Genomic DNA, 57,671 nt, shown 5'->3' with positions numbered 1-57,671 from the left:
TGGACAGCATCTCAAGATGAATGGATTGGTAGAGCGGGTTGGTCTTTACTCGCTCATGTTGCTATAAAGGATAAATCGTTAGAAGATGAATTTTTCCTACCATTTTTAAAAGAAATTAAGGCTCATATACATACTGGAAAAAATCGAAAAAAAGAAGCAATGAATAGTGCACTTATTGCGATTGGAATTCGAAATGATGAGCTTGAGCAAAAAGCAATCACAATTGCACGTGAAATTGGAAAGGTTGATGTTGATCATGGTGCCACTTCATGTAAAACACCTGAAGCAGAGGCATATATTATAAAAGCACGGGATAGAGAAAGAAATAAAAAAAGAAAATGAAAGAAGGAGAACAGCATGAAAGCAATTGACGCTGCACGAAAAATTATTGAATCACAATTTCCACATTGCGACGTCGCTTTATTAGGAGGAAGTATTGCAAGGGGAGAAGCAACCAAAACATCTGACCTTGATATTGTAATATTGGATGATAGTCTATCTCATTGTTATCGTGAATCTTTTTTTAGTAATGGTTGGCCAGTTGAAGTTTTTGTACATAATTTTAAAACATATAAAGAATTTTTTAAAAGTGATTGTGAGCGAGGACGACCTTCTTTACCTCAACTTGTTGCGGAGGGAATTGTTTTACAAGGAGAAAAGAAAATCGTGACGAACTTGAAGCAGGAAGCACAACAACTATTAGATAAAGGTCCTGAAAAGTGGACAGAAGAACTTATCAGACAGAAGCGTTACTTTATTACGGATGCACTAGACGATTTTATTGGTGCGACAAAGAGGGAAGAAGAATTGTTTATTGCTAATCTTTTGGCTGATTTAGTTCATGAATTTGTACTTCGAGTAAACGGACAATGGGTTGGAAATTCTAAATGGTTTATTAGGATGTTAAGAAAATATGATGAATTATTTGCAGAGCAATTTGTTGAAGCTTTTGATCATTTTTATAAAACTGGAGAGAAGAAGAAACTTATTGCTTTTGTAGAGAACACTTTAGAAAACTATGGAGGCAGGTTGTTTGAAGGTTTTTCTATAGGGAAATAAAAGGGAGATGGAAAAATGAATGTACCAATTGTTCAATTAAGAGAACTTTCACTAGAAGATATAGAAGATCGATATCAATGGTCATTAGATAAAGAAGTAACAAAACATTTAGTTGTACCTGATCAATATCCACCGTTTACACGTGATGAGACAAAAAGATGGATTGAGATGTGTATGAATCGAGAAAATGGGTATGAACAACGAGCTATTGTTACTAGAGATGGTGTGCATATCGGCTGGGTCGATTTAAAAAACTTTGATACAACGAATAAAAATGCTGAATTAGGAATTGCAATTGGTAACAAAGAATATTGGGGGCGAAGATATGGTATTGCAGCGCTATACAGCATGTTACAAATTGGATTTTATGAATTTGGTCTAGAGAAAGTGTGGCTACGCGTTGATGCGGATAACATAAATGCGATAAAAAGTTATGAAAAGGCTGGGTTTGTTTGTGAAGGAATCATGAGAAATGATAGATTACGAGAAGGTGCATTTATTAATCGGTATCGTTTTAGTATGTTGAAAGAAGAATATGAAATTATTAATAAAAAAGTTTTGAATATATAATATTATTATGTAAACAAAAGTGGATTAAGTTTAGAAATTTAATGATGAGAGGATGCATACAAATGATTCGAGTTTTATCAGACTTAGATGCAGTACAATATTGGAACTTACGCTTACAAGCACTACAAATGAATCCAGAAGCATTCGTGACAACTTATGAAGAAGCGATGCAAAAAGAAAACCCTGTTGAGGAAGTTGTTCGAAATTTAAATTCAAAAACTAGTTACACATTCGGTGCTTTTAATAAAGAGAATCAACTAATGGGTGTAGTAACGTTACTAACGGAACAAAAAGCAGCATATAAGCATAAGGGGCATCTTGTTGCCATGTATGTAGATCATCAAAGTAGAGGGAAAGGCTTAGCAAAATGCTTAATTCGAGCGTTAATTGAAAAGGCAAGAGAACTAAAAATAGAGCAAATTAGTTTAGGGGTTGTTTCAGATAATGAAGCAGCAAAAAAATTGTATCAATCAATGAGTTTTACAACGTATGGGATAGAAAAAAAGGCACTAAAAATGAATGGCATATACCGCGATGATGAACATATGGTTTTATTTCTCTAAAAATATATCCAAAAGGAGTATCTGATGTTTAAAAACAAGAAGCGTATTGTTTTGTTTATTGCGTTAATTGTTTTTATTGCTAGTGTACTGTATCAAGCTATTTGTGTAAATAATTATACGGAAGTACCTGGTAAGATAATTGAAGTTAACAATCATGATATGCACATTTTTGCAACAGGAAAACGTGAGGATAAACCAGTGATAGTTATGACAGCAGGAAGTGGAACGACTACACCGTATGCAGATTTTTATCCCCTGTATAATAAGTTAGAAAAAGAAAATAGAGTAGTTCTGTATGAGCGACCTGGCTACGGATACAGTGAAAAAACAGAGAGAAGTAGGGATATTGATACAGTTGTAAGCGAATTGCATGCATTATTAATAGAGTCTGATGAGAAACCTCCCTTTATATTAGTAGGACATTCAATGGGAGCATTAGAAAGTATTCGTTATGCACAATTATATCCAAATGAAATTGAGGGATTAGTTTTTATCGATGGAATTAGTCCGGAATACGCACAGAATTTTGAAATGGATATAGGTATGAAAGTTAGTTGGTATACAATGAATACAGCTAAAAATATCGGCATATTGCGTACGTTATCATTGTTTGGAATCATGGATAACGTATTTATAGATATCCCTAATTTACCAAAAGAATTACAAGAACTTAAAATTTCAATGGCTCTTAAAAATACAAATAATCGAAATATGAAAGAAGAATTAGAGTGGATGAGTAGAAATGGTAAAAAGGTAATAGAACAAGGGGATCTAAGAACTCTGCCAGTATTGCAATTTTCCGCAACAAATAATGGATATGAAAATTGGGAGAAAACGCAGAATGAACTGTTAAAAATATCTTCAAGAACGGAACAGATTATATTTCCAAACACAAAGCATTATATTCATCATGAAAAGGCACATGAGATCAATGAAAGGATTAAGAGTTGGATAGGAGAATTGCAGTGAAAGATTTATATGTAGAAAGGGATATGAACCCTCACGTTGCAGTGTTATATGCTACTGTAAGTGATACATTCAAAAGATTAAAAGAATTAGTAAAGGATGTAGGGAAAGAAGAACTACATTACAAAGGTTCTTCTAATGATGAAAATAACATTGGGCAGATTCTTCAACATCTAGCGGTTGTAGATTTACATTGGGTGTATCGCTTGAAAGGTGCGCAAGTTCCACTATCATTACAAGAAAAATATGGTCCTATGCTTGATGAAAAAGGAGAATTACCTAATACAACAAAAGGTTCTTTGCGAGAAATCATGCGGGATTATGAAGATGTTCAAAATATGTTTTATGACGAATGTATGAAGCTAACAGAAGCAGACTTAACACGAGAAGTATATTATGAAGATGGTGAAACTGCTACGATTAGGTGGGGAATCTGGCATATAGCTGATCATAATCGGTATCATCAAGCTCATATAAGTCGATTGCGGAAATTGTACCGATATGATTCTAGATAAATGTACAAAGATATCACTTGTAGTATGAAATTTATTTTAAATTAATTGTGTTCTGTTATATAGTAGAAGAAAAAATGTATAAGGGGTTTTAGGATGAAAGCAATTGCAGCGGGGGTATTGGCATCGTTTTTCTTTGCCTTTACATTTATTTTAAACCGTGCGATGGATTTACAAGGCGGAAGCTGGATTTGGAGTGCATCGTTACGATATTACTTTATGGTTCCACTACTTTTAATTATTGTCATGTATAGAGGGAATTTAAAGCAACTCTTTCAATATATGAAAAGTAATCCGAAAGAGTGGTTGTTATGGAGTATTGTCGGCTTCGGTCTTTTTTACGCACCACTTAGTTTCGCAGGTGCATTTGGACCAGGATGGCTCGTTGCCTCAACATGGCAAATTACAATTATAGCAGGGATTTTATTAACACCATTATTTGCAACAAATTCGCTACATAAAAAAATTCCAATGAAAGAATTGATGATGTCTGCTGTCATATTATTAGGTGTGCTTCTTATGCAAGTGGAACATGCTTCTTCTTTAGGGATTCGTGAAACAGTTTTATGTGTGGTGCCCGTAATTGTAGCAGCATTTGCTTACCCGCTTGGAAATCGAAAAATGATGCAAGTATGTAAAGGAGAGTTAGATGTTTTTCAACGAGTTCTTGGAATGACACTCGCAAGTTTACCATTTTGGTTTTTGTTATCAGGCTATGAGGTTTCTACAAATGGATTACCATCAAGTGACCAAGTTTTTCAATGCTTCATCGTAGCAATTAGTTCTGGTTTAATTGCGACTGTATTATTTTTCTTTGCAACAGATCTTGTAAAGGATGATCCGCAGAAATTGGCAACAGTAGAAGCAACGCAGTCAGGTGAAGTTTTATTTGCATTACTCGGAGAATTAATCTGGCTATCAGCTCCATTTCCATCATCATTATCATGGATTGGAATGAGTTTAGTTGTTGTAGGAATGATTCTGCATAGTTATGTTGCAGTTGTTATGAAAAAGGAAGAAAAGATAACAGCATAAAAAGTGAAAGATAGAAAAGGAATGGATTCGTAATTATAAGGGTCTGTTCTTTTTTGTTCCGTTTAAAAAATATGAATTGATGGAAACTAAAATTATATATTTTATCCACGTATGAAACTATTTTGATAAAATTATAATATAGTTGTTAGTAAAGGAAGCAGATTTTTAAGTTTTGGTCGATAAGAAGCAGTGACTTTACAAGCAATGGATTACTCTAAAGGGAGAGACATGAATGATGAATATGGAAAAAGATATGAACTTAACAGATAATAACAAGGATAATACCGTTACGTTATATATTACTAGACATGGAAAAACAATGTTAAACACTAGTGAACGTGTACAAGGCTGGGCAGATTCTCCATTAGTAGAGAAGGGCATTGAAATAGCAAAGGGTTTAGGAAATGGACTACAAGATATACCTTTTGTTGATGCGTATAGTAGTGATAGTGGCCGTGCAATTGAAACTGCTAACTTAGTACTAAAGTATAGTGGACAATCAAAGTTAAAATTTGAACAACGGAAAGATTTACGTGAATTGAATTTTGGGATTTTTGAAGGCGATAAGATTGAAAATATGTGGAAGGCTATGCAAGATACTGCTGGTGTTAAAGTAGTATCTGAATTAATGAAGTTCTCTATTAAAGAAATTACGAATTTCATTGCAGAAGCAGACACTACGAAACAAGCTGAAAATTGGGAAGTATTTTCAACTCGTATAAAAAAAGAAATCGATAAAATTAGTGAAGACACCGCTAAAAATGGAGGAGGTAACGTTTTAGTCGTATCTCATGGACTGATGATCACTACATTAGTAGAAATGCTTGATAGTAGTAAAACAAAAATGGGAGTAGAAAATGCAAGTGTAACTAAAATTCTCTATAAAGATGGGGCATATAAAGTCGAATCTGTTGGCGATATGAGTTATGCTGAAAAAGGAAGAGAAATTGTGGAATTATAAAAATGTACGCATACAGTCTTGATAATGCTGTATGCGTGTTTTTATTATCTTTTGTATATACTAACTAAATGATAAAAATAATATGATATTTTAGTTTGTGTTACAAAGGAGCATATGAAAATGAATGAGAAGTATTATAAAGGTTTGATTATGAGACCTATTAAGGAAAGTGAAGTGGATCAGTTTTCAAACTTAATGAAATATGTGTTTCAAGTTTCTAGAAAGATGATTAATGATGAAGAGAAGATGGTACAAAAGAAAAGCCATCAATTAAAGCCAGGGACTGCATTAGGCTGGTTTGATCATGATAAATTAATTTCTCAAATTGTTGTTTTGCCATTCCAAATAAATATCCATGGTGTGATTTATGAAATGGGAGGAGTTACTGGAGTTGGTACATATCCAGAATATGCAGGGCATGGATTAATGAACTCATTAATGAAAGAAAGCTTAAAAACGATGAGAGAAAATGGACAATATATTTCTTATTTGTTCCCTTACTCGATTCCTTATTATCGCAAAAAAGGCTGGGAAATTATTTCTGATATCATCGAATACCAAATTAAAGATACACAGCTTCCTAAGTATCGTGGAAACATTAGTGGCCGAGTAAGGCGAGTTGGATTAAAAAGTAAAGAAAAAGAAAAAGTTTATGATGAGTTTGCTAGAAAAACAAATGGAGCGATGGTTCGAAATACACTTGCATGGGAAGAACGATTTCGTGAGGAAACAATTGATTTGCAATTAGCAATTTATTATACAGATGAAGATATTCCACATGGCTATTTATTTTATCGTGTCCTTGAAGAGAAGTTTTATATAGAAGAAATGATTTACTTAAATGAAGAGGCGAGAAGAGGGTTATGGAATTTCATTAGTGCACACTTTTCAATGGTGTATTATGTTAAAGGAAAGACATGCGTTCATGAACCGGTTGCTTTCTTACTTGAAGATAGTGAAATAAAACAGACAATCGCCCCTTACTATATGGGAAGAATTGTCGATGTAGTTGGTTTTCTGAAACAATATCCATTTAAACATGTAAAAAATGAAAAGCTAATTTTACATATAGATGATCCAATGTTGGAGTGGAATAAAGGGACTTTTTCTTTAAAGTGGGATTATGACAAACAATTACATATAACATATGAGAAAGAACCAAATAATATGGAGGGAATGTCCTTAACGATTCAAACATTAACAACTATGTTATTAAGTTATAAAAGCCCTGCATTTTTGTATGATATCGGAAGAATAAAAGGAAGGCATGAAATGATAGAGGTGCTTGAGAATTTAATTCCGGATTCACCGCCATGCTTTTTTGATTATTTTTAAACGATTGAAAGCCTCCTTCTAAAGTGAATACAAAAGGGGGCTTTTATCATATGTAGGTAATTCATACATGTTCAATTATTGCACCTTTAATGGGGGCAAGAAAAATGTTACATGTTTACAGCAGTCGTTTCATCATTCCCTAGCTTTTTACGATACCACAGTTCACAAGGATACAATAATAGGTGGAAAAGCATATGAACAATGATAGCGGCAATTAAACCATTCGACCAGAATTGCCAGCCACAAAAAATACCTACCCACAAATTTCCTAATACAGCATAAGAATATAGCCATCTTGATTTTTTCATTCCTTTTACACCTAGAAAGTGTGTGACTGCAAATAGAATACTAGATAGGATAATTCCAAGAACTACAATAATCTGAGTGACAGCATGAAAAAAACTCATCAACGTGATGAAAAGTGACATAAGACCCCACCGGAAGATGATTTCTTCAACAACTCCGCCATATAGGACTCTGGCTCCTAATCCTACACTATGGCGCTGATGTTCAATTTGTAGAAACGTTTCTTTATCAATAACTTTTCTAAAGAATCCATAATATATAATAACGTGTCCGAGGGAGCAAATTACTCCAATTAGAACTGCTTCACCAATGTTGCTCGGTAAAATAATATTTCCATCTTGGATCTTTGATAAGAAAAATGCACCCATTCCGGAAAAAAGTAAAACGAGTAGAGTATGGATAAAAAGACTTAGGTAGATAGAGGGTGTTTCTGGAGTGTTTTCTAACTTTTTGTTTATTTTTTGTTCCGCTAAGCTCATTGTAACAATTCCTGGTATAGCAATGCTGAATACAAAGATCCAGTTGAACATATGGTTTCATCTCCCTTGAAAATAGACTGAAAAAGATCTTTTATGTATGTTGACGCTATGCAAGGTTGTGATAGTCTTTCATAATTCTTCTTTTTATAGACCGACCAGTCGGTTTTATTGTATAATATTTACCATAATAATACAAGTGTATATGGAGTAGTGCTATGGTTCAGTTGTCTAGGATACATAAGTCAGTATGAACAGAATTTTTTAGGAGGTCTCTTTGGCGTTTGGATTAAAAATTAAGAAAAATATGATAATATATTGATGAGATTTAAAATTCAATTTGATAGTTTATAAGCGTAGAGAGAACCTTATGGGGGAGTAATCATGAAAATAAACGACATTGTGGCAGAAACGCAATTACCAAATACAATTGAAACTATATCGAATGATTTACAGGCATTAGGACTTAAAACAGGAATGACAGTAATCGTCCATTCTTCTTTGAGCTCAATTGGCTGGGTATCTGGTGGGGCCGTCGCCGTAGTTGAAGCTTTAATGAATGTAATTACTGAAGAAGGTACGATTATCATGCCAACTCAAACGTCGGATTTGTCTGATCCGAAAAACTGGGTAAGGCCACCCGTTCCAGAAAACTGGTGGCAAATTATTCGAGACAATGTTCCAGCGTTTCATCCGGATATAACTCCAACACGCGCGATGGGGAAAGTTGTAGAATGTTTTCGTACATATCCAAATGTAAAACGTAGTAATCATCCGTTAAATAGTTTTGCTGCATGGGGGAAACATGCGGAGGCTATTATAGCGGAGCATTCACTTTCAATTAGTTTTGGAGAGTACTCACCACTAAAGAAAATATATGATTTAGATGGATATGTATTGTTGATAGGTGTAGGCTACGATTCTAATACATCGATTCACTTATCTGAAATACGTACAGGAGCACGTGAATTAATAAAAGTTGGAGCACCCATTATAGAAAATAACGTAAGGGCGTGGAAAGAGTTCGATGAAATGGACTATGATTCTGACTTGTTTGTTGAGATTGGAAAAGAGTTTGAACATATAAACGCTGTAACAATTGGTAAAGTGGGAAATGCAACGTGTAGATTAATGAAACAACGAGAAATTGTTGACTTTGGTGTACAATGGTTTCGTTCGAAAAATAAGTAAGGGATGGTTATGATGAAGGGGAAAAAGATTTTAATTACGAGTGGTGGCTGTTTAGAAAAATGGGATCAAGTACGTGGTCATACGAATTTAGCAAAAGGTACAATCGGAAAAATTCTTGCTGAAGAAGCGATGTCAAAAGGAGCACATGTCATATACTTACATGGTTATTTTGCTGAAAAACCGAATGCTACAAATAGCGAATTAGAATTACATCCATTTGAAGGTATTATTGATTTACAAGATAAAATGAAAAGTATCATTACACATGAGAAAATCGATGCTGTGATTATGGCGGCAGCTGGATCGGATTGGATTGTTGATAAAATTTGTGATCAAGAAGGAAATGAACTTGATAAGAATGGGAAGATTTCGAGTGATATAGCACCAATCGTTCATTTTCAAAAGGCACCTAAAATATTAAAACAAATTAAACAATGGGATCCGGAAACGATTTTAGTTGGATTTAAACTTGAAAGCGATGTCACAGAAGCTGGATTAATCCAACGAGCAAGTGAAAGAATGGAACAGGCAAAAGCAAATCTGATGATAGCAAATTCTCCACATTCACTGTATTCACATGCAGCCATTCATCATGTGATTGGAGAAGATGGCAATGTTTGGGTTTGTGAAGGGAAAGATGAAACAGCGAAAGAGATTGTAAACAGGTTAGAAGATTTGTGTAATCGTGTAAACGAAATAAGTATTGGTCATATGTAAATAGAAGGAGGAGCTTATGCTTTTTAAAAATATAAAAGTTATTGTATTAGATTTAGATGGCACATTATTAAATAACGAAAAGAAGGTATCAGAGAGAAATATAAAAGCGGTTATGGATTGCCATAGAAAAGGTATACATATTATTTTTGCGACAGCAAGAGCTCCTCGTTCTGTAAAGCAGTTTCTTCCCAAGGAATTACAGAATATTGGCATGATGGTGTATTACAATGGCGCTCTATTACGGGATCAAATAACAAAAATAAATTACCATTACCCAATTGGTGCTATGTATACCGCAGAAATTATCAATTTTGTTACGCAGAAGGAACCTGATTCTTTCATCGCTATTGAGGTGGAAGATACATGTTACATTAATCAAAATATAAAAACAAATTTTATAACAGCAACAAAGCCTATTGTGATTACAAATGAAGAAATGAAGCAACGCTCTGTATCTAAAATACTGTTACACTCGTTTTCTCATCATGAGAAATTAGAAGAACAATTTCGACATAAAGTAAATGTAATTTGTACAGATCAAAATCAGCTTGTCCAAATTATGGGGCATAATGTTTCGAAAGAGAATGCTGTGTTAAATTGGTGCCAAAGGCATGAGATAAGTGCAGAGCAAGTCATGGTATTTGGTGATGATTGGAATGATATTGGTTTGTTTAAAGAATGTGGTTATCCAATTGCAATGGAAAATGCAATTTCAGAGTTAAAAGAATTAGCATATTATATTACGGATAGTAATGAAGATGATGGTGTAGCATCTATTCTGGATCAAATAAGGAGCGATGCAGGTGAAACAGTTATTTGAGCAAGCGATTCAATTTCGGAATGAAAAAAATATGCACAAGCAAGGGACATACTCATTGGGTTAACTAACTTTACTCAAAATCCAGAAGTCCTCTATGAATGCGCTTGTATACATGATGTAATGGGACTTGAAACAGAAGCTGTTCCATTTTACGAAAAAGCAATTGTAAATGGACTTAAAGGAGAATCATTATGTGGGGCATATATTGGACTCGGTAGCACATATCGCTGTATTGGTCAATATAATAAAGCGATTGTTACGTTAGAAGCTGGAATCAAACAGTTTCCAGACAATGATACCATGAAAGTATTTCTTTCCATTGCCAAATATAACATTAAAGAATATGAAGAAGCAATGAAATTATTGCTTGAAACTGTTGTAAAACTAGAAGGTGTAAAAGAATATGAACGAGCTATTTTGTTCTATAAAGATCATCTTAATGAGATTTTTAAATAAAAAGGTGGGATTATATGAGTAAATCCATTTCACGTAAAAGAAGAAATATTTCGATTGGTTTTATAGCTTTAATTGTAATATCAAATTATCTAGCATATACACTTCCTATTGTACCCGCTGTACCGAAGGAAATGGTGTTAGGGTCCTTGTTAGATTTTCTTATTGTCATTCCAGTCATTACGTATTTCTTTATTATACGTAAACGCTATTCGTTAACTTATATATTTCCAGTTGTAATAGCAGGCTATATTGCCGCAAGATTTGTTATTCCAAGCGATTATTTACAGTCGTTTTCGTTTGTTTCTTATATTTTAGTGGCAGGAGAAATTGCGTTTATAGGTTTAGAGTTATTTATGCTGTATAAGATTACTAGAGCTTTGCCTACGGTTATACGATGTTATAAACAATATAAGAACGAATATCCATCATTCTCCTTTGCAATTGATAAAGCCTTTGATACTGTGTTGAAAAGAAATACTGTAGTAGATGTTATTGTTTCGGAATGTAAATTATTGTACTACGCTTTATTCTCGTGGCGTACAAAGATGCCGGAAAGTCAGCATGTTTTTTCATATCATAAAAAGACCGGAGCAATCCCGTTTTATATTATGCTGATTCACGCAACATTAATTGAGTCAATTGGATTTCATTATTTACTTCATCAGTGGAATGAGATAGTTGCTTGGGGCTTACTTATTGTAAATATATATGGAATTCTTTATTTTTTAGCTGAGATACAAGCAATTCGTACGAATCCATATATGATGACGGAAACGGAAGTAATTATCCAAGTTGGATTTGGGAAGAAAATCATAATCCCATTTACTCAAATAAAGGAGATTACATTTTATAAAGGCGAGGTATTAACGAAGAAAGAAGGAAAAGAAGTATTCGAAGCAACGGTAATGGAATTTATAAAGGAACCGGCTACTTTTGAAATAAAATTAAAAGAGCCGTTAACAGCGCAGTTATTATATGGGTTTACCAAAAAGGTGAATCGTGTACATGTAAATGTGGATGATGAGCGGGAATTTTATGAAGCGATTGTTGGAAAACTAGTGCAAGATGGAGAATAAAAGAATAGGAATCAGTAAAACCGGCATGCGAGAGACTTGCCGGTTTTCATCGTAAAAGATTAAAAAATATGGTAAAATTAAGAGGTAACTTATGGTATGGTTGGTTGTTCAATTATCACTTCTCCGGATAGAAGGGAGGTGATAATAAATGAGTGAAATTGCGTTGTTACTGCAAGGCGGATTATTTCTCGTTGCATTGTTAACGTTTGTTGTCGTATTAATTGACAAGCTCAAAAAATAACAACCCACCTATGCCAATAGAATGTGGGTTGTCTCGTTTGTAAGAAACAAATAGGATAAATGAACAATCCAATCTGCTAAGTTACATAGACTGGTGTGTAGCCGCACACTAGTCTTTTTTATTTATATACAATTTATAATTGTTTTATGTGATTGTATTGTTCTTTTCATACTCATTATAACATAGTGTCTTTTCATCAAGAAAGGAGACCGTATGTTCTGGTTTGTAATTAGATATGAGTTTTTGGGCTTTTTTGTTTAAATAACTTATCCATGTATTGTTTTAAATTTTCAATATAGAATTCTTGTTTTTCTATATCATTCACTCCAACAATTGGAGATGGAAGTTGATATTTTTTTCTAGAAAGATGGACAACAACATCAAAAATATCAAATAGACGAATGAAGCAGAATAGGCCATCTTTGTCACTTAATAAGATAAAGTAGTGATTATCGCTAGTTGTATTAAGGGTATTCCACAATGAACTTTTACTTAAATCACGAACAATGCTTCGTTCTTTTAATTCGATAAAGTCAACATTCGATATAATAGTAGAAATATCAATCGCATCTGGATCATTAAAATAACCGTCAATTGTATGTACTGCGAATGTATAAGCCATTTTTAAGATACTCATTTTATATTTACGGTTATCTAAAAGTAATTCACGTTGAATTGAGCTTGCTACTTTTGTTACGCGCTCTTCTTTCCAAATTTCATTATGCAATGAAATATCATGTTTTTTACATAGTTTCATAATTAATTCATTAGAATAGTATATTTCATCGTTTGTTTCAACTTCTTCAGTTTCTGCCGCAGCTAATTCTTGACCATATTCATTCGTATAAAGAGGAGAATCAATTTGTTGCTTCATTTGTTCGATTTTATATTGAATCAATTTATGCCGAATTAATGGTCGATCCACGTTTATTGTGAGATGTTCATAACAAGTATCACAAATTGAATTTGTAAAATAATGTCCACATAAAATCTCTGGGATAACATGTTGTTCACTAAGTTCTTTCGTTTCTTTTCTGCAAATAATACATTGCGTCATATTTATCACCTTTTACCCTGCAAATTTGTGTGTAATCTCATTGTAGTGTATTTATTCGCATTTTGGAACATTGAAGGTGAAAATAGCATGTAAAATTCATGGATGTTTTGATACAATATAGGGAAGTGCTAGTTTAAAGGAGGACGTTTTTTTGAAATCGAAAGTGCACTTTTGGACATTAGAAGTGCTAATGGTTGTAGGAATTATATTTATTTGCACAAAAATATCATTTTTATTTCAACCGATTGGCATATTCATTTCCACTTTATTTTTCCCGATTTTAATCGCTATGTTTTTATATTTCATCTTTAATCCAGTGTTAGTGTTTTTAGAGGCGAAAAAAGTTCCTAGAAGTTTAGCGATATTGTTGTTATATGTTTTTATCATTACACTGGCAGCAGTTGCAATTGGTGTAGTCGTTCCAACGATTTCACAGCAGCTAATGGACCTAGTGAAAAACATGCCAACATATATTAAAGAGGGGAAAGTATACATACAAGAATTATCTCATCATAGGCTATTTGAATGGCTGGCTACACAAGATTATGTATCAATTGAAACGATTGAAAAAAACGCAATTGAGTATTTAAAAGAGATACCAAATACAATAACGTCGAGTGCAACGGCTTTATTCGGTATTATTACAAACGTTGCATTAGTCGTATTTACAGTACCATTTATCTTGTTTTACATGTTTAAAGATGGTCATGCATTTCCAGGAAAAGCTGTTAGTTTTTTACCAGAATCGTATCGTGAAGAAGGACTTCGTATTATAAAAGAAACAGGTGAAACGTTGTCTGCCTATATTCAGGGGCAAGCGCTCGTTTGTTTATTCGTCGGTGCATTTACATTTATCGGATATGTCATCATTGATTTGCCATATGCTTTTGTTTTAGGTATTATAGCGGCATTTACAAATATTATCCCGAATTTAGGACCTTTTATTGGGGCAGCACCAGCTGTAATTGTTGGATTATTTGTATCTCCAATGCAAGCATTGTGGGTAATTGTTATCGTAACAATTGTACAACAATTTGAGAGTAACATCATTTCACCGCGTATTATGAGTTCGAAATTAAATATCCATCCTTTAACAATTATTGTGTTAATTCTTGGTGTAGGTAATTTCGCGGGTATTATTGGGATGATTTTAGCAGTACCAGCTTACGCTGTGACAAAAACAGTTGTTTCAAACTTGGTGAGATTATTTAAGATGAAAAGAAATAATCGGAAATAAAAAGAATTCATATGAATCAAGAAGGATACATTGCTTGTTAAGCGATGTATCTTTTTTGATTTTATAGAGGAGAGGTATCACGAGTGGCGTATTACCAAAAGAAGACTATGAGAAAGTGATAGCTTTTGTTCATTCCTGATCAAAATGGGAAGATCAAGAAGAAAAATATTTTCTACATGATGACGCCAGTATTCATAATTTTTTGTTTCATCATGAAGTGTTGAATGGAATTATTGATCCTTCGCCGATGGTGGGGTCATTATTTTATGATTTTACATACGCATTTTGTTCCTCACCCAATAATCTAGACACAGAGACGTTATTTACGGCATTTTCGCAATTGAACGATTTGAAGGTTGAAAACTCAAGATTAATAGAAGAGGTAATTGCACAAGTATATACCCGCATTGGGGTGGGGGCTGTGCGAAAGTTCATCCGCATGATTTAAAAGATTACTTGAAGACGTGGGAATACTAGAGAAAATTACTACCTTGTTATAAATGAGGATGAAAGTTAACTTTGGGTATCACAATAAAAACACCTAGTTTTAAATGGAAATTAGGCGTTTTTATTGTGTGATTTTTTCGTGTTTATTTGAAAAAAATAGCCTTTTAAAATATCATACATTGGACTATGTGGAATCCCTCTCAATAATCCAAATCATTTCTTTACAACGCGTCATTAACATCTTAATCCTCTCCTCTCATAAGATTTAAATTGCATCATTATAGATGTGTATAATATTTGCTTCTACGATCTCGAATGTCATCCATAATCTTTTTATATTGCTGTTCTTGCACAATTTCAGCTTCAGATAATCGCATCTTTTGAATGGTAATCGTTAAAAAGAAAACATGAAATTTCATAAATGAATTCCTCCTTTCGTAAAGGAATTATAGGTGACTACAATAAGGGACTTGACGTTCTTTCACTTCATCCATAGCATTTTTAATGTGTTGATCGTGTAACATTTCGAACTCAGAAAATTTGTTTTTGTGAATTGTAATCGTTAAAAAGAAAACTTGGAATTTCATAAGGTGATTGCTCCTTTTTATATAAATTTTTAGTACATATGGTTGTAATAAGAAACTTGACGTTCTTTCACTTCATCCATCATTTTTTTGATTTGCTGTTCTTGTAAAATTTCAGTTTCAGAGACTTTACTTTTGTGAACAGTAATGGTTAAAAAGAATACTCGAAATTTCATCAGAAGATTGCTCCTTTTATAAATTAATTTTTAATACATTTGATTATAATAAGAACTCTTGCGATCTTTTACTTCGTCCGTAATCGCTTTTAATTGTTGTTTACGTAAAATCTCAGTTTCAGATAAAGTTTTTTTCTGAAGAGCAAACGTAAAAAAGAAAATATGAATCGTCATAAATGAATTCCTCCTTTCGTAAAGGAATTACAGGTGACTACTGTAAGGACATTGACGCTCCTTTATGTCATTCATAGTCTTTTGAATGTGTTGATCGTGTAACATTTCAACTTCAGATAATTGCTTTCGTTGGATTGTAATACTGAAAAAAAGTACGTGAAAAGTCATTGAATATTTGCTCCTTCCGAAAAGAAATAGTGTTAGAGATTAAAAAATCGCACAAAAAAGCCACAGGAAGATATAATTCTCCTGTGACAGGCATGAAAAAGCCACAGGAAAGTATACGACCTCCTGTGGCGAATTTGCTAATTAAAGAAAATACCGAACGATTTTCAATTCTCCATTAGGGTGGTCGAATTCATATTTAATTGTAAAATAGATGCAACATGTAATTGTAATTTCATCATTTTATTCGACCTCCTTTTAGAATTTTTTTCTTACGTTAGTAAGTATATACAATTAATGGATAATTGTAAACATAAAAAATGAAAATTTTCAATTTTGATTAAAATGCGTATATTTTGAAAGGGAATTTTGATAAGGCGATGTATTAGTTATAGGGGAATTGAATGGAGGATAAAGATGGAACTATTTTATAAGATTGCCTATCACCGAATGTATGACCACTATTTACCTAAATTACTGCAAACAATTGGGTATTTAAATGAAGAAGAGTTGTGGAAATCAGACAGGACAGTAAATTCAATTGGCAGCATTGTATTACATATTTGTGAGCATATAAAAAGAAATAGCAGTCGTTATTCGAATCCGAATATACATTTTGAAAACGGGATTGAAGAATATTTTCCGATTATGCATTTAAGTCCAGCAATGTTATCTAAAACTGTACAAGGAACATTTGATGAATGGAAAAAAGAGTATGTTAAAGCTTGTAATGAAAATACTCGTATAGACATACATTGCTTGTTTCATTTAGTTGAGCATACAAGTTATCATCTAGGACAGGTAGTAGATCGAACGAAATTATTAAAGGGAAAGAAGTTTGATTTTTGTCAAAATGGTTTGAATGAAAAGAACTTGAGGTTCAGTATAGAAAATACAACGGTTTTATAAAGAAGTATCATTCTTTAAGGTATGATACTTCTTTTTTGCGAAAAAATTATGGGAAAATATTGAATGGAAATATATTCTTGTGATATGGTTAATTACATAAGTAATGAACCTATGAACCTAAGGGGGAAGGTATGAAACAATCTCTTGAACAAAATAAGTTAATATACATACAAATTGCAGAAACCATTGAGTCGGATATTTTAAAGGGAATACTGCTTGAAGAAGAAAAGGTTCCGTCAACAAATCAATTTGCAAAATTGCTGCAAATCAATCCGGCGACAGCGGCGAAAGGAGTAAATTTGTTAGTCGATGAAGGTATTTTATATAAAAAGAGAGGGATTGGGATGTTTGTTGCAAAGGGAGCGAAGGAAGTGGTACTAAAGAAGCGACAAAGTGCTTTTAGGAATGAATTTTTGCCTAAAGTGTGGATGGAAGCGGAGGTACTTGAAATCTCTAAAGAAGAGCTAATCAAAATGATTCAAATGGTTACAAAGGAGGGAAAAGAATGACAATTGTAGTGAAAACTGAAGAATTGACAAAACAATATAAGAAAAAGATGGCTATAAATGGATTAACCTTTTCATTGGAAGAGCATAAAATATATGGTTTGCTTGGTAGAAATGGAGCGGGGAAAACAACGCTACTTCACCTTCTTACTGGACAAATCGTTTCAAGTAAAGGTAGTGTATCTATATTTAATGAAAATGTGTATGAAAATAGTCATGCATTACAAAATATTTGTTTTGTAAAAGTGAAAGAAGAGATTTATTCGAATTATAAAGTGAAAGAAATTTTTAAGTTATGTAACATGTTTTATAAAAATTGGGATCAGAAGTTTGCGGAGGAACTTGCAGTAAAGTTTCAAATAGATGTAAACCAAAAGTACGATAAATTATCACATGGCATGCAGACTGTTGTCGGAATCATTAAAGGATTAGCAAGTAGGGCACCTATTACCATTTTTGATGAGCCGACTACCGGTTTGGATGCAGCGCACCGAGAATTATTTTACAGTATGTTGTTAGAAGACTATGGCAATCATCCCCGAACAATTATTTTATCAACGCATTTAGTAGAAGAGGTAGCGCATGTTGTAGAAGATGTGCTGATTTTGAAAGAAGGAGAAGTAGTTGTTCAATCAGCAGTTGAAGATTTATTACAGCAAGGCCATTACATATCAGGGCGAAAAGATAAAGTGGATGAATTTATGATAAATAAAAATGTTGTATACCGAGAATTGTTTGGAAATAAAAGGATTGGTGTTATATGGGGAGAGCTTTCTAAAGAAGACTATAAATATCTTGAAAGTGAAGAGTTAGAAATTGAGGGAGTGTCGCTTCAGAAATTATTTATTTATATAACGGATGGTGACGTAAAGTGAAGATGCTAATGAATCAGTTGAAATTACACATTAATTATCATTATAAAGCTATTTTAATATTTTGGATTGTAGCGTTAATCATAAAAGGTTCAACGAGTTTAATAGATATAAAAGATATACGAGTTGGCTTTTTACAAGATGTTTTCAACAATCCTTCTATTGCCATTATATTTTTTATTGTAGTGAGCACTTTCTTTATACAGCTAGATGTATTTCGCTTAGCTGTTTCGTTTGGGACAACAAGGTTACAGTTTTTCATTGGATCAGTTTATTATATTGCTTTACAATCAGCGTTTTTTTCACTGTTTCAAATGGTTTTCTTACAGGACTTATTTTATCGTGTGGAAAGTGCTAGTTTGATAGGAGGTTCAATTGAGCAGTTTTTTGTACAGTTTTTACTTTATGTTACTATAGCGAGTCTTTTTCAAGGAATTGTTATTTTTCAGCAGAGATTTAATTGGATTGGATGTGGAGTTGGTTCAATCTTTTTTATAGGCTTAACAAGCGTATGTTATGACAGTGGGCTAAAATTGACCCTTACAAAAACTGAAGTTTTGATGAATATACCTTCGTTCATAATCATTTCCAGTGGGCTAATTGTGTTTTACTTTGTGATTAGTGGCATATGTATTCGAAAAATTTCTTTAGAACAAACGGTTTAATAAATTGTATAGCAGTGTTAGATAAAATATTTTAGGAGAGAAGGAAAACATATGGGAGATACATCTTCGTTAATAACGATGTTTTTATGTATTGCATTATTGATTTTATGGCGGCGTTACCGCTCTATGCATAGACCGATAAAGGGAAATGGTAAGCGAATTTTATTACCACTGCTTTTTTTATCACCAGGAATTTTAATGTTTTTTGGTCCTATTCATCCGGCTACAGTATACATTGGCTTTGCGATGTTATTTGGAATTCTTTTCGCGATTCCACTTATTATACTTACAAATTATGAGAGAAGAGAAGATGGGAATATCTATACGAAGAAAAGTGTAGCTTTTCTCATTACTTTTATTGGGATTGTAATTTTAAGGTACGTTTCTAGGCAATATATAATTGATTTGGATCAGCAAACGATAGGGTTATTGTTTTATGTTGTTGCGATTTCTTATATAGTTCCATGGAGAATTGCTTGTTATATGAAGTTTAGAAAAGTTTTTCGTGCAGTTTCATAGAGCTGAGTTTTTTGTTTCGTTGGAGGGAGGGTGGAGAGTGCGTACTATTTTACTTTTTCTAGGTGAGGCGCAAATAGATGAAATTGAAGCAATTAGAAAAAAGCATGATCCTTTATTTGGATTCATTCAACCACATATTACACTTGTGTTTCCTTTTGAAAGTGCACTTTCTAATGATGAACTAAGAGCGCATATAGCCCGGAAATTGCAAGGGATTCATCCAATAGAAATTGAGCTTATTGATCGAATAAGTCATGAAGGTGAGTACTTGTTCTTACGTGTTGAAAAGGGAAGGGAACAGGTAAGGGAGTTACATGATGAGTTATACAAAGGGCCTTTGACGGAATTTTTGCGAAGTGATATACCTTATATACCACACGTTACAGTTGGACGAAAAGAAAATGAACAACGGGCAATAAAAATCGCAGAGAAGATGCTGAAATTAAGCACGCGATTGCAATGTATAATTGAAAAAGTAAGTGTTGAACGTATTGGAGAAGATGGAGAATCAATAATAGAATTTGAAGTGGAACTTCCAAAATAAAAAGGAGATACAAATTTGTATCTCCTTTTTATTGATTTTTCATATATATGTGTTAAAATGGAAAAACGCTCATTGTTTATTTTTGTGAAAAATCAATAATTACCCAATTTAATTATAACAAATCGATTGCTTGTTTGTCAAACTTTTTATTGAATTTGTTATAGCATCAAACAATGAGCATCAAAACGATTAGTTGATAAGGAGTGGCAATATGGAGAAAACCGGTCAAGAGTGGAAACAGGAACAACATCGTGTGAAAGAAGTAGTTGGAAAGATTGAAAAACATATTGATACATTAGAGCAATATACAAGTGCAGCAACAAAAGATGTTGTCCAGATTCGAAAACATTTTTGGGACGATGTAACTGTGAATGTTGATAATACAGAAGAGGCTATCGAAACGGCAGCAAGTATCAAACAACAAGCAGAGTTATTATCTGAACGAGAGCAAAGTCACCGCCATGCTTACAATCAACTAAAAGGATTACAAAGATTACAGCAATCACCATACTTTGGAAGGGTAGATTTTTTAGAAGACGGTGAAAAAAGTGAGGATGCTATTTATCTTGGTATTCACTCATTCTACGATGAACAGACAGAACAATTTCTTGTGTATGACTGGCGAGCCCCTATATCAAGTTTGTATTATGACTATTCTGTAGGAAGAGCTAAATACGAAGCACCTAATGATACGATTTCGGGTGAAATGACCTTAAAAAGGCAATATGTTATTCGGAATGGTCGAATTGTAAGTATGTTTGATACAGGAGTGACGATTGGCGATAAATTGCTACAAGAAGTATTAGGAAATAACGCCAATACACAAATGAAAAGCATTGTTTCAACAATTCAAAAGGAACAAAACCAAATTATCCGGAATGAAAAGAGTCGTTTACTTGTTGTTCAAGGAGCTGCGGGGAGCGGTAAAACATCGGCAGCACTTCAGCGCGTCGCATATTTATTATATCGTTATCGAGAGACATTACACGCCGATCAAATCGTTCTCTTTTCTCCAAACTCGATGTTTAATAGCTATGTATCTACAGTATTGCCGGAACTTGGTGAAGACAATATGAAGCAAACGACATTCCAAGAATACTTAGAGCGTCATATTGATAAGAAATTTGAATTAGAAGATCCATTTACACAAATGGAATATGTACTGACAAGAATGGAAGAAAAGAGTTATAAAACACGATTAGAAGGGATTAGATATAAAGCAAGTTCTGATTTTATTGAAGTAGTAGATCAGTATGTATCTTATTTAAAACGAGAAGGTATGTTATTTAAAGATATAAAATTTAGAGGGGAAGTATTAATCTCTAAAGAACAAATAAAAGAACAATTTTATAAATTTGATCCTTCAATACGGATTCCGAATCGAATAAAGTTAATTTCTGAGTGGTTGTTAAAGGAGCTGAAGGAGCAAGAAAAAATAGAGAGAAAAAAACTTTGGGTGGAAGAAGAAGTACAGTTATTAGATAAAGAAACATACGCAAAAGTTCATCAGAAATTACAGAAAAGACAAGAATATTCCGATGGTACGTTTGATGATTTTGAACGTGAACAAAATATGTTAGCAGCTATTGTTGTGAAAAAATATTTTAAACCGCTCCGAAGACGTGTGGAAAAATTACAATTTATTCATACACCAGCACTCTATATGCAGTTATTTAAAGATCCGCAGTTTGCTAAGCAACTTGTAGAAGAAAATGAATTACCACAAAAATGGGATGAAATATGCGGAGAAACAATAGAAAAAATGCAAGGTTTTTATATGGCGTATGAAGATGCAACGCCTTATTTATACATGAAAGACCAACTGGAAGAATTACAAAAAAATACATCTGTGCAGCACATATTTATTGATGAAGCGCAGGATTATTCTGCATTTCAATATGCATTTTTGAAACGGATATTTCCGCATACAAAAATGACAATACTAGGTGATTTTAATCAGACCATTTATGAACATGCATCAGAGAATGAATTTTCACAGTTAAGTACCTTGTATGGGGAAGAACTAAGTGAAAAAATTGTTCTTACGCGTAGTTATCGCTCTACAAAGCAAATTATTGAATTTACGAAGCAGTTAATTGACGGTGATGAAATTGAACCGTTTCAGCGTGAAGGAAAACAACCGATTATAACAGAAGTGAAAGAAGGAGAAGCTCATCATAAAAAGATTGTGGACCAAATCGAACAATTGAAGCAAAGTGGTCACAGAACAATTGCGGTTATTTGTAAAACAGCGGAAGAAAGTGAAGAAGCGTACTATGCCCTACAAACATCATTACCAGTTCGCCTCATTAAGAAAGAAACGAGTTCGTTTGATGAAGGTATTTTGATTATCCCATCGTATTTATCGAAAGGGGTAGAGTTTGATGCGGTCATTATCTACGATGCATCAGAGGGAAAATACAGCCGAGAAAGTGAACGTAAGTTATTTTATACCGCTTGTACGCGTGCGATGCATGAGTTATATATTTATTCTGTAGGGGAGATGAATGAATTTTTACAGTCTGTTTCTCCAAAAACGTATTGTTACAAGAAAATGTAGAAGCGGAATAAAAGAGGTTGTTACATGTTAATGTACCTAAGTTTTCCTTAAAGGGGCGGATTACATGGAATTAATAAATATTAATGGGGATACTTATAAAATGGAATGTATACCTTTTGAAGACAAGAGTGAACAGGATGAAGAGGGATATTATGAATATTATTATAAGGGAATATATATATTGTTTCATTCGGACAAAGATATAATAAAAGCTAAAATTTATGATGGAGAAAAAACAATCTCGTTTTTGAAAAACCCTATTCCTTATTTTGGTGAAGGGATTGAAGCGATAAAATTATATGTAACGAAAGAATTTGGTGTAACTGGCTTTCAGTATCTCGGTGGAGAAAAAGGGTATGTAGAGCTATAGTTCAAATAAAAAAGCTGGTCTAAAAACCAGCTTTTTTATTATGTAAAATTTCGACTCATGTTTTCTCTTTCACAGAGGCTCTTTTCTTTGTAATATATTTATTTCGCTATACTCAGGAAGGCACCAATAGCCCCGCTAAAACCGTGATCTTCTAAGAAGATAGGTTTTTTATTTTGATACAAAGTATAACTACCTATAATTTTTTGTAGATGTGTATTATTTGATAGTGTAGATCCAATATAAACGATATGATCCATATCTTTTGCTTCTGCAAATTGAAGGCTTAATGCAGTAACTACTTCACCAACAAGACCTTGAAGGGTAGCAATTAAATCAGACTTGTTATAATCAGCTTCACTCATAGCAGCTTTTCCGAAATTACTAGCTGTTAAATTACTATCAATAGGAGATAGAATCCCGCTATAAATATCTCCAACTGTTATATCGAGATTCTGCCTAGAACCTAGTTTTGTCTGCTGGATTACTTCTTCAAAACGATCTATATTCGCTAATAGTTTCGACAAGCCCATGATAGTGCCTCCACCAATACCAGTTCCTCCAGCACGAATATAATTTTTATTATGGACATAATGAATGGATGTTCCTGTACCGATATTTGTTAAAACAAAGTTGTTTATGGAATAATTTCCGTTGTTAATAAGATAGTGAACGCCTGCAAGTGTGGCATCGAATTCTGCAACATACTCTATAGTGTATTTTTCTAAAAATAATGTTTGTAACTGTTCAGCTTTACCGCCAGTTATAGATAATCTATTAATATGTGTATGATTATGTAACCAATCTTTAATTTTGTTTTGTTCATAGGAGTAAAATTTTTTAAAATGCAATGTATTGTTTTCATTAAAATAAGCAATTTTCGTTAATGTTCCACCAGCATCAATACCGACAGCGCTCTTCATTCTTGTACTCCTTGTCATTGTATAGTTATAATAAAACCTTTATTTTGTGATATAAACTAGTAATTTTTCGATTGTAACAATCGTTTTTCCGTTTACAGAAGCAATCCCTTTCCCGAGAACAAATCCTCGTTTATTCCGCAGAACTTCATATTGTAAATTTAGCTTGTCACCAGGTATAGCAGTGCCATTAAATGTTACACCGTCTAATGAGGAGAGGAATCCTAATCCGGTAGACTCACTTGTTCCTACAAATGCTCCAAGCTGTGCAAGGGCCTCTACAATTAGCATGTGTGGCATGCTGTTTTGATTCGGATTTATAAACCATTCGTTACTTGTGATTAATTTATATCCTTTTACGGATTTTTCATTTTCAATTTCTGTGATTCTATCAATCATTAAAAATGGGTAGCGATGAGGAAGTGTATCGTTAATATTTTTGATATTCATAAAGGTCTCCGATCTTTAATCCTTAAATGGGAAAATAATAGCCCCTGCTAAAAGTAAGCAGGGGATTTGTAATTAATTATTGACTAATGCATCTGCTTTTTCGGGAGAGAAAATACCGCTATTTTCAATATTTTCAACAACTTGTTGTAATACTTCTTTATCTTGGACAAGTGCGATGCGAACAAAACCTTCACCATGTGGTCCAAAAGCATGACCAGGAGTTACAACGACATTTGCACGATCCATTAGTGCATAGGTAAAGTTTAATGAAGTCCAGCCTTTTGGGATTTCAGCCCAAACAAACATACTACCAGCTGGTCTATCAACATGCCATCCGAAAGAAGCAAATCCATCAACTAAAGTATCTCTACGTTCTTGGTAGATAATCCGATTTTTGGCGCAGAAATCGGCCCCTTTACGTAAGGCAACTGATGCGGCTTTTTGAATTGGCAAGAACACGCCGTAGTCTGTGTTTGATTTAAATTGTGTAAGTGCACTTACAATTTCTTCATTCCCAATCATATAACCAATGCGGCTACCAGCTAAGCTGTAGCTTTTGGATAGGGAATTAATTTCAACACCAACTTCTTTGGCGCCAGGAACAGACAAGAAACTGATTGGTTTCTTTCCGTCGTAATAAAATTCTGCATAGGCGAAATCATGTACCACAATGATATTGTGCTGTTTTGCGAATGCAATGACCTCTTTGAAGAAATCTTCATGAGCCATTGCCGGGACTGGATTTCCAGGGAAGTTTAATATCATCATTTTTGTTTGTTTAGCAATTTCCTTAGGAATGTCTTTTAAATTAGGTGAAAAGTCATTTTCTTTCTTTAAAGGCATGAAGTAAGGTTTTGCACCTGCCATTTGAATACCCGTCTCATATGCTGTATATCCAGGATCAGGTACTAAAATAAGATCACCTGGATTTGCAAAAACCATAGGCAAGTGAACGAGTCCATCTTGGGAACCCATTAATAATAAAACTTCATTGTTTGGATCTAATTTAACATTGTGATTGTTATCGTAATATTCAGTTACTGACTCGTGAAATTCTTGAATACCTGTTAAAGTATAACCGTAACTTTCTTTTTCATTTGCTGTATGTACCATAGCTTCTCTTACAATATCAGCAGGAGGCATATCTGGATTGCCGATACTCAAATCAATCATTTTGTGACCTGCTGCAATTTTTTCCTTTTTATAAGCTGCTAATTCACTGAATATAGAAGATTGAAATGCTTTCATTCTAGCTGCTAACGTATAAGTCATCAAAACCCCTCCTAAAAAACTGTGCTTTCATTTTCTGAATTTTATATTCTTTTATTATTCTGAAAACACATAATTATATTTTATCACTTTTGAGTCAGAATTCAAAACGCAGTTGTGTAAAAAGAAAAAGAAGGGAAGGCTAAAGAGTATGAATACTACCACATAATGAAGAGGTGTTAAAGGTGAAACAAATTCCAATTGGTGTATCAAATCGGCATGTCCATCTGACAAGCGAAGATTTAGAAAAACTTTTTGGGGAAGGATATGAGCTCCTGGTTGCAAAAGAACTTTCACAACCAGGAGAGTTTGCAGCGAAAGAAACAGTAACGATTAAGACTGAAAAGGCGGAAATCCCAAAAGTCCGTATCCTTGGTCCTATTCGAAAGTTTACACAGGTTGAAATTTCAAAAACAGATGCACGTAAATTAGGAGTGGATGCTCCGATTCGAGCATCAGGCAATATTGATGGAACACCAGGGATTACTCTTATTGGTCCAAAGGGTTCTTTAAAAATTGAAAAAGGTGTAATCATCGCTGAGCGCCATATCCATATGACACCTCAAGATGCTGAAAAATTTCAAGTGAAAGATGGACAATATGCAAGTGTGAAAGTAGAAGGAAGCAGAGGATTGATTTTTAATCAAGTGTTAATTCGTGTAAAAGATACATACGCCTTAGATATGCATATTGATACAGATGAAGCAAATAGTGGGAATATAACAACAGGAGACTTAGGTCATCTCTTACAATAAGAGAAAAATCCATCTCAATTTGGAGATGGATTTTACATGTTCGATACTTGGGAAGTGTTTTTACTTGCCTGCTTGTGCTTTGATAACGACATAAAAATAATTAATAATGAAATAGCGCCAAAAATAAGAACCATATATCGTAACCCAATTGTGTCTAAGAAGAATCCAGTTCCAAGTAAGACAATTTGGAACATTACCCTTTCAAACATATTACGGAATGAGAAAAGACGTCCATGATAACTTTTTTCAACTTTTGTTTGGAAAATTGTTGACATGATAGGGAAGAAACAGCCAACGCTAAATCCAAATAGACCAAATGATACAAGTGCCATCCATTTCACATCACTAAAGAACAATGAGAGATGCGCAAAAGCAGTACAGAAGGCGAAGAAATAAAGTAATTTATCAGGTGGGAAATGATCAGATAAACGCTTAATTACGAAAGCTCCTAACATAAAAGCCACACCTTCAATGGTATAAATAAACCCTTTAATTGTCGGATCATGTTGCATTTCGCTAATATTAATAACCATTAAATTGAAACCAGCGATGAATAAAAGGGGAATAATACTTAAAATAAGTGCCCGAAATGCAACCGGGATTCCTCTTAAAATCCGAAATACTTCCATAAAGCTATTATCTTTTGCTGCTTTTTTACTTGATGTATCTGATTTTTGATCTTCAAATTGTAGGAAAAAGGTCGAAAAGAATAATAAAGCGTATGCTGCCATTGAGAACGCGTACATGTACTGTAAACTCATAACGACAAGAAGAACACCACCTAGTGAGGTTCCTGCAATACGAGCGATTGTTCCGATATTCATATGGACACCATTCATCTGTAATAGTTCATGTTCACGAACAATAAGCGGAATAACAGACTGCAATGCAGGGAAATAAAAAGCCGCTGAAATTTGAAGGGCAATCATAAAGGCAATCATAAAGGCGATACTCTCATATTGAATAGCGAAGAACATAAAAATAACACTGATAACACGGCCGAAACCAGCATAAAGAAGGACTTTCTTTTTTTCGTATTGATCGATAACACGACCAGCCATCGGACCAACAAGAACACCGGCTAATAATCCAATAAATAAAATAACCGACTTCATAAAATCAGAAGGTACATACTTCTGCATAAATTCTAGATTGCCAAGAATCCCAAGCCACAAACCAAGCCCAGCGATAAACTCACCGATTAGAACAATCCAGACATTTTTATTACGCCACATAACAAAACCTCTCAGTCTTATAAAATAGGAAAAATCGTATATAAATCCTCCTCTTCATTCATACATTTGAATCATTATTTTTTAGAGTCAGAGTCTATATTACGTGTTTGATAATGAAAGTTCAATCTTTTTGATTTGGATAAAACTTTGCTTTTATAGAGCTGAAAAATCAAATTTACATATTAGAAAATAAATTGGAATAAATTTAAAATGTACGAGGGAGGGATACTTATGATTCAACAATTTTTCAAAAAATTGTTCGACCAGTTTTTAGAGAAGCAGGAAGAGGAAATAATAGCAAAGCTTTGTTTTTGGATTGTCTATTATTACATATCAGTCCCAAAATATATGGTGAATTCTAGTGGTATTTTAGTACATATGAATCAAACGCATGAAGGCTATACGTATGATACAATTGGAGATTTTTTACGCGAGTATAGTGGGAAAACAAGGGGAGCGTTCTATTTTGAAAGTAGAATATACTATATTAAATTTGAGGAAATGATTAGGGAGAAGTGTCGTGAAATGATTTATGCTTATTACTTTCCACGCTTTATTGATGGACATTCGTTATTATGTAAAGAGTTATTAAGAGAAATAGGTGTAGGTAAAACAGAAATTGAATGCGGAAGTTTCTATACGTTGATTTTTAATTATTGTGCAGAAACAAAGGATTGGGTTGATGAATACGAAGAGAATGTGTTAAAAGAACTATTTGTATTGTCACTTCCCTTCATTGTACAAGCATATGGTATAAATGTATGTAAATATATAAAACAAGAAGAAAATTGGAAGGAAATAGAGTGCTTAGTTCATTGAATAAAGAGGATATTTATATATTCTTGCTGAAAAAGAATATGTAAATATATGTAGAAAGAAGATGATTGAAATGAGTAACGAAGAACTTGTGAAAACACAATTTGGTAGTAATGCTGAAAAGTATGTGAATAGTCAAATTCATGCAAAAGGGCCAGATTTACAGTATGTCGTTCAACAAGTGAAAAATCGTAAAAATATTCGTCTTCTTGATATCGCTACAGGTGGCGGTCATGTTGCTAATTTATTAGCCCCGATATTTAAAGAGGTTGTTGCGCTCGATTTAACAGAAAAAATGCTAGAAAAAGCGAAAGCATTTATCCAGACAAACGGACATGAAAATGTATCATTTGTAGTAGGAAATGCAGAGGATTTACCATTTTCTAATCAATCGTTTGATACGATTATTTGTCGCATTGCAGCGCATCATTTTTCAAACCCTTCTCAATTTATTTTTGAAGTACATCGAAAGTTAGAAGAGAACGGATTATTTATATTAATTGATAATGTCTCCCCAGAAAACCTAGAATATGATACATTTTATAATTTTATTGAGAAAAAGCGAGATCCAAGTCACAGGAGAGCGCTTAGAAAAACAGAGTGGATTTCATTATTAGAAAAGCAAGGTTTACAAATGCAATCATGTTTCACATTTGAAAAACAATTTAATTTTGATTGGTGGTGTAACATGATGGATGTCCCATCGCCAACACGCTCCAAGTTAACGGATTGTATGATGAAAACGTCAAATGAAATGAAGGAGTTCTTCAACATACAATTTAACAATAATAAAGTAGAATCATTTTATACGGAGATGGCACTGTTTGTATGTCATAAAAGTTCAACGCTAAAAAGATAATTTTCTTGCAGTCTTTTCTCAGTACGCTATACTTAGTACAGAGAAATAGAGAATTGAGGAGTAATAACAATGATTCGTGTACGCGTTGAGGGAACGGAAAAAGAGATTGTTGAATTTTTGGAGAAAATGCCTGAAATTCCTGGGTTTGAAAAGACACATGTTAGAGAGCCGAAAAAAGGAAACAATCCTAAATATGATACAAGTAAGAATGTATTAGCATATTTGTCGTATAAAAAGATGGAAAATGCTGTTCACAAATAATAAAGTCCTTTAAAAACAATAAAATTGTTTAATGATAGAGAGCCGAAACGACACAAAATACAGTGTCGTTTTTTCTATTCATGTATAATAGAAATGTAAAAAATATAATTAACAGGGGAGAACTTTTTAGCGAAAAAGTATTTTGAATATTTCGTTCCTTCCTATATAAGCTATACATCTATATGGAAAAATAATTTAATAAATTGATTTTTATTTAGAAATATATAAGTTGAATCAGCACACAGAAGTTCTGTTTTGTGTGCCTATTTATTGTAAAGAGAGAATATGTTCCTGGAGTATCTAATTGTTATATTTGTCTTTTGACCAGTTATCGTGTGAAAACAACCGGTTATCGAAAATCCATTTACAGTAACTTAAATAGCTTTTATATTTAGAGCGAGTGAAAGGGAAGTGGTGAAGTGAAGTGAAGTGAAGTGAAGTGAAGTTTGAAGTGTCGATTGATCCATCTTATAAAGAGCCGAAAATTATCATTCTAACGGATAAAATGACAGATGAGATATCTGATATTATGAAGCGACTATCGGAGACTCATATGGATTCATTAGCTGTATTTTCAGAAAGAGGTGTTGAAATTGTTGAATGTAAAGATATCGTTAGAATCTATACAGAGAAACAGAAGGTATTTCTCCAAACCGCTGCTGGTATTTATACCGTTCGCTCAAGGTTATATGAACTGGAAGAGAAATTAAATAGTCAATTTTTTGTTCGTATTTCAAATTCAGAGATTGTTAACATTAAAATGATTACGAATATGGATATTAGTATGACAGGAACAATTGGCGTGTCATTAACAGGGAATATCAAAACGTATGCTTCTCGACGCTATGTTTCAAAAATTAAGAAACTGTTCGGAATATGAGGTGAAAATATCTTGAAAAATATAATTAGTCGAGTTGTTGGTGGTTTTGTTATCGGTGTGATTATTGGACAAATCGTACAACTCCTTATTTCGCTCACATTAGGTCAAGGAGAATATATGCCAGTTGTGGAACAGTTTCGCTCTTTATTTGTTAGTGAGATGTCAGCTGTCACGGTACAAATACTGTTAACAGGGCTGATTGGGGTCACATTCGCTACAAGTTCGCTTGTTTTTGACATAGTGAAGTGGAGTCTACTAAAACAGTACATCGTTCATTTTTGTATAACAGCACTAGTATGGGGGCCGATTGTAACGCTACTGTGGATGCCCAAAACATCTATAGGCACACTGATTTTTTTTATTGGTTTTTTAGGTACGTATGTCATCACATGGACTATTCAATACATGATTTCAAAGAATGATATAAAAAAAATTAATGCTGCGATTCAATCAAGGCAATTTGAAGGGAGAAGTGATGAATAATGGCCATAATTATAAAAAATCTAACGAAAAAATTTAAAGAGCGCACAGCTGTTGACAATCTTTCACTGACGATTAAGAAGGGAGAATTCTTCGCACTTTTAGGGCAAAATGCTGCTGGAAAAACAACAACGATTAAAATGCTTAGTTGCTTACTTACACCTACAAGTGGCGATGCACTGATGTTCGGAGATAGTATCATCAAAAAACCTACGGCAGTAAAACAAAAAATAAACATTTCTCCGCAAGAAACTGCGGTAGCTCCGAATCTTTCTGTAAAGGAAAATTTAGAATTCATCTCGAGTATTTATGGAAGCAATAAGCAAGAGGCTAAGCAAAAAGCGGTGGAAATGATGACAAAGTTTGGACTTTCGGAGCGAGCAAAAAATAAAGCAAAAACATTATCAGGTGGGTTGCAGCGCCGGCTAAGCATTGCGATGGCACTTATTTCGTCTCCCCAAATCATTTTTTTAGATGAGCCAACACTAGGACTTGATATTCGTGCTAGACATGATCTGTGGAAGACTCTACTTGAATTAAAGGGTAAAATCACGATTATTTTAACGACGCACTATCTAGAAGAAGTAGAAGCACTTGCTGATCGCGTCGGTATTATGCATGGTGGTAAATTGCATGCACTTGGAACGATTGATGAGTTAAAAGAAAATACGGGACAATCTTCTTTAGAAGATATTTTCCTTACGCTAACTGAAGAGGGAGGCGGACTATGAGATATTTAGCATTTGCTTCACGTAATCGTAAGGAGATTTTACGAGATCCTCTGACGCTTCTTTTTGGGATTGTGCTTCCGGTTATTATTATGTGTCTTTTTTCAATCATGCAGAAAAATATGCCTTTGGACCTTTATCATATAGAAAACTTAACGCCAGGTGTAATCGTTTTCAGTTTTTCTTTTATTACGTTATTTTCAGGGATGCTGATTGGTAAGGATAAAAGCAGTTCATTTTTAATGCGGATTTTTGCTTCCCCTATGTCTGCCTCTGATTATATTACTGGGTACGCTCTTCCACTATTACCGGTTGCCATTCTTCTTAGGTCTATCATTTAATGCGAATGTATTAGGTGCCACTATTCTACTCATTATCATTGCAATGCTTTATATTGGATTTGGTCTACTACTTGGTACGTATTTTACGGATAAGCAAGTTGGTGGGATTTTTGCGATTTTTGTTAATCTTACAACATGGTTAAGTGGCACTTGGTTTAAGTTAGATATGATTGGTGGTACGTTTAAAACAGTCGTATGCATTGCCATTTGCTCATGCGGTTGATGCTACACGATTTGCTTTATCTGGTGAATATGGTGATCTTGTTGTACCTTTATTATGGGTAGTTGGTTATATAATCATTATCTTCGTAATCACTGTTTTGGGCTTTAAGAGGAAAATGAAAAGGTAAATAAATTGTATTCATAGTGAAAAATACACGATAGTTGAATAAAATATAAACAATTTTATTATCTCCATATAACCGCCAGTAAATAGGCGGTTTTTTTATTTGATACTGTTTCACCGCCTTGTCTTTTTCGCATAATAATAATAGTAGAAAATGATGAGGAGGGTGAGAGGAGTTAATAAAAAATCTTTTTTGGAGATTTAGGTATCGATGATGCAGTTGCTTTAATTTATGCCGATAAAACATGCAATATTATTTCTTTTGTATCCAGATGTAATGGACCAAGTATGCGCTTATTATATAATGGGTGGCGCATTTTTATTTCCAGGTAATGTTACTCCTGTTTCAGAAGCTAACTTTTACCCCGCATTAACGGGCAGTAAGACCCCCACCTCAAAGTTCAGCGAAAGCAAAGAAGTTAGGTGGGGGATCAACTGCCCATAAAAGCCCGATTCGTTCAACTAATAAACAGAGGAGGATGAAGAAAACCCCCACTGATTAAAGTTTCACTTTATGGAGATCCAATTGCAACTAATATTGTCATGAAATATGCCAAGAATGTTAGTGTTTATCCGTTAAATGTAACGCAGCAGGCACTTATTACTCCTGAAATGGAAACATTATTAATGAAAAGGGAAGAGGGCTAGCAAAACTAATTAAGCCAATGATTGATTTTTATTATGAGAACTTTTATAAAAAAGAATACCTTGGAATTGGTGGAAGTCCCATTCATGATTTATTACCGTTTATTTCATTAATGAATGATAATATCTTTGAATATAAAAAGTCTGCTGTATGGATAAGTACAACAAATGACGAAACTCGAGGACAAAGTGTAGCTGATTTTAGAAAGATTGCTGAACCCATAAGATTTGATAATCGGTCTGTACAAAGAATGGCCATTGATTTTAACTATCAAACGTTTTAAAAAAATTTATGAGAACAATGTTGAAACCAGATTGTTCTTAGGGAATAAGGCTATCAGATCATCGAGGAATAATATGGTTTGGAAAAATAATTTATTTTGAATGGATACAAAACTGTATTAATTCAATTGTATAAAAAGCTATACGTGGCATTTAAGGTATAACTTATCAAAAATAGTAGCATAACTAATGGTAAGCAATAATTTATAGGTATTATTTTTGTTTTGTAAAATTAAGGAGGTATAGTGATATGGCATTTATATGGTCTTTAATTGTTGGTGGTATTTTAGGATGGCTAGCAAGTTTAATCGTTGGTAAAGATGTACCTGGTGGTGTGATTGGAAATATTATTGCTGGGATAATCGGTTCTTGGCTTGGAACATTGTTATTGGGTACGTTTGGACCGGTTATCGGAGGGTATGCAATTATTCCAGCATTAATTGGTGCCATTGTTTTAATTTTTATTGTCAGCTTATTACTGCGTGCAATGCGAAAATGAAATTAGGTGGATCGCTGAAAATTGTCAGCGATCCATTTTTGTATTATTTGTCCTAATCTGTTATGCTACTGTTATACAATCAGGAGGTGTAAGCATTGAAATCATTTACAGTAAACTTTCATCAAGAAGACAATGCAAAAGCAACAACAGTACATAAGTTAAGTGAAGAGGACTTCAATAAAGTAACAGAAAACGGTACTCGTCATCTATTTGATCTAGATACAAATGTTGGTTTCTTTGTATTCTTTGATGCAGAAGATGCAGAAGGCAATGAACAATACTTAATGTTGCAATATGAAGGAGATCATGAAGAGCCAAGTGCTTGCTACGGATTTGATTTGAAATTATTCTATCAATTTTTAGCACTTTACTTAAATGACCTTGAATTCCAAGGTGAAACAGATGAAGAAGAGGAAGAATATGGTCCAATTCATCATTTGGCTCATTTACTTTACCATATTGTTGAAGATGGAAAAAGTATTGAAGTATAAATACATACAGTAAGGCTGTCCTGTTAAAGGACAGCCTTTTTTGTTCGATTTAAACGAGAGAAGGAATTTAATGGCATAAAAGTATTTCTCATTGCATAAAAAATTAAAGCATAACTATATGTAAGGGAGATTTAAATGAATAATAAAATACCATGTATTGTATTAATTTTTTATAATTTTGATATCATTAAGAAATCATTGGAGTTTTTAGGAGAATATTCAAAGCAATTAGAGATTTATGTTATTGAAAATCCTAGTATTCATACAGAATCGAAGATAAAGCCATATATTTTAGATTTGATTAATAAAAAAATTGTTTCTAAGTATGTTCTGTTTTCGAAGAATATTTCTAATAATGCAATTGAAGTGTTTTTTAAAAATCAACTGGTGAAGCAATTAGAACAATATAAATACATTTTGTTTACTGATGGAGATGTAATTGTAAAAAATAATGATTTTTTATCTGAAGAGATACATATTTTGGATTATCATCCTGAAGTTTTTGCTTGCGGTGTTACAATAAACCTAGATAACTTACCTTTAGAAAATTATCCAACAGCAAACTCTTGGATTCCGCCAATTGTAAAAGAATATTCACTCTTTAATGAAGGGGTAACAGGAGCACAATTACTTCTATTTAGAACCAAAGATTTTCTTCAATATTTAGAGTATATTAAATTGAATAATTTAAAATTTGTAGATGGTACGATGCATACATTTTGTTATGATATTTTAAATAAAAAGTGGGCCAGAACAAAGAAAAGTGAATGTATACATTTAACTTGGGATATTTATTCCGATAAAAATCATTCTTATCATAAATGGAAATCTCGATATAGTTTTCATGATATTTGGTACCATAATGATTATTGTTCATTTCAAGTGTTTACAAAAAATTCTCTGGCTAAAGAATAATTGAACATAGAATGTATTATTTGTTTGCACACATACCCAAAAAAGCTGTCCTATTAAAGACAGCTTTTTTGGGTTACTAAATAGAATGAACAATGAGCAGATAAGAGTACAGATCCACATTTTTTATATTTTGGTGTTTCGCCTAAATATGAGACCAGCTATTTATTATAATACAGTATATTTTTGACGATATTGCTTAGGTGTAGTATCAGTGGATTTTTTAAAATCCCTGTGAAATAACTTTGATCATTAAAGCTAAGCCAAGTACAAATCTCGGATAAAGGATATGTAGTCAAAGTTAATAATTTTTAGCTTCTTCTACTCGTTCTCTTTGAATGTATTCACTTAAGGGGATACCTACTTCTATATTTAAATGAATTTGATAAGTAACTAGGAGTTACTTCTATACTTTGAGCGAGATCTTTGAGAGTGATTTCGTGATAAATATTTTTAGAAATATGACCTAAGCAAGCGATTATAGTTTTTGAATACTGTATACTTTTACACGATCTGCAAAAGTACATAAAGCATCTAGAGTATATGTTATCTAATTGTTCAAGCGTTTGTATATATAAAGCGCTAAGCGAGAATGCAATTTCCGAATAAAGATGAATAAAATCATGATGGGGGACAGTTAATCATCATATGAAGGATTAAATTGGATCAGGAGAGAAGTGGGATATATGTTAGATTATTTTTGTGAGTGTAAAATGATATTAATTTGGTTTGAAATACAGTGTAATGGATTGGTTACAAGGGTGAGTACTATAATTTAGGAGGTTGCAAGTATGAAAGCTTGTATGAAAATGATAATGTACTTTCTCGTATTGACATGTATGCTAGCTCTAACAGCTTGCAAGGGTTCTGATGAACAGAAAGCAACTACGCAAACATCTGAGAAGAATTCTAAAGTGGAACCGGATTCTTCTACTGATTCAGATGAAAAGAAAAATGAGAATTCGCCTTCAGATAAATCGAAAGATTCAGCGAGTTCATCAACAGATTCTAAACCAAATCCACCTAATTCATCTGTAGACTCTAAAAAAAGTAATCAAATTAAGAATATATTAGAACAAGCTAAACAAGGAAAAATTCCAAATGTTGCTTTTGCTGCACATACAGGAGATATTGAAGAAGTTGAAAAGGCATGGGGGAAAGCTGATAAAACTGAGTCAGCAGGCAAAGGCATGTATACGAATAAAAATGTTGTCATTGGATTTAGATTTAATAAAGGATCTTAAATTTTTGACGTTCGTTCCAACCATCCAGAACTTCATATGCTTACTTTACAGGAAATCGAAAAAGTTTTAGGTAAACCAATATCGACCAAGGTAAATGGGAATGACAAAATATATATTTATAAAGCGAATGATCAATTTGAATTAAAATTTGTTATCCCTAATCCTACTGGTAAAGTTGATCATATTTCTGTATTTTCTCCGGAAGATAGTATAAATAATATGGCGGGGTAATAGATGTGAGAAAAAGAGCTGTTATGTTATAATGACAGCTCTTTTGCTTTATTCCGCTCTACGGAAGAAACAAAATAAGTTTGAATGATTCCACCAATTATTAATAAGCAGGCACAAATATAAAATAGGATACTGCCGTTTACATGACCTAATATCATTGCTCCAATAACCGGACCGCACGTTCGAGAAATATCCCAGTGTATGCCGTAGATAGAAAAATATAATCCCCGCTTGTGACTTGGTGCTATTCTGGAAACAAATCGTAGTAAGTGATTTAAAGCAATACTTTCACCAATTGTCAGGAAAAGCAATGTGAAGAAGAGTGACCATAATGTTGTAGAATAACCATAACCAATAGCAGCGAATGTATAACAAATATATGAAATTACAATTATTTTAGGCATTGAAAATCGTTCAGACCATTTGACAAGACCAACTTGCAGGATGATTTCCATTACAGCTTTACAAGTCGAGATAAATGCGAGAACAAATAAGAAATTTGGAAAGATATCTTCTGCGAATACACGATAATTTGTTTCAGTTTGGGCATAGAAAAAGCTAATCGGAAGAGTAGATATCATGAGTCCAAATATAGCATAATGCTTAAAAATAAACTGTGTACGTGTTGTTACTTGTGCTGATTTTTCATTAGTTTGAATGATTGGAGCTGTTTCTGGCAGTTGTGTCCAAACGAGAATGGCATACAGCAGGAGAGTTACAGCTTGAATGACAAATAAGTATTCAGGGTGACTATTGTAAAAAAAAGCACCGATGAATGGACCAATCACAGCACCGATAGCTCCTACTGTTTGAAGAACAGCGAATATTTCAGCTTGTTGTTTTTGTTCAGTTAAATCGGCAATTTGTGCACGCTGAGCAGGAATATATAAGGAGCGGCCAATACCGTTCATTACATATAACAAAGCAAAGAATAGGACTGATTCAGCAAAAACAAATCCGCCTATTGCAATTGCTTGCACGAATAATCCGAGTAACATAATTTTCTTTCTACCGTAGCGATCTGTTACACCTCCAGCAATGATTGTGAACACAATATCAGAAAGTGACTGCAATCCAAACAGAAGCATTGTCATAATCACATTACCTTCTAGTGCTTTATTGACATGGACAATAAAAATAATTGCTAACATGGCCTCAGTTGTTCTAGTTAACAACTCACCTAATAATCGAATCCGGATTGGTTTATTATAGCGTTTTATAAGATGATTCATTCTTCATTTCCCCCTTTCTATATGGAAATCTTAAGATAGAAGCAAGAAATGAAAAAGGGTAGAATGAAAGAAGGAGATTTTTCATCTTTTAGGGGGAAAAGTATGGTTATTTTGGAGCAGTACATACAGCTGTGGGTCCAGTATGGAAAAGGGAGAACAGAGGAAGAAAAAATAGAAATATCATTACAAAATATATCGGAAACATTGTTTTGTACGGATCGTAATAGTAAATTTATTATAAAAAAATTAGAAGAGTTAGCGTGGATTTGTTGGTTTCCAGGACGCGGAAGAGGGAATCGATCAAAGTTATCGTTTCAAAAAAATCCTATTTCTTTAATTTTAGAACAGGGGAAAGAAATAACGAAACAAGGGGATGTAAAGGGTGGAAAAGCATTTGTTGAGCAATATAGCTCATATTTCCCCATATTAGAAAAACAATTCCAAGCTTGGATAGATTCGATATTTGGTTATCAAATTGAAATGACTTCTCGAGGAAGACAAGATGTACTGCGTTTACAAGTTGAAATGAACCTGAAAATTTCTTTAGATCCTGTATATGCTACAATGCGTTCGGAGTGTCATATGGTAAAACATCTATATGACACGCTTATTTATGTTAATGAGAGCACAAATACAATAGAGCCGAGACTCGCTTTTCATTGGGAATATAATGACAACCTAAAACTATGGACTTTTTATTTACGAAAGGGGGTTCGATTTCATAATGGAAAACGATTTACAGCTCATGATGTTGTATATACATTTGGTAGGTTTATGAATAAAGAGGATAATCCGTATTCATGGATGCTTCAACATGTTGAAAGTGTTCGTATTGTAAATGAATATATTGTAGAAATGCACTTGCATACGGAAAATCAGTTGTTATTACATGCTTTAAGCTCAGAACAGTGTTCTATTGTAATGGAAGATGAGGAAGACAAATTAATTGGAACAGGACCGTTTAAACTGTGTGAAAATAATGAGTCTATTTTTGTATTAGAAGCTCATGATTTGTATTTTCGTGAACGACCCTTTCTCGATCGGATTGAATTATGGAATGTGCCACAAAGTATTGATACATATGATGTTTTCGTAAAGGCGCAACATAAAGAATTAGAAAAGTATCATAAGGAACTTTCTATACTGGAATCCAATGTAACATATATAACGTTAAACACTGAGAAACAAGGACCTATGCAAGATATTACATTTCGCAAAGCGTTGTATAAAATTATTCATAGCAGCAAAATAATAGATGAGTTAGAGGGAGAGCGTGGCGAGGTAGCAGGGGAATTATTATTGACGAATTTTTCTATGCCAAGAATAAAAGAGGATATTCAAATTTTGGTTCAAAATAGTAAGTATAATAATGAAATATTAAATTTATATACATTTAAAGGACAAGATCATGTAGAAGATTCATATTGGATTCAAAAAGAATGTGCCAAATATGGAATTGTAATTGAAATAGCTTTTCTTGATACACAGGAATTATTACAGGTTCAAATGATAAAGCAAGCAGATATCATTCATGATAGTGCTACCATTAGTAAGCAAACAGAAAGCAGTTTTCTGTATATGTTTCTTTCAAAAAATAGTTTTATTTATCAGCATAGCTCTCTGGATATTAATGAGCAATTACATTCATATTTTATTGAACCTAATTTTGAAAAGCGAATTACACTGTTACGCGATATAGAGGACACATTGTTACGTAATATTCATATTGTTCCTTTATATCGTAATAAACAACACATACGTACACATGAAAAAGTACAAAATATAGTCATCAACGCTCAAGGTTGGATTGATTTTTATAATATATGGTTTAAACCTTAATATATAAGCATTTAATAAAGGTTCTTTTGAAAAATCAAAAGGGCCTTTTTGTATGGAAGTACATTTTGATTTTGAACATTGTTTCGCACATTTTTATAAACACCCATTTACAGCGTAACAGTGTTATGTTGCATTGTTATCAGGAAGGAGTGTTATACAGTTGAGTACGGATTTAATTTCAAAAAAGGATTTATCATTTTAACCGAGAAGACCCCCTTCTCTAAACGAAGTGAAGGTGGGGAATGAATTGGTTTTGTCTTTTTTAAAGAAAATGTCTCTTTTTTCATAGAACGTACGTTCGTTTCGTTGTATAATGATCTTATTAAACAAAATGAGGTGAGAACAGGTGAAGAAAGCGTATTTTTCGAAACGGATCTATAAGACGGATTTACCACATGAGATGGTAGATGCATTAACACAGACAATCGAAACATTTAATCGGGCGAAACGCTTTGCATTTCAAACAATCGTCCGGGAAAAACGGTGGAACCGTAAGATGCATACAGACAGTCTTCATCTTGTTCTCAAGCGAAACTATCAATTGAATGATTACTATGCAAACAGTGCGGCGCAAGAAGCGAAGGCATTGTTTACAGGTTTAATGGAGTTACAAAAAATATATGAGAAACAAACACAAGAGAAGGTTAAGAAACTCAAGAAAAAGTTGAAACAAGAACGGACAAAACTGACAAATCTTCGCAAAATCAAACAAAGTTGTGTGAAAGAAAAGCTGACGTTTCCGAAAAACACCCGCTTCGCGAAGCACAACAACCTCATCTCCTTATCTCGTAAAAAAGACACCTTAATTTGGCTGAATGAATATCTGTTTGAGCACCAATACTTAGATGTTCAAATCAAAAGGATTCAGGCGAAAATCGGTCTTTTAACTCACAGACAATACCGTTTAACGCAGAAACTTACATCATATAAAACGCATATTCCAAGCGCAGTATTTGGAAGAAAAAACCTGTTTCGCTCTCAATTTACAATCGATGAGTTTGTACGTAACCATGATAAATGGAAAACATTATTTTCCCGTGCTCGAAATAAACAACTTATATTATCTGGCCGTAAAGATGCCAAACATGGGAATTTTTCGTTTCAGTACGTGCCTGGGACAAAGGAATTATGGATGACGACAAGTTCTGGGAAAACACTTACGTTTCCATCTGTTACATTCCCATATGGACAAGAAATCATGGAAGAAGTAATCACAACCCAATTACAGTGTAAGAATAAGAAAAAACATGGTAAACCGATTGCATGGTCTTTGGAAGACTATGGTCTGTATTATATTGTGAAATGTTTAGTCGATGTACTGGAAAATCCACACACGAATTATAGTAAATCAGATGGTGTCATTGGTGTGGATTGCAATCTCGAACATTTTGCTTGGGCAAATGTAACGAAGGATGGGAATTACAAAGGAAGTGGTTCCCTCCGTTTTTCAATTCTAGGTAAATCCACCGGCCGAATCACAAAGATAATTGAGGCGGAAGCCATTCGCTTAGTAGATTTAGCGGAGCGATATAACAAGCCAATTGTCATCGAGAAGTTAGATACAACCCAATCGAAAACAGGGGATCGTTATGGAAATAAGCGAGTGAATCGAATGAAGAGTATGTTTGCGTATGAGAAGATGACAAGTGCAATTCTAGGTCGCGCGGATAAAAGGGGCGTGGCTGTCTTTCAAGTCAATCCCGCTTACACTTCGATTGCAGGAAAGATGAAATATATGCGAAAATTCGGTATCTCTATTCATCAATCTGCTGCTTTTACGATTGGGCGCCGGGGATTAGGATACAAAGAAAAAGTGCCGCGGGTTCTGCAGCCTTATATTCCAAAGAAAGATGCACATCACTGGAGTCATTGGCATCAACTGAATAATCGATTGGATATTCGCACGCATCATTTCTATCAGCTATACGATGTAGATCAGCCGAAAGAAGCCTTACAAATCGAAAGGTTACACTTGTTTAAAAGTGAAAAGAAAAAACTAGCAAAGCTACTTGCATGATAAAAAAGGACGCTTTGTCCCAGTCTCCTACGCTTATTACCAGAGCAGATAACAAGTCTAGGAACTGGATGCATGACATGGTATTCTACCCTCGATATAAGAAAAAGTAGCTGTACCTGTTGTGTTTTCCTTTCGTTGGAAGAGAGAATGGGTCGTCTTACATAAAGACACTACTGAACTTCTATATCGTTGTATCCTCTTTGTTGAACGAGAGGAACTGTTTTTGCTAAGGCCGAAACAGGAGAATCCTCCACCTCAAGCTCGTGTAGAGGTAGGTGGAGGTAGTTCAATCAAGGTGTATATGGGGGATCGGCAACGAATTCTGGCTTATTACTATTACCAATGATGTTAGGATCAGTAGTTACAGCACAGTTAGGTGGATTTTTAACATCAAAGCTAAGTTACCGTAATATCATGATTATTTCAGCTGTGATTATGCTTGGTGGATTGTTCTTATTAAGTACATTAACACCAGAAACGAGCCGTGTATGGTTAACCATTTATATGATTATTATCGGTTTTGGCGTAGGTTTCTCATTCTCTGTATTAAGTATGGCTGCAATTCATAATTTCGGTATGAACCAGAGGGGATCAGCAACTTCAACGAGTAACTTTATCCGCTCATTAGGAATGACACTTGGGATTACAATATTTGGTATGATTCAAAGAATAGGTTTTCAAGATCAATTAGAAGAAGCATTTAAAGGAATGGACGGCGGAATAAATAGCAACGCTCTAGGGGATTCAAGAGCAATTCTTTCAGAAGGCGCAAGATCTCAAATTCCGCCACAAATATTAGATAAAATTATTGAAGCCTTTTCAAGTTCTATCGTTCATACTTTTATGTGGGCGTTAGTTCCAGCAGGTTTAGCATTCGTGTTTATTTTCTTTATGGGGAATGAACGAATGGTATATAAGAAAGAACAAGGTAAGATAAAGGCTGAAACATCAAAAGCATAGAAGAAAAAAGCTCCTTTCTCAAATAGAAAGGAGCTTTTTTGTATGTAACTTTACAAATTAACCTTCGATCACTTCATATTCTTCGTCTGCTAATAATAAAATCTGTGTTTTTTTACCTTTGTTTTGTACTTCAATTACATCGTATGTGCCTAGGTCTCTTAATTTATTTTGAGACACATTTACCATTACTTCAATAGAATCGATTAAAATATCTTCTTCGATATATGATTCAGGCAATGCCATATCCTCAGTATCTAATACACATGCGTATAGATTTTGTAAATCTGCAGTATATGGGTTTTGTTCCTCAACATCAATGATGTTTTTTACTGCATCCATATTTTCTTCTTTTACTTGATACACTTTAATTTTAGCCATTTTTTAATCTCCTTTATAACGTAATCGTAGAGGCTACAGTTTATTATAACGTTTTTTAGTGGAAAGATGAAATTGTTTCCTTATTATCATTCTCAATTATAATATTCGCATCCAAAAGTTCGGGTAGGAGAAGTGCTATTCAGTGAAAGGAAAGGAAATCCTTGCTAATTCAAAATCAGTTCGAATTTATTACAAAAGTGTAAGGTTTTTGTAAGGAAAATAGATAAATAGATCATAAGGTTTCTGATAGTATACGAGGTGTCACATACTATTAAAACAAGAGGTTGAAAACATGAAGAAACTGTTAATAACTTTGATTGCTTTTCTCGTATTATTAGGTCTTTTAATGACTGCTTTTGTAAGCTTTGATTGGGATTTAGCTGAAATGAAGCAAAAATTGGGCAAAGATAAAATGTATGTTCATATTACGGAGAACGGAAAAGAATATCAGGTAGATAAAGATGATCCTACTTGGAAGCGTTACGAGTATAACGTAATTGCATATGATAAAGATGGAAATAAGACGAGTATTAAGTTCGATGCTAATAAAAATTTAAAGCTAAATGCTTTTTTACGTGTGTATGTATTTGATGAACCAAATAGTGAGGGATATAAAGGGATTTCAACATATGAAGAAGTCCAACAAAATGAAATTCCTAAAAAAGCACTAAAGCAGATGGATAAAAACTAATATATAAGGATTGTTCATAGATGAAAAGGCAGCATGTATAATTGTACATGCTGCCTTTTTGTTTGAAGAAGCAAATAATGGTATGAAATGAAGTTTGAATTTAAAAGTGCTTATAATTTAAACAACAAAACATTTTTATCATATTCCCGTAAACACCAATTATATTTATTTAATACAGTAGGATGAACACCCTCTTGATCAGTATTAATTTCTTTAAAACCATATTTTTTATAAAAAGCTGCCAGTTCTTCAAAAGGAATGCAATAAATATTAGGTACATTGGATTGGATTGCTTTGCTTCGTCTACTAAGAAAGAAAGGAGATCTCCTGCTAATTTATAGCCTCTGAATTTAGGAAGTATATAAATACCGCCCATTTCTAACGTACTTTGATCAATTTTAACTAAACGTCCAAGTCCAACATATTCTCCGTTGTATGTCACAATTGCCACTTTATCTTTTTTTAAATCACTTGGCACAAATCCAACTGATTTATACTGACTGTTAATCCATTCTAAATCCTCTGGTGAAGCAAATTTTATTTTCATAAAAATACACTCCTTGAAAAATTCTGATATTTCTATTGTATAGGAAACAAAATGATTTGTAATGAAATAATGGTACTTGGTTCAATTAGATATAACTCGTTTGAGAAATTGATTTGATCATGAAGTTAATTTCTCCACATTCCGCGCATAGAATATAGAATAGTTTAATAATACTTTCTCTTTCTTCATAAGTGTTTTACGTATATAATTTAAAGGTAATTGTTCTTATTTTAGTATACTTATAATAGAATAGAGGTTTAAAAATGAGTGTTAAAATCATTACGGATAGTGCTGCTGATTTACCAAAAGAATTGCTGCAAGCTTATGATATAGATTTGATTCCACTCCGTGTATATGATGAGGCAGAAACAGAGTATTTAGATGGAGTAACATTAGATTCGGTTCAATTATTACAAAAGATGAGAGAAGGCGAGGTATTTAAGACATCGCTGCCATCATTAGAAACATTCCAAGAAAAGTTCGTTACATATGCAAAGCAAAGTACACCTTGTATATATGTAGCTTTCTCTTCTGAACTTTCTGGTACATATCAATCTTCAGTAGTGATTAAAGAAGAAGTACAAGAAACATATGCAGATTTCGATTTAGAAATTATTGATACAAAATGCGCTTCACTTGGTCAAGGTCTTGTTGTATTAGAAGCTGCGAAAATGGCTAAAGAAGGTGCATCAAAAGAAGAAATTTTGAAACGAATTGCTTTTCTAACAAAACATATGGAGCATATCTTTACAGTTGCTGATTTGCAGTATCTTGTTAGAGGTGGTCGTTTAAGTAAGGTAGCTGGATTTATTGGTGGTTTATTAAATATTAAGCCGATTCTAAATGTGGAAGAAGGAAAGCTTGTACCACTTGAAAAGATTAGAGGTAGAAAGAAAGTTTTAGGCCGAATTGTCGATATAATGGAAGAGCGAGGAAAAGACCTTAAAGGTCAAACAGTTGGCATTACACATGGTGATGATTTAGAAACTGCGAATGCATTAAAAGCGTTAATTACTGAAAAATTTGGCTGTGATGTGTTTATTGTAAATACAATTGGAGCAGCAATCGGTGCGCATACAGGACCAGGTGTTTTAACATTGTTCTTCTTAAATGAAGTAGAGTAAAGGATTGATCTTTTTGATCAATCTTTTTTTTTACAATCATAGTTTTGTACGAAATAGATGAGGATAACATCGTAGGAGGAATTAATATATCAAATGCAATAAAGAATATATGTAATACAAACGATTTACAGTAGCAGACGTAACTTTTTTATTATTCACTAGCTTTTTTTCTAACAGGCAAGAAGGTAGAAAGGAAACTAGTGAGAACTAGTATGAAAGAAACTCTCTCAGTCGTATCAATCTCTAAACCGTTATTCCATTGATATATAAAGGATACTAGTATTAAAAGTATAACAAATCCTGCAACATATCTTACTGTTTTTCGCGCCTTTTTGTCATTTGTTCTCAAAATCATATTCGTCCCTCTTTCTTATTTAATTAATAATTTTTTTGATTTAAATAGCCGATAAACTGTAGTCTTTTTAGCTAGCAACTAAATATGTATAATTGCATAAAAAAATTGAAATATATAGGTTATTATTAAACTACATTTTTAATGTGGAAGGGTATTTTTGTTTAAAAGTAAAATCGTTTACGTTATTGATGAAATTGAAATTTAGGAGAATCGTATGAAAAAGAAATTATGTACACTAGCTTTTGTAACAGCAATATCTTCTATTGCAATGACAATTCCAACAGAAACATATGCTTGTGGAATTGACGAAGTAATGAAACAGGAAAACCAAGAGCACAAACGTGTGAAAAGATGGTCTGCGGAGCATCCGCACCATCCTAATGAAAGCACACATTTATGGATTGCACGAAACGCAATTCAAATTATGGGTCGTAATCAAGATAAGACGGTTCAAGCAAATGAATTACAATTTTTAAATACTCCTGAATATAAGGAGTTATTTGAAAGAGGTCTTTATGATGCCGATTACCTTGATGAATTTAACGATGGCGGTACAGGTACGATAGGCATTGATGGGCTAATTAAGGGAGGATGGAAATCTCACTTCTACGATCCTGATACGAGAAAGAACTATAAAGGAGAAGAAGAACCAACAGCTCTCTCGCAAGGAGATAAATATTTTAAATTAGCAGGTGAATACTTTAAGAAGGATGACCGAAAACAAGCTTTTTATTATTTAGGTGTTGCGACGCACTACTTCACAGATGCTACTCAGCCAATGCATGCTGCTAATTTTACAGCCGTCGACATGAGTGCTTTAAAGTTTCATAGCGCTTTTGAAAATTATGTGACGACAATTCAGACACAGTATGAAGTATCTGATGGTGAGGGCGTATATAATTTAGTGAATTCTAATGATCCAAAACAGTGGATTCATGAAACAGCGAGACTCGCAAAAGTGGAAATCGGGAACATTACCAATGACGAGATTAAATCTCACTATAATAAAGGAAACAATGCTCTTTGGCAGCAAGAAGTTATGCCAGCTGTTCAGAGAAGTTTAGAAAAAGCTCAAAGAAATACAGCGGGATTTATTCATTTATGGTTTAACACATTTGTTGGAAATACTGCTGCTGAAGATATTGAAAATACGATAGTAAAAGATTCTAAAGGAGAAGCAATACAAGATAATAAAAAATACTTCGTAGTACCAAGTGAGTTTCTAAATAGAGGTTTGACCTTTGAAGTATATGCTGCGAATGATTACGCACTATTATCTAATCATGTAGATGATAATAAAGTTCACGGTACACCTGTTCAGTTTGTATTTGATAAAGAGAATAATGGAATCCTCCATCGCGGAGAAAGTGTACTGCTGAAAATGACGCAATCCAACTATGATAATTACGTATTTCTTAATTACTCCAACATGACAAATTGGGTACATCTTACGAAACAAAAAGCAAATACTGCACAGTTTAAAGTGTATCCAAATCCGAATAATTCAGCTGAATATTACCTATATACAGATGGATACCCAGTAAATTATCAAGAAAATGGTAAAGGGAAGAGCTGGATTGTGTTAGGAAAGAAAACGGATCAACCAAAAGCATGGAAATTTATACAGGCTGAATAGGATTTCCTAGAAGAGAGAAAGAAAAATTTATATATTTTAATAATACTTCATGTATTTAGAATGAGTTTTTTGTTCATTAACTAGCATCTAATTTTAAAGGGGATTTGTGTATATGCCATTTCAAAAAATAAAACTAAGTATGGTTGCTATTTCTTCATTCTTTATTTTAGGTTCCTCGTCCTTATCATTTACAGATACTACATATGCTGAAGTAGTGTCTGCGTCTCCGAAAGCAGAGATGATTTTAACACAAGAGGTTACTGTAAAAAATTATGATGATACATATTATAATAGCGCAAAGGGAAAAGTGGGTTCAGAATTAAAAAAGGAGCTTCATAATATTATTGATAATCATACAAAGATATCATACAGTGCGGTTTGGGAAGCACTAAGAGATACTGATGAAGATCCAAATAATAAAAACAATGTTCTTCTCTTATATACAGGACGTTCGCAAGGGAAATTTACAAATGGTTCAGGGGTCGATAATTGGAACCGAGAGCATGTTTGGGCAAAATCTCACGGTGATTTTGGGACAGCTGCAGGACCAGGAACGGACCTTCACCATTTAAGAGCTACGGATGTATCTGTCAATAGTTCACGTGGGAATTTGGATTTTGATAATGGCGGTGTGAGTCATTCAGAAGCAACAGAATGTAAATACGATAGTGATTCTTGGGAACCTCGTGATAGTGTAAAAGGGGATATTGCTAGAATGTTATTTTACATGGCTGTTCGTTATGAAGGAGACAATGGCGAAGTAGATTTAGAGCTTAATGAAAAAGTGAATAACAATAAAGATCCATATATGGGGAAACTATCTGTTTTACTAAAATGGAATGAACAAGACCCTGTCGATGATTTGGAACGAAAGCGTAATGAAGTTATTTTTACAAAATATCAACATAATCGTAATCCATTTATTGATCATCCTGAATGGGCAAATGAAATTTGGAAATAAATAAGTAAAATCATACCTGGGTAAATTTTAAAGTAGAAAGGAGTGATCATAAGAATCACTCCTTTTTTGGGGTTTACTCCACAATAACCGGTCTGTAAGGGATTGGTGAGGAGAGTATCATAGAAGTTTTTACTGTACCAAATGGAATTACAACATCGATTAATTCTTCTAATTCTTTCATTGATTGCACAGCTACTTTTAAGTAATAGCTACTTTCGCCAGTGACTCGGTGGCATTCAAGTATTCTGTGTTCGTTATATATTTTTTCTTCGAATTTTTTACAGGCAATTTTTAAGTTTTCTATTCTTAAAAATGCTTGAATGTCTTTGCCGACTGCATCGAGGGAAATACGTGCTGTATATTTTTCAATTATTCCTGCATCATGTAATCGTTTGAGTCTTTCGGTAACACTTGGACGACTAAGATGTAAATGTTCAGTCATTTCTTTAATTGTCATTCTGGCATCTTCTTGTAAAAGTGAAACTATTTTTTTATCGATTTCATCCATAATGTATATTCCTTTACGAAATTGAAAATAAATAATTAAAAAACCTTCATAATATAAAGTTTAGAAAAAGTTTATGTTCATTTTTGAATATAAAATAGATTAATAACTTTCTATAATTTAAATATAAATGGAGGTGCATTAAATGTCTAATGATTTTAAAGAAACGATTTCTATTCGAAAGGGAACAGCTTTATATGTCGGAGCTGTTTTAGGATCAGGAATTCTCATTTTACCGGGTATGACAGCAAGTATAGCAGGGCCAAGTGCTATTATCTCTTGGTTTATCATGATTTTGCTTAGTATCCCGCTTGCGTTTACTTTTGCCTTTTTGTCTATCGAGCATCCAAGCGCAGGTGGAATTGCAACGTTCTCTGAAAAAGCTTTTGGAAAACACATTGGGGCTATAATAGGATGGTGTTTTTTTATTGCTGGAAGTGTTGGGCAAATTATCGTTTCTCTAACAGGTGGGATGTATATCACTAAAGTTTTTAATTTGCCTGTTGACTTTGCATATGTAATTGCCTTTCTTATATTAAGTGTAGCTATTTGTTCAAATTTCTTCGGGTTAAAAATGAGTGGAGTATTTCAAGTATGTATAGGTGTATTAACTTTTCTTATCTTACTCATAACAATTGTTTGTTCATTGCCTTATATTGAAATGGAAAACATAAATATAAACATTTCATTAAATGAAATACACCCTATTTTACATGCTACATTATTAATATTTTGGTCTTTTTTTGGATGGGAAGCAATTTCAAGTTTAGCGCCTGAATTCAAATCTCCGAGAAAAAGAAATATCATTTTTTCAACAGGTGCTGCGATTATTATTATTGGCCTTATTTATATAGGAATTGCTATTTCAGTAATTGGGACAGGAGCATATTCTATAAAGTCTGATAATAGTACCGCTCTTGTAATCGTTATAAAAAATACATTAGGTGACCAATTTGTATGGTTAGTTGGATTAGTAGCTTTCATGATTTGTTTAGGTACAACAAATGCATTTATAGCAAGTATGAGTCGGCTGGGTTATTCTCTAGGAAAAGAAGAATTTGCACCTGAATATCTGGGGTATTTGAATAACAAAAGCAATACACCAACGAATGCTTTAATGATAGTAGGTTTCATCGCAATAACAGGGCTTTTAATAAGCTTCTTTTTTCATATTCGTGTAGATCAATTAGTACTAATCCCTAATTCATTAGGAATTGTTACATATATTGTAGGTACTGCAGCGGGAATAAAGCTAATCAAGAATAGACTAGGAAAGATTTTTTCTGTAACAGCATTCACATGTTGCGTAATGGTATATCCGTTTATTGGTGATGTAATTGCCATTCCGATTGTAGTTGCATTGATGTGTTTGGTGTATATATATCAAAAAGAAAAGGTAGTAAATACATGCTAAATAAGAAGAAATAGAATAGGAAAGGAGTGAAAGTAATACTATTAAAATACCCGCACAAAAGTCGGAATATTTCAAGATGTTAAAATTTAAGTGATTCATATATAATTAGCTAATGAATGCATTATTGTAACTATCTGTAAAAACAGGAGGCTATAAAATGAATCAAATGATCAATCATCCAACGCGATGGGATTTGGAAAGGTTATATCCTGAAACAAAAGATCCTACGTTTTCTACAGAAATAGAGATAATCGAACAATTAATAGGAACATATAAAGAAAATAGCGACCCAGCAATCCTCTCAAGAATTATACAAAGAATTGAAAAGGCAGAGTATTACTTTTATTGTCTTTTTGCTGAACACGCAGATGAATTTACAGCTGCTTTACCTCATACAAAAATAAATACGTTGAAAACAGAGGTTCGTTTATTACTACAAGAATCGAATCATGAAAAAAGTAACTTCTTCGAAAATCAAAATATCAACTTTATAGAAAATGAATTAAAAGCTTGGGAAGACATGTACATACAATTACGAAATAGATTAGAAGTACATCATAATAACGAGATATTATCATTTGGAAAAGCAAACTATCTTGCGATGAATGGTGAAACTCATCATGAAAGATTAGCGGTATTTTCTTCTCTTACAGAGGCATTGGAAAAGGAGAAAACAGTATTTGCTAGCGTACTTAATCAAATAGGTAGATTGCGTACCCTAAAAAGTAACCTGTTACAAGAAAAGGAGGTATTGTCACAATCGCTTCAAGCAAACAGTATTTCTAAAAATGCATTATTGGAAATGTGGAATGCTATTGAAGGGAATCTTGAAAAGTTATCGAGTGTTATAGCGTTTCATAAAAGAAGTAAGGAGACGTTTACTTGGCATGATTTGATGACATTGGAAGAAAATAATCAGGTTCAAATTCCGTTTTCAATAGCAGTAGAAAATATATATGAGGCCTTAAAGGATATCGATGAAGAACTAGCTCAATTTGCACAGCACGCTATTATGAATGGTTGGGTTGATGCTGAGCCAAGAGATAATAAGCCACCTAGTGGATTTTGCGCTCCTTTTTTAAGTGAAGGAGAATCTCGAATTTCATTACGGTATGATGAAACAATTGATAGTGTAAGAATATTAGCTCATGAATTAGGGCATGCATGGCATTTTTATGTAATGAGCAATGAGCAGTCTACTGCTTTTTTAGATGACTACCTTCCAATGTGTATGGCAGAATCAGCATCTATTTTCTTTGAGATGGTACTTGTAGATTACTTAGTTAAAATAGCAGAAAGTGAAGAACTGAGAAAATCATTGCTTAGCTGGAAAATCAGAAATAGCTTTAATTATGTAATGGCCATTCGAGCTTCATTTCAATTTGAGCAAACATTTTATGAAGAAAGTCAAAAGGGACCTTTAAGTGCGGATGAATTAGAGAGATTATCTATACTTTCACAAAAAGCAGCTTATGGAAATTCTTTAACAGAATATCAACCTTTTGTTTGGATGAAATATGGTCAATTTTATACGGCGAGTGTTCCTTTTTACAATTATCCATATACATTTGGTTATCTACTAAGTTTAGGATTATTAGAAATTGCAAAACAAGATGGTAGTGAGTTTCATTCTAAATACAAAAAATTCTTGTGTGAGACTGGAGAACGCCCAGTCGAAGAGTTGGTGAAACAATACTTTCACATCGACCTTGCTGATAATGAGTTTTGGGAGAAAGCATTACTTCAAATAAATAAGGATATTGATGAGTATTTACAGTTTGTACAAGAGGAAGTTTAAGTCATTTATTATAAGAGAACACATAGGGGAAGTGTATGTAAGAAATGGAACAACAGTACATAAAAGGCATACCATTTTGTAGCTTAGAGTATAAGAGAGTAATAGATTTATTAAAAAATTGGTTATCTGAAAAGGAAAATAAACCAAAGTTTATTGTTACGGCAAATCCCGAAATTGTAATGTCTGCTAAAGAAACTTCAGCTGAATCTGTACGTTTTAAAAAGATTTTGTTATCAGCGGACTTAATAACAGCGGATGGAATAGGAGTTATACTTGGTTCTAAAATTTTAAAAGGAAATTTAAAAGAGCGCGTTACAGGTGCAGATTTAACTCATGACTTAATAGAGTATTGTAATCAAGAGGGATACCGGGTGTTTCTTTTTGGTGCTGCACCAGAAAGTAATGAGAAAGCATTAGAAAATTTGAAAATACGTTTTCCACATGCGGTTTTCGAAGGACAGCATGGATTTGTGAAAAATGAGCAGATAGAAGAAGTCAAAGTTCGAATTCAACAATTCGAGCCACACTTGCTATTGGTAGGATTAGGATCTCCTAGGCAAGAGGTATTCATCTATGAAAATCTTCAAGAATTAAACGTACCTTTATCTATTGGTATTGGAGGTATGATTGATATTTTATCCGGAACGGTAAAACGAGCTCCGAAACTAATGAGGGATACTGGCACAGAATGGTTATATAGGTTAGTAACACAGCCTAAAAGAATAAAACGACAGTTAATACTTCCAAAATTTTTAGTATCGGTTATGGCTGAGAGAGTCAGAAAAAGCGTTCATTAATTTTTTATAATAGAAACTTTATATATAATCGAGAAGAGGTAGACGACCAATGAAAAAATCGGTATTATTGGAGCCATGCAAATTGAAATAGACTTACTTTTAGAAAAATTAGATATTTATGAGGAATATACAATTGCAAGAATGCCTTTTTATAAAGGAATATTTATGGATAAAGAGATTATTGTCACTCTCTGTGGTATTGGGAAGGTCAATGCCACTTCGTGTGCACAAATTTTAATAGACAAATTTGAAGTGGATTGCATGATTAATACAGGTATTGCGGGAGGGTTACATCCTGATGTTAAAGTTGGTGATCTAGTTATTTCTACGAACGTTACACATCATGATGTAAATAAAAATCAAATGAAGAATCTGTTTCCATTCCAAGAAACATTTATTGCAAATCAGGAATTAAGAGAACTTGCACGAAAAGCATGTAATACCAGTGGTTTAGACATAAATGTTCATGAAGGAAGAATTGTAAGTGGGGAATGCTTTGTTGAAGATGCAAAGCTAAAAGAGAAATTGCTGGATGAATATGCGCCTCATTGCACTGAAATGGAAGGATCAGCAATTGGGCATGTTGCCTTTATCAACGATATACCGTTTCTTATAATTAGAAGTATTTCTGACAGTGCGGATGATGATGCAACTAGTTCTTATGAAAACTTTGCAAAAATTACAGCCGATCAATCTTCAAGAGTTATAATGGAAATGATTAAGAATATATCAAGTAACACAGTTGTATGATTTATATGTAAAGAAGGGCCTCTTTAATAAAAGAGGCCTTGTTAAGTTAAAAGAAATTTTTAACAGAGAGGTGATTATAATAAAGATTGTAGAAATTAAAAAGATTATAGACCTTTCACAACTTGATATCACTCATCTTATAAAAGAAAGTAAAGAAGAGGGATTTCATTTTCTTCTGAAATTAGTAAATGAATACAAAAGCAAAACGAACACCTTTAGTAAGGTAGGGGAAGGCTTATATGGTATTTTCCAAGGAGATACTCTAATTGGAATTGGTGGCTTAAATAAAGATCCGTATACGAGAAATGAAACAATTGGACGGTTACGAAGGTTTTATATGTCGAAAGCATATCGAAGGAAAGGGATGGGGAATTTATTATTGAAGAGGATACTAGCTGATGCAAGAGAACATTTTCAAATTGTTGTTCTATATACAGACACAGAACGAGCGAGTCAATTTTATACTTCAAATGGATTTCTGAAAAGTGAAGAACATAAAGGATCAACCCATTATGTGAAATTATAAAAAAAGATTCCGTAGACGATGCTTTATGGAATCTTTCTTTTTTATAAGTAATTATGATTTCACCTTTAAATGCCTCAATAAATGTTCAGGATGACCTTGCACATAATAAAAATGTGGATTGTTTTCGTCATCAAAAATCATGATATAGGGTTTTTCGTTAAGTGGAAGGAGTACAAGAACTTCATCTATTGTTGTATGTATCCATTGATTTGTAATGACTACAGGTTTAGACAACGGGATTTTTATCATATGGCCAGTTTTAGGGACAACGTTTAGATTTTTAAATGCTCCGGTAATTGATTTTGCATATTGTATTGCTTCTTTTTGAATTTCTATGTCTAGAGACTGTTTTTGTATAACCATTTCCTTTTGACAATCAAACACTTCAATTTGTTTATTTGTTTCTGCGAAAACATTTGCTGATAATAAAAACGAAAACAGAAAAACAAATCCTATTTTTTTAAACATGGAACAACACCTCATATTTACTATACCCTCAAACCCTATAAATATTTTTTGTCACATTCATGTAACAAAAAAGTTGTATTATAACAAAGTAAAATAAGAAATTGATTTTACTTTGTTATGAAAATGATTACAATTTATAAGGCGCATATAGATCGTTAATGGAGGAAGGTACGAGTGAGAGTATTAATCGCAGATGATGAGCAGGATATGCTTAAAATTTTAAAAGCTTATTTTGAAAAGGAAGGCTTCCAAGTTCTTATAGCAAAGGATGGAGAAGAAGCACTTGAAATATTTTATGAAGTAAAAATTGATTTAGCAATTTTAGACTGGATGATGCCAAAAAGGAATGGGATCACTGTATGCCAGGAAATAAAAAAGAACTCGAGTGTGAAAGTATTGATGCTTACTGCTAAAAGTGAAAATGAAGATGAACTTGCGGCCTTACAAAGCGGGGCGGATGAATATGTGAAAAAGCCATTTCATCCAGGGATTTTACTTACAAGAGCTAAAAAACTACTGAATCAAGATGAAGTCATACAAGTTCAAAATCTAAAAATAGATTTGATAAAGAATAAAGTATATAAAAGTGATAAAGAATTAGAAATTACAAAAACAGAGTTAGAATTAATTAAATGTTTTTTAAATCATAAAGGTACAATATTAACACGTGAAAAGTTACTAGATATCGTATGGGGATTTGATTATTTTGGAGATGAGCGAACAGTGGATACACATGTTAGACGATTGCGGAAAAAAATAGGTGAGGATATTATAAAAACGCATCGTGGTTTAGGTTACAGTCTGGAGGATGAACGTGAATAAGCTTGGTAAAAAGCTCTTTGTCAGTATATCGTTAACAATCATTCTTATATTTACTATTTCATTATTGTTGATGAACTATTTTTTACCGAAATATAATATATATAAAACGCGGGAAAAGTTAAATACAATTACAAATCAAATTCAGTCTTTGCCTGTTGAACAATTAACAGATACTATAAGTCAAATCGAGAATGAGAATGACGTAACAATTGTTTACACGCCAATAAAAAATACAGAAGATGAAATTAATGAATCGTTACGCTCTGGGCTTATAAAAAAGAGAGTGACATTGAATAAACTTTGGATTACAAAAGAAGAAGTAATGAAAGTAAAGAGTTCGGGACAAGCAAATAAATTATATGATCAAGAGAAGTTAAAAGCGAGCTTTTTTGCGAAATTTATTTCGAAAAATGAAATGTTAATCTTAGTAGGAGTATCTATTGCGCACTCAAATGAACTAATCGAGACACTTAATACATTTAATATATATATTTTTGGCTTTTCAATCTTTCTTGTCATTGTACTTGTTTGGATATTATCAAAAACGATTACAACACCGCTAAAAGAATTAAGCGATGTTGCAGAGGATATTTCTCATCTTGATTTTAAGAGAACAAATGTAAAAACGAATGATGAAATTGGTGATTTAGCCAATAGTATTAATATTATGAGTGATAAATTATATGAAGCTCATCAAGATTTAACGAATAGAAATGAACATTTAAAACGGTTTATGGGGGACATTACTCATGAATTAAAGACCCCCATCGCTTTAGTCAAAGCATATTCTATGGGGATTAAAGACGGTCTCGATGATGGGACATATTTAGATACAATTATTAAACAAACTGATCAAATTTCAAATTTAATAGAAGAGTTATTACGTTTTTCGAAATTAGAAAGAGACTTGTTACAAAAAGAAGAAGTGCAGATAGAACCCCTTATTAAAAGTATAATTGATAAACATGAAATTGAGTTCCACGCAAAAGGTATACATTTACAAATAGATTGTCGTGCGAGAGATGCTAGTGTTTATGTAGATTTGGATAAAATGAAAATGGTATGTAATAATTTAATTTCAAATGCAATCAAATATACAACAAATCAAAATATCAAGATTGTATTGGAAGAGAGAAAAGATTATGTATATTTTAGTATCCAAAATGGAATTGCTCCTGAAGTAAGTACAGATATCGAAAAAATTTGGGAACCATTTTATGTATTAGAAGCTTCACGTAATAAAGAAATATCAGGAACTGGATTAGGATTAGCCATTGTAAAGAGTATTTTAGAACGACATGGTTTTGAGTATGGTGTCTCCATTATAAAAGAGGAAATACAATTTTATATGTATATGGAAAAGAGTTTACGAAAGTTAAACATACGATAATTTGAAGAGGATACCATGTCCAATATAAATTAATTTAGAAAACAACCTATATTAAACAAGTCATTATCCTGACCAATAAACAATACTATAAAGAGAAAAATATAATGGGGGTGGAGTCATGGGAGTTGTTAACGCTACAGATGCAGATATTGCACTTTTAGCAAGATTACTCAGAGCAGAAGCCGAAGGAGAAGGAACTCAGGGTATGTTACTCGTCGGAAATGTAGGAATTAACCGACTAAGAGCAAATTGTTCTGACTTTAAGAACCTTCGTACCATTAGACAAATGATTTTCCAAGAACATGCATTTGAAGCTGTTACGCATGGATATTTCTATCAAAGAGCAAGAGAAAGTGAAAAACGTTTAGCTCGTCGAGTTATCAATGGAGAGAGGTACTGGCCTGGGAAATTTAGTTTGTGGTATTTTAGGCCACCAGGCGATTGTCCTCAACAATGGTATAATCAGCCCTTTGTAGGACGTTATAAAAAGCACTGTTTTTTTCAACCAACAGCCGCAACCTGTGAACAAGTTTATAACACATTTTAAACACTGATAAAAAAAGTCTGTAATTACAGAAAAACCAATCTAAAAATGAACTGTACCTTATAAAGTGGACAGTTTAATAAAAAGACCTTTAGAAATTAAGCACTTAAAAGATGGTTCCGGTATTGTACGAGGCCACTGAAAAAGTCCTTATAGTTAAAAAAGTGAAAGCTTCCTCGATGAAATCGAGGAAGCTTTCACTTTTTT

At 33.3% G+C, this 57,671-nt stretch carries 63 protein-coding genes and 7 pseudogenes (1 of these 70 running past the window's edge); 52 read left to right on the top strand and 18 right to left on the bottom strand.

Annotated features, from left to right (window positions below; genetic code table 11):
- The 9 genes from JDS96_RS17105 to JDS96_RS17065 all read left to right on the top strand — a co-directional run.
- Window positions 1–342: the end of a DNA alkylation repair protein gene (locus JDS96_RS17105; RefSeq protein ID WP_199667541.1), read on the top strand. It extends 342 nt beyond the left edge of the window; the window shows 342 of its 684 coding nt (coding positions 343–684); its start codon lies off the left edge, out of view; the stop codon is at window positions 340–342.
- Between the two features lie 15 nt (window positions 343–357).
- Window positions 358–1,059 (top strand): nucleotidyltransferase domain-containing protein, encoded by a 702-nt coding sequence (locus JDS96_RS17100; RefSeq protein ID WP_199667540.1) that lies wholly within the window; start codon window positions 358–360, stop codon window positions 1,057–1,059.
- A 15-nt stretch (window positions 1,060–1,074) separates the two neighbouring features.
- Complete coding sequence (locus JDS96_RS17095) at window positions 1,075–1,629, top strand: GNAT family N-acetyltransferase (protein ID WP_018765730.1); 555 nt, start codon at window positions 1,075–1,077, stop codon at window positions 1,627–1,629.
- A 62-nt stretch (window positions 1,630–1,691) separates the two neighbouring features.
- Entirely contained in the window at window positions 1,692–2,192 is a 501-nt protein-coding gene (locus JDS96_RS17090; protein ID WP_199667539.1) for a GNAT family N-acetyltransferase, read from the top strand.
- Window positions 2,193–2,216: 24 nt separating this feature from the next.
- On the top strand, window positions 2,217–3,161 hold the full coding sequence (locus tag JDS96_RS17085) for an alpha/beta hydrolase (protein WP_199667538.1): 945 nt from the start codon (window positions 2,217–2,219) through the stop codon (window positions 3,159–3,161).
- A complete protein-coding gene (locus JDS96_RS17080) occupies window positions 3,158–3,673 on the top strand; it encodes a DinB family protein (RefSeq protein ID WP_199667537.1) in 516 nt (171 codons plus the stop codon). Before JDS96_RS17085 ends, JDS96_RS17080 begins: the two co-directional genes overlap by 4 nt.
- A gap of 93 nt (window positions 3,674–3,766) precedes the next feature.
- Window positions 3,767–4,705 (top strand): DMT family transporter, encoded by a 939-nt coding sequence (locus JDS96_RS17075; RefSeq protein WP_006095128.1) that lies wholly within the window; start codon window positions 3,767–3,769, stop codon window positions 4,703–4,705.
- Between the two features lie 232 nt (window positions 4,706–4,937).
- Window positions 4,938–5,666, top strand: a complete 729-nt coding sequence (locus JDS96_RS17070; protein ID WP_080547214.1) for a histidine phosphatase family protein — start codon at window positions 4,938–4,940, stop codon at window positions 5,664–5,666.
- A 120-nt stretch (window positions 5,667–5,786) separates the two neighbouring features.
- Entirely contained in the window at window positions 5,787–7,001 is a 1,215-nt protein-coding gene (locus JDS96_RS17065; RefSeq protein WP_033796211.1) for a GNAT family N-acetyltransferase, read from the top strand.
- Window positions 7,002–7,108: 107 nt separating this feature from the next.
- On the opposite strand, the gene JDS96_RS17060 is transcribed toward JDS96_RS17065, so the two are convergent.
- Window positions 7,109–7,837 (bottom strand): CPBP family intramembrane glutamic endopeptidase, encoded by a 729-nt coding sequence (locus JDS96_RS17060; RefSeq protein ID WP_006095125.1) that lies wholly within the window; start codon window positions 7,835–7,837, stop codon window positions 7,109–7,111.
- A 330-nt stretch (window positions 7,838–8,167) separates the two neighbouring features.
- Between JDS96_RS17060 and JDS96_RS17055 the strand changes: the two genes are divergently transcribed.
- From JDS96_RS17055 to JDS96_RS32170, 6 genes and pseudogenes are all read left to right on the top strand, one after another.
- Complete coding sequence (locus JDS96_RS17055) at window positions 8,168–8,974, top strand: AAC(3) family N-acetyltransferase (protein ID WP_018765722.1); 807 nt, start codon at window positions 8,168–8,170, stop codon at window positions 8,972–8,974.
- A gap of 3 nt (window positions 8,975–8,977) precedes the next feature.
- The gene (locus JDS96_RS17050; protein ID WP_003198137.1) at window positions 8,978–9,691 is read left to right on the top strand and encodes a phosphopantothenoylcysteine decarboxylase domain-containing protein; all 714 of its coding nucleotides are present in this window, start codon (window positions 8,978–8,980) and stop codon (window positions 9,689–9,691) included.
- Between the two features lie 16 nt (window positions 9,692–9,707).
- Entirely contained in the window at window positions 9,708–10,511 is an 804-nt protein-coding gene (locus JDS96_RS17045; RefSeq protein ID WP_199667536.1) for an HAD family hydrolase, read from the top strand.
- Window positions 10,489–10,967, top strand: a pseudogene (locus JDS96_RS17040) (tetratricopeptide repeat protein). Before JDS96_RS17045 ends, JDS96_RS17040 begins: the two are co-directional and overlap by 23 nt.
- A 14-nt stretch (window positions 10,968–10,981) precedes the next feature.
- The gene (locus tag JDS96_RS17035; protein ID WP_199667535.1) at window positions 10,982–12,043 is read left to right on the top strand and encodes a hypothetical protein; all 1,062 of its coding nucleotides are present in this window, start codon (window positions 10,982–10,984) and stop codon (window positions 12,041–12,043) included.
- A 148-nt stretch (window positions 12,044–12,191) separates the two neighbouring features.
- A complete protein-coding gene (locus JDS96_RS32170; protein WP_001289320.1) occupies window positions 12,192–12,284 on the top strand; it encodes a putative holin-like toxin in 93 nt (30 codons plus the stop codon).
- A gap of 229 nt (window positions 12,285–12,513) precedes the next feature.
- Here the strand turns inward: JDS96_RS32170 and JDS96_RS17030 are convergent, their stop codons facing one another.
- Window positions 12,514–13,341, bottom strand: a complete 828-nt coding sequence (locus JDS96_RS17030) for an HNH endonuclease (protein WP_018765717.1) — start codon at window positions 13,339–13,341, stop codon at window positions 12,514–12,516.
- A 151-nt stretch (window positions 13,342–13,492) separates the two neighbouring features.
- Here JDS96_RS17030 and JDS96_RS17025 point away from each other — a divergent pair, with 151 nt between their 5' ends.
- Window positions 13,493–14,578, top strand: coding sequence for an AI-2E family transporter (locus JDS96_RS17025; RefSeq protein ID WP_199667534.1), 1,086 nt, complete (start codon window positions 13,493–13,495; stop codon window positions 14,576–14,578).
- Between the two features lie 725 nt (window positions 14,579–15,303).
- Here the strand turns inward: JDS96_RS17025 and JDS96_RS17020 are convergent.
- The 5 genes from JDS96_RS17020 to JDS96_RS17000 are packed head-to-tail and all read right to left on the bottom strand — an operon-like array spanning window position 15,304 to window position 16,127.
- Window positions 15,304–15,444: a YrzI family small protein gene (locus JDS96_RS17020; RefSeq protein WP_016115193.1), complete on the bottom strand. Its 141-nt coding sequence runs from the start codon at window positions 15,442–15,444 to the stop codon at window positions 15,304–15,306.
- A gap of 27 nt (window positions 15,445–15,471) precedes the next feature.
- Window positions 15,472–15,612, bottom strand: coding sequence for a YrzI family small protein (locus JDS96_RS17015; protein WP_003198148.1), 141 nt, complete (start codon window positions 15,610–15,612; stop codon window positions 15,472–15,474).
- A gap of 29 nt (window positions 15,613–15,641) precedes the next feature.
- Complete coding sequence (locus JDS96_RS17010; protein WP_003198150.1) at window positions 15,642–15,785, bottom strand: YrzI family small protein; 144 nt, start codon at window positions 15,783–15,785, stop codon at window positions 15,642–15,644.
- A 30-nt stretch (window positions 15,786–15,815) separates the two neighbouring features.
- On the bottom strand, window positions 15,816–15,959 hold the full coding sequence (locus tag JDS96_RS17005; protein ID WP_199667533.1) for a YrzI family small protein: 144 nt from the start codon (window positions 15,957–15,959) through the stop codon (window positions 15,816–15,818).
- A 27-nt stretch (window positions 15,960–15,986) separates the two neighbouring features.
- Entirely contained in the window at window positions 15,987–16,127 is a 141-nt protein-coding gene (locus tag JDS96_RS17000) for a YrzI family small protein (protein WP_016115192.1), read from the bottom strand.
- Window positions 16,128–16,541: 414 nt separating this feature from the next.
- Here JDS96_RS17000 and JDS96_RS16995 point away from each other — a divergent pair, with 414 nt between their 5' ends.
- The 8 genes from JDS96_RS16995 to JDS96_RS16960 all read left to right on the top strand — a co-directional run bounded on the left by JDS96_RS16995 (window position 16,542) and on the right by JDS96_RS16960 (window position 23,069).
- Window positions 16,542–17,033 (top strand): hypothetical protein, encoded by a 492-nt coding sequence (locus JDS96_RS16995; RefSeq protein ID WP_016115191.1) that lies wholly within the window; start codon window positions 16,542–16,544, stop codon window positions 17,031–17,033.
- A gap of 131 nt (window positions 17,034–17,164) precedes the next feature.
- A complete protein-coding gene (locus JDS96_RS16990; protein ID WP_199667532.1) occupies window positions 17,165–17,542 on the top strand; it encodes a GntR family transcriptional regulator in 378 nt (125 codons plus the stop codon).
- Window positions 17,539–18,414 (top strand): ABC transporter ATP-binding protein, encoded by an 876-nt coding sequence (locus JDS96_RS16985; RefSeq protein ID WP_018780683.1) that lies wholly within the window; start codon window positions 17,539–17,541, stop codon window positions 18,412–18,414. The genes JDS96_RS16990 and JDS96_RS16985 overlap by 4 nt, the downstream gene beginning before the upstream one ends.
- Window positions 18,415–18,416: 2 nt before the next feature.
- Complete coding sequence (locus tag JDS96_RS16980; protein ID WP_098217555.1) at window positions 18,417–19,076, top strand: DUF4052 family protein; 660 nt, start codon at window positions 18,417–18,419, stop codon at window positions 19,074–19,076.
- Window positions 19,077–19,127: 51 nt separating this feature from the next.
- Window positions 19,128–19,595, top strand: coding sequence for a CcdC family protein (locus JDS96_RS16975; protein WP_003198161.1), 468 nt, complete (start codon window positions 19,128–19,130; stop codon window positions 19,593–19,595).
- A 37-nt stretch (window positions 19,596–19,632) separates the two neighbouring features.
- Window positions 19,633–20,139, top strand: a complete 507-nt coding sequence (locus tag JDS96_RS16970) for a 2'-5' RNA ligase family protein (RefSeq protein WP_003198163.1) — start codon at window positions 19,633–19,635, stop codon at window positions 20,137–20,139.
- A gap of 211 nt (window positions 20,140–20,350) precedes the next feature.
- Window positions 20,351–22,699 carry an RNA polymerase recycling motor HelD gene (helD, locus tag JDS96_RS16965; protein WP_199667531.1) on the top strand — a complete coding sequence of 783 codons (2,349 nt, stop codon included), beginning with the start codon at window positions 20,351–20,353 and terminating at the stop codon, window positions 22,697–22,699.
- 64 nt (window positions 22,700–22,763) lie between these two features.
- Window positions 22,764–23,069, top strand: coding sequence for a hypothetical protein (locus JDS96_RS16960; protein WP_003198167.1), 306 nt, complete (start codon window positions 22,764–22,766; stop codon window positions 23,067–23,069).
- 98 nt (window positions 23,070–23,167) lie between these two features.
- On the opposite strand, the gene coaW is transcribed toward JDS96_RS16960, so the two are convergent.
- The 3 genes from coaW to JDS96_RS16945 all read right to left on the bottom strand — a co-directional run bounded on the left by coaW (window position 23,168) and on the right by JDS96_RS16945 (window position 25,708).
- Complete coding sequence (gene coaW / locus JDS96_RS16955; protein WP_199667530.1) at window positions 23,168–23,989, bottom strand: type II pantothenate kinase; 822 nt, start codon at window positions 23,987–23,989, stop codon at window positions 23,168–23,170.
- Window positions 23,990–24,028: 39 nt separating this feature from the next.
- Window positions 24,029–24,436, bottom strand: coding sequence for a 3-hydroxyacyl-ACP dehydratase FabZ family protein (locus JDS96_RS16950; protein WP_199667529.1), 408 nt, complete (start codon window positions 24,434–24,436; stop codon window positions 24,029–24,031).
- Between the two features lie 72 nt (window positions 24,437–24,508).
- A complete protein-coding gene (locus JDS96_RS16945; RefSeq protein WP_199667527.1) occupies window positions 24,509–25,708 on the bottom strand; it encodes an LL-diaminopimelate aminotransferase in 1,200 nt (399 codons plus the stop codon).
- 182 nt (window positions 25,709–25,890) lie between these two features.
- On the opposite strand from JDS96_RS16945, the gene pduL reads away from it, so the two are divergent.
- Window positions 25,891–26,460: a phosphate propanoyltransferase gene (gene pduL / locus JDS96_RS16940; RefSeq protein ID WP_033796213.1), complete on the top strand. Its 570-nt coding sequence runs from the start codon at window positions 25,891–25,893 to the stop codon at window positions 26,458–26,460.
- Between the two features lie 32 nt (window positions 26,461–26,492).
- Here the strand turns inward: pduL and JDS96_RS16935 are convergent, their stop codons facing one another.
- Window positions 26,493–27,695 carry an MFS transporter gene (locus JDS96_RS16935; protein ID WP_003198177.1) on the bottom strand — a complete coding sequence of 401 codons (1,203 nt, stop codon included), beginning with the start codon at window positions 27,693–27,695 and terminating at the stop codon, window positions 26,493–26,495.
- A gap of 231 nt (window positions 27,696–27,926) precedes the next feature.
- Here JDS96_RS16935 and JDS96_RS16930 point away from each other — a divergent pair, with 231 nt between their 5' ends.
- The 11 genes and pseudogenes from JDS96_RS16930 (at window position 27,927) to JDS96_RS16875 (ending at window position 35,238) form a co-directional block, all read left to right on the top strand.
- Window positions 27,927–28,514, top strand: coding sequence for a hypothetical protein (locus JDS96_RS16930; RefSeq protein WP_003198179.1), 588 nt, complete (start codon window positions 27,927–27,929; stop codon window positions 28,512–28,514).
- A gap of 70 nt (window positions 28,515–28,584) precedes the next feature.
- Entirely contained in the window at window positions 28,585–29,370 is a 786-nt protein-coding gene (locus tag JDS96_RS16925) for a class I SAM-dependent methyltransferase (protein WP_018780673.1), read from the top strand.
- Window positions 29,371–29,439: 69 nt separating this feature from the next.
- A complete protein-coding gene (locus JDS96_RS16920; RefSeq protein WP_003198184.1) occupies window positions 29,440–29,631 on the top strand; it encodes a YvzF family protein in 192 nt (63 codons plus the stop codon).
- Window positions 29,632–30,070: 439 nt separating this feature from the next.
- Window positions 30,071–30,511, top strand: coding sequence for a LytTR family DNA-binding domain-containing protein (locus JDS96_RS16915; RefSeq protein WP_003198186.1), 441 nt, complete (start codon window positions 30,071–30,073; stop codon window positions 30,509–30,511).
- Between the two features lie 12 nt (window positions 30,512–30,523).
- A complete protein-coding gene (locus JDS96_RS16910; protein ID WP_003198189.1) occupies window positions 30,524–30,994 on the top strand; it encodes a DUF3021 domain-containing protein in 471 nt (156 codons plus the stop codon).
- Window positions 30,994–31,722 (top strand): ABC transporter ATP-binding protein, encoded by a 729-nt coding sequence (locus JDS96_RS16905; RefSeq protein WP_003198191.1) that lies wholly within the window; start codon window positions 30,994–30,996, stop codon window positions 31,720–31,722. The genes JDS96_RS16910 and JDS96_RS16905 overlap by 1 nt, the downstream gene beginning before the upstream one ends.
- Window positions 31,719–32,410, top strand: a pseudogene (locus tag JDS96_RS16900) (ABC transporter permease). Before JDS96_RS16905 ends, JDS96_RS16900 begins: the two are co-directional and overlap by 4 nt.
- A gap of 243 nt (window positions 32,411–32,653) precedes the next feature.
- Window positions 32,654–33,376 (top strand): annotated as a pseudogene (locus tag JDS96_RS32165) (nucleoside hydrolase); the annotation flags it as partial.
- 207 nt (window positions 33,377–33,583) lie between these two features.
- Window positions 33,584–33,832, top strand: coding sequence for a GlsB/YeaQ/YmgE family stress response membrane protein (locus JDS96_RS16885; protein WP_003197984.1), 249 nt, complete (start codon window positions 33,584–33,586; stop codon window positions 33,830–33,832).
- Between the two features lie 95 nt (window positions 33,833–33,927).
- Window positions 33,928–34,323: a hypothetical protein gene (locus JDS96_RS16880; RefSeq protein ID WP_003197987.1), complete on the top strand. Its 396-nt coding sequence runs from the start codon at window positions 33,928–33,930 to the stop codon at window positions 34,321–34,323.
- Between the two features lie 135 nt (window positions 34,324–34,458).
- Window positions 34,459–35,238, top strand: coding sequence for a glycosyltransferase family A protein (locus tag JDS96_RS16875; RefSeq protein WP_199667525.1), 780 nt, complete (start codon window positions 34,459–34,461; stop codon window positions 35,236–35,238).
- A 165-nt stretch (window positions 35,239–35,403) separates the two neighbouring features.
- Here the strand turns inward: JDS96_RS16875 and JDS96_RS32160 are convergent.
- Window positions 35,404–35,708 (bottom strand): annotated as a pseudogene (locus JDS96_RS32160) (helix-turn-helix domain-containing protein); the annotation flags it as partial.
- A gap of 318 nt (window positions 35,709–36,026) precedes the next feature.
- Between JDS96_RS32160 and JDS96_RS16870 the strand changes: the two are divergent.
- Window positions 36,027–36,710, top strand: a pseudogene (locus JDS96_RS16870) (YjgB family protein).
- A 26-nt stretch (window positions 36,711–36,736) separates the two neighbouring features.
- On the opposite strand, the gene JDS96_RS16865 reads toward JDS96_RS16870, so the two are convergent.
- A complete protein-coding gene (locus tag JDS96_RS16865; protein WP_199667523.1) occupies window positions 36,737–37,942 on the bottom strand; it encodes an MDR family MFS transporter in 1,206 nt (401 codons plus the stop codon).
- Between the two features lie 48 nt (window positions 37,943–37,990).
- Between JDS96_RS16865 and JDS96_RS16860 the strand changes: the two genes are divergently transcribed.
- From JDS96_RS16860 to JDS96_RS16850, 3 genes and pseudogenes are all read left to right on the top strand, one after another.
- On the top strand, window positions 37,991–39,781 hold the full coding sequence (locus tag JDS96_RS16860; protein ID WP_199667521.1) for an ABC transporter substrate-binding protein: 1,791 nt from the start codon (window positions 37,991–37,993) through the stop codon (window positions 39,779–39,781).
- 346 nt (window positions 39,782–40,127) lie between these two features.
- Window positions 40,128–41,798: an IS200/IS605 family accessory protein TnpB-related protein gene (locus JDS96_RS16855; RefSeq protein WP_199667519.1), complete on the top strand. Its 1,671-nt coding sequence runs from the start codon at window positions 40,128–40,130 to the stop codon at window positions 41,796–41,798.
- A gap of 285 nt (window positions 41,799–42,083) precedes the next feature.
- Window positions 42,084–42,758, top strand: a pseudogene (locus JDS96_RS16850) (MFS transporter); the annotation flags it as partial.
- A 57-nt stretch (window positions 42,759–42,815) separates the two neighbouring features.
- Here JDS96_RS16850 and JDS96_RS16845 read toward each other — a convergent pair.
- The gene (locus JDS96_RS16845) at window positions 42,816–43,136 is read right to left on the bottom strand and encodes a hypothetical protein (RefSeq protein ID WP_199667517.1); all 321 of its coding nucleotides are present in this window, start codon (window positions 43,134–43,136) and stop codon (window positions 42,816–42,818) included.
- A gap of 292 nt (window positions 43,137–43,428) precedes the next feature.
- On the opposite strand from JDS96_RS16845, the gene JDS96_RS16840 reads away from it, so the two are divergent.
- Window positions 43,429–43,827 (top strand): YxeA family protein, encoded by a 399-nt coding sequence (locus JDS96_RS16840; RefSeq protein WP_018765696.1) that lies wholly within the window; start codon window positions 43,429–43,431, stop codon window positions 43,825–43,827.
- 110 nt (window positions 43,828–43,937) lie between these two features.
- Here JDS96_RS16840 and JDS96_RS16835 read toward each other — a convergent pair.
- Window positions 43,938–44,374, bottom strand: a pseudogene (locus tag JDS96_RS16835) (GNAT family N-acetyltransferase).
- A gap of 263 nt (window positions 44,375–44,637) precedes the next feature.
- Between JDS96_RS16835 and JDS96_RS16830 the strand changes: the two are divergent.
- On the top strand, window positions 44,638–45,498 hold the full coding sequence (locus JDS96_RS16830) for a DegV family protein (protein ID WP_006095090.1): 861 nt from the start codon (window positions 44,638–44,640) through the stop codon (window positions 45,496–45,498).
- Window positions 45,499–45,649: 151 nt separating this feature from the next.
- Here JDS96_RS16830 and JDS96_RS32155 read toward each other — a convergent pair whose 3' ends face one another.
- On the bottom strand, window positions 45,650–45,853 hold the full coding sequence (locus JDS96_RS32155; RefSeq protein ID WP_018765695.1) for a hypothetical protein: 204 nt from the start codon (window positions 45,851–45,853) through the stop codon (window positions 45,650–45,652).
- 214 nt (window positions 45,854–46,067) lie between these two features.
- Here JDS96_RS32155 and JDS96_RS16825 point away from each other — a divergent pair, with 214 nt between their 5' ends.
- Window positions 46,068–47,489: a zinc dependent phospholipase C family protein gene (locus JDS96_RS16825; protein WP_199667515.1), complete on the top strand. Its 1,422-nt coding sequence runs from the start codon at window positions 46,068–46,070 to the stop codon at window positions 47,487–47,489.
- Window positions 47,490–47,601: 112 nt separating this feature from the next.
- The gene (locus JDS96_RS16820) at window positions 47,602–48,450 is read left to right on the top strand and encodes an endonuclease I family protein (protein WP_199667513.1); all 849 of its coding nucleotides are present in this window, start codon (window positions 47,602–47,604) and stop codon (window positions 48,448–48,450) included.
- Between the two features lie 73 nt (window positions 48,451–48,523).
- Here JDS96_RS16820 and JDS96_RS16815 read toward each other — a convergent pair whose 3' ends face one another.
- The gene (locus JDS96_RS16815) at window positions 48,524–48,958 is read right to left on the bottom strand and encodes an Lrp/AsnC family transcriptional regulator (RefSeq protein ID WP_003198010.1); all 435 of its coding nucleotides are present in this window, start codon (window positions 48,956–48,958) and stop codon (window positions 48,524–48,526) included.
- Window positions 48,959–49,100: 142 nt separating this feature from the next.
- Here JDS96_RS16815 and JDS96_RS16810 point away from each other — a divergent pair, with 142 nt between their 5' ends.
- The 5 genes from JDS96_RS16810 to JDS96_RS16790 all read left to right on the top strand — a co-directional run bounded on the left by JDS96_RS16810 (window position 49,101) and on the right by JDS96_RS16790 (window position 54,240).
- The gene (locus JDS96_RS16810) at window positions 49,101–50,369 is read left to right on the top strand and encodes an APC family permease (RefSeq protein ID WP_199667511.1); all 1,269 of its coding nucleotides are present in this window, start codon (window positions 49,101–49,103) and stop codon (window positions 50,367–50,369) included.
- A gap of 157 nt (window positions 50,370–50,526) precedes the next feature.
- The gene (locus JDS96_RS16805) at window positions 50,527–52,167 is read left to right on the top strand and encodes a M3 family metallopeptidase (protein ID WP_199667509.1); all 1,641 of its coding nucleotides are present in this window, start codon (window positions 50,527–50,529) and stop codon (window positions 52,165–52,167) included.
- A gap of 44 nt (window positions 52,168–52,211) precedes the next feature.
- Window positions 52,212–52,964, top strand: a complete 753-nt coding sequence (locus JDS96_RS16800; RefSeq protein WP_199667507.1) for a WecB/TagA/CpsF family glycosyltransferase — start codon at window positions 52,212–52,214, stop codon at window positions 52,962–52,964.
- 57 nt (window positions 52,965–53,021) lie between these two features.
- The gene (locus tag JDS96_RS16795; protein ID WP_307838193.1) at window positions 53,022–53,714 is read left to right on the top strand and encodes a 5'-methylthioadenosine/adenosylhomocysteine nucleosidase; all 693 of its coding nucleotides are present in this window, start codon (window positions 53,022–53,024) and stop codon (window positions 53,712–53,714) included.
- Window positions 53,715–53,790: 76 nt separating this feature from the next.
- A complete protein-coding gene (locus JDS96_RS16790; RefSeq protein ID WP_371399252.1) occupies window positions 53,791–54,240 on the top strand; it encodes a GNAT family N-acetyltransferase in 450 nt (149 codons plus the stop codon).
- A 51-nt stretch (window positions 54,241–54,291) separates the two neighbouring features.
- Here JDS96_RS16790 and JDS96_RS16785 read toward each other — a convergent pair whose 3' ends face one another.
- The gene (locus JDS96_RS16785; protein WP_199667504.1) at window positions 54,292–54,708 is read right to left on the bottom strand and encodes a hypothetical protein; all 417 of its coding nucleotides are present in this window, start codon (window positions 54,706–54,708) and stop codon (window positions 54,292–54,294) included.
- A 174-nt stretch (window positions 54,709–54,882) separates the two neighbouring features.
- Here JDS96_RS16785 and JDS96_RS16780 point away from each other — a divergent pair, with 174 nt between their 5' ends.
- From JDS96_RS16780 to JDS96_RS16770, 3 genes are all read left to right on the top strand, one after another.
- Window positions 54,883–55,530, top strand: coding sequence for a response regulator transcription factor (locus JDS96_RS16780; protein ID WP_199667502.1), 648 nt, complete (start codon window positions 54,883–54,885; stop codon window positions 55,528–55,530).
- Entirely contained in the window at window positions 55,523–56,920 is a 1,398-nt protein-coding gene (locus JDS96_RS16775) for a sensor histidine kinase (protein ID WP_199667500.1), read from the top strand. Before JDS96_RS16780 ends, JDS96_RS16775 begins: the two co-directional genes overlap by 8 nt.
- Window positions 56,921–57,038: 118 nt before the next feature.
- Window positions 57,039–57,467 carry a cell wall hydrolase gene (locus JDS96_RS16770; RefSeq protein ID WP_003198028.1) on the top strand — a complete coding sequence of 143 codons (429 nt, stop codon included), beginning with the start codon at window positions 57,039–57,041 and terminating at the stop codon, window positions 57,465–57,467.
- The last annotated feature ends 204 nt before the right edge of the window (window positions 57,468–57,671 follow it).

This window comes from Bacillus cereus group sp. N21 (genome assembly GCF_016483395.1).
GTDB classification, from domain to species: Bacteria; Bacillota; Bacilli; order Bacillales; family Bacillaceae_G; genus Bacillus_A; species Bacillus_A pseudomycoides.
This window is presented reverse-complemented; position numbering and strand designations above follow the sequence as displayed.

Coding starts and splice junctions, on each gene's coding strand:
- JDS96_RS17090 (WP_199667539.1), top strand. CDS start 1,692: ATGATTCGAGTTTTATCAGACTTAGATGCAGTACAATATTGGAACTTA.
- JDS96_RS16865 (WP_199667523.1), bottom strand. CDS start 37,942: ATGAATCATCTTATAAAACGCTATAATAAACCAATCCGGATTCGATTA.
- JDS96_RS17065 (WP_033796211.1), top strand. CDS start 5,787: ATGAATGAGAAGTATTATAAAGGTTTGATTATGAGACCTATTAAGGAA.
- JDS96_RS17000 (WP_016115192.1), bottom strand. CDS start 16,127: ATGACTTTTCACGTACTTTTTTTCAGTATTACAATCCAACGAAAGCAA.
- JDS96_RS16995 (WP_016115191.1), top strand. CDS start 16,542: ATGGAACTATTTTATAAGATTGCCTATCACCGAATGTATGACCACTAT.
- JDS96_RS16945 (WP_199667527.1), bottom strand. CDS start 25,708: ATGACTTATACGTTAGCAGCTAGAATGAAAGCATTTCAATCTTCTATA.
- JDS96_RS17055 (WP_018765722.1), top strand. CDS start 8,168: ATGAAAATAAACGACATTGTGGCAGAAACGCAATTACCAAATACAATT.
- JDS96_RS16960 (WP_003198167.1), top strand. CDS start 22,764: ATGGAATTAATAAATATTAATGGGGATACTTATAAAATGGAATGTATA.
- JDS96_RS16785 (WP_199667504.1), bottom strand. CDS start 54,708: ATGTTTAAAAAAATAGGATTTGTTTTTCTGTTTTCGTTTTTATTATCA.
- JDS96_RS17085 (WP_199667538.1), top strand. CDS start 2,217: ATGTTTAAAAACAAGAAGCGTATTGTTTTGTTTATTGCGTTAATTGTT.
- JDS96_RS17095 (WP_018765730.1), top strand. CDS start 1,075: ATGAATGTACCAATTGTTCAATTAAGAGAACTTTCACTAGAAGATATA.
- JDS96_RS16935 (WP_003198177.1), bottom strand. CDS start 27,695: ATGTGGCGTAATAAAAATGTCTGGATTGTTCTAATCGGTGAGTTTATC.
- JDS96_RS16860 (WP_199667521.1), top strand. CDS start 37,991: ATGAAAAAGGGTAGAATGAAAGAAGGAGATTTTTCATCTTTTAGGGGG.
- JDS96_RS17015 (WP_003198148.1), bottom strand. CDS start 15,612: ATGAAATTCCAAGTTTTCTTTTTAACGATTACAATTCACAAAAACAAA.
- JDS96_RS16800 (WP_199667507.1), top strand. CDS start 52,212: ATGGAACAACAGTACATAAAAGGCATACCATTTTGTAGCTTAGAGTAT.
- JDS96_RS16990 (WP_199667532.1), top strand. CDS start 17,165: ATGAAACAATCTCTTGAACAAAATAAGTTAATATACATACAAATTGCA.
- JDS96_RS17045 (WP_199667536.1), top strand. CDS start 9,708: ATGCTTTTTAAAAATATAAAAGTTATTGTATTAGATTTAGATGGCACA.
- JDS96_RS16820 (WP_199667513.1), top strand. CDS start 47,602: ATGCCATTTCAAAAAATAAAACTAAGTATGGTTGCTATTTCTTCATTC.
- JDS96_RS16905 (WP_003198191.1), top strand. CDS start 30,994: ATGGCCATAATTATAAAAAATCTAACGAAAAAATTTAAAGAGCGCACA.
- JDS96_RS16805 (WP_199667509.1), top strand. CDS start 50,527: ATGAATCAAATGATCAATCATCCAACGCGATGGGATTTGGAAAGGTTA.
- JDS96_RS17050 (WP_003198137.1), top strand. CDS start 8,978: ATGGTTATGATGAAGGGGAAAAAGATTTTAATTACGAGTGGTGGCTGT.
- JDS96_RS16985 (WP_018780683.1), top strand. CDS start 17,539: ATGACAATTGTAGTGAAAACTGAAGAATTGACAAAACAATATAAGAAA.
- JDS96_RS17005 (WP_199667533.1), bottom strand. CDS start 15,959: ATGACGATTCATATTTTCTTTTTTACGTTTGCTCTTCAGAAAAAAACT.
- JDS96_RS16830 (WP_006095090.1), top strand. CDS start 44,638: ATGAGTGTTAAAATCATTACGGATAGTGCTGCTGATTTACCAAAAGAA.
- JDS96_RS16925 (WP_018780673.1), top strand. CDS start 28,585: ATGAGTAACGAAGAACTTGTGAAAACACAATTTGGTAGTAATGCTGAA.
- helD (WP_199667531.1), top strand. CDS start 20,351: ATGGAGAAAACCGGTCAAGAGTGGAAACAGGAACAACATCGTGTGAAA.
- JDS96_RS16770 (WP_003198028.1), top strand. CDS start 57,039: ATGGGAGTTGTTAACGCTACAGATGCAGATATTGCACTTTTAGCAAGA.
- JDS96_RS16875 (WP_199667525.1), top strand. CDS start 34,459: ATGAATAATAAAATACCATGTATTGTATTAATTTTTTATAATTTTGAT.
- JDS96_RS17060 (WP_006095125.1), bottom strand. CDS start 7,837: ATGTTCAACTGGATCTTTGTATTCAGCATTGCTATACCAGGAATTGTT.
- JDS96_RS16815 (WP_003198010.1), bottom strand. CDS start 48,958: ATGGATGAAATCGATAAAAAAATAGTTTCACTTTTACAAGAAGATGCC.
- JDS96_RS32155 (WP_018765695.1), bottom strand. CDS start 45,853: ATGATTTTGAGAACAAATGACAAAAAGGCGCGAAAAACAGTAAGATAT.
- JDS96_RS16980 (WP_098217555.1), top strand. CDS start 18,417: ATGCTAATGAATCAGTTGAAATTACACATTAATTATCATTATAAAGCT.
- JDS96_RS16950 (WP_199667529.1), bottom strand. CDS start 24,436: ATGAATATCAAAAATATTAACGATACACTTCCTCATCGCTACCCATTT.
- JDS96_RS17070 (WP_080547214.1), top strand. CDS start 4,938: ATGATGAATATGGAAAAAGATATGAACTTAACAGATAATAACAAGGAT.
- JDS96_RS17100 (WP_199667540.1), top strand. CDS start 358: ATGAAAGCAATTGACGCTGCACGAAAAATTATTGAATCACAATTTCCA.
- JDS96_RS32170 (WP_001289320.1), top strand. CDS start 12,192: ATGAGTGAAATTGCGTTGTTACTGCAAGGCGGATTATTTCTCGTTGCA.
- JDS96_RS16825 (WP_199667515.1), top strand. CDS start 46,068: ATGAAAAAGAAATTATGTACACTAGCTTTTGTAACAGCAATATCTTCT.
- JDS96_RS16920 (WP_003198184.1), top strand. CDS start 29,440: ATGATTCGTGTACGCGTTGAGGGAACGGAAAAAGAGATTGTTGAATTT.
- JDS96_RS16810 (WP_199667511.1), top strand. CDS start 49,101: ATGTCTAATGATTTTAAAGAAACGATTTCTATTCGAAAGGGAACAGCT.
- JDS96_RS16885 (WP_003197984.1), top strand. CDS start 33,584: ATGGCATTTATATGGTCTTTAATTGTTGGTGGTATTTTAGGATGGCTA.
- JDS96_RS16840 (WP_018765696.1), top strand. CDS start 43,429: ATGAAGAAACTGTTAATAACTTTGATTGCTTTTCTCGTATTATTAGGT.
- JDS96_RS17030 (WP_018765717.1), bottom strand. CDS start 13,341: ATGACGCAATGTATTATTTGCAGAAAAGAAACGAAAGAACTTAGTGAA.
- JDS96_RS17010 (WP_003198150.1), bottom strand. CDS start 15,785: ATGAAATTTCGAGTATTCTTTTTAACCATTACTGTTCACAAAAGTAAA.
- JDS96_RS16845 (WP_199667517.1), bottom strand. CDS start 43,136: ATGGCTAAAATTAAAGTGTATCAAGTAAAAGAAGAAAATATGGATGCA.
- JDS96_RS17035 (WP_199667535.1), top strand. CDS start 10,982: ATGAGTAAATCCATTTCACGTAAAAGAAGAAATATTTCGATTGGTTTT.
- JDS96_RS16975 (WP_003198161.1), top strand. CDS start 19,128: ATGGGAGATACATCTTCGTTAATAACGATGTTTTTATGTATTGCATTA.
- JDS96_RS16930 (WP_003198179.1), top strand. CDS start 27,927: ATGATTCAACAATTTTTCAAAAAATTGTTCGACCAGTTTTTAGAGAAG.
- coaW (WP_199667530.1), bottom strand. CDS start 23,989: ATGAAGAGCGCTGTCGGTATTGATGCTGGTGGAACATTAACGAAAATT.
- JDS96_RS17075 (WP_006095128.1), top strand. CDS start 3,767: ATGAAAGCAATTGCAGCGGGGGTATTGGCATCGTTTTTCTTTGCCTTT.
- JDS96_RS17020 (WP_016115193.1), bottom strand. CDS start 15,444: ATGAAATTTCATGTTTTCTTTTTAACGATTACCATTCAAAAGATGCGA.